This is a genomic window from Streptomyces sp. NPDC058701 (genome assembly GCF_042715295.1).
Lineage (GTDB): Bacteria > Actinomycetota > Actinomycetes > Streptomycetales > Streptomycetaceae > Streptomyces.
Genome location: NZ_JBHXSY010000010.1, coordinates 1 through 48,357 on the forward strand (window position 1 = coordinate 1; position 48,357 = coordinate 48,357).

Below are 48,357 nucleotides of genomic sequence, written 5' to 3' on the forward strand. Positions count from 1 at the left end.
CCTGGCCGCCCGGCCCGCCGCCGGCAGAGTCCTGCCCGCCGGATCCGGTCCCGCGACGGCCGGAGCGGGCCCCGCCGCGCCCGCCGCGCCGGGAGCCGCCGCACCGGGAGCCACCGGACACCGACCACCCGGACCCGCCGGACGACCCGGACCCGCCGGACCGTCCGCACCCCCCGCACCCGGAGCGGCGACGCCCGACGCCGGCGCGCCCCGCCCCGCCGTCACCGCGCCCGGACCGCACGCCGCGCCCGGACCGCACGCCGCCCCCCGCGCCGACGCGCCCGCCGGCGGCGGTCCCGGAGCCGCCCAAGCCCCCGCCGCCGGTTCCCGGTTCGCCGTCCTCGGCCCCGTCCGGGCCTGGCGCGGCGCCGAGGCGCTGCCCTCCGGCACCCCCCAGCAGCGCGCCCTGCTCGCCGCGCTCCTGCTCCGCGACGGCCGTACCGCCACCGCGCCCGAACTGATCGACGCCATCTGGGGCGAGGACCCGCCCCAGCAGGCCCTCGCCACCATCCGCACGTACGCCTCCCGCCTCCGCAAGGTCCTCGACCCGGGGCTGCTCGTCACCGAGTCCGGCGGCTACGCCATCCGCCTGCGCTCCACCGCCACCCTCGACCTCGGCGTGGCCCGCGCCCTGGCCGCCGAAGCCGAGACGGCCCGCACGGCCGGCGACCGCGGCCTCGCCCGCACGCTGCTGGCCCGCGCCCTGGACCTGTGGGACGGCGAGCCCCTCGCCGCGGTCCCCGGGCCGCACGCGGAGACCGAGCGGACCCGGCTCGCGGAATGGCGGCTCCAGCTCGTGGAGACCCGGCTCGACCTCGACCTGGAGGTCGGCCAGCACGCCGAGGCGGTGTCCGAGCTCACCGCGCTGACCGCCGCGCACCCGTTGCGCGAGCGGCTGCGCGAGCTGCTGATGCTCGCCCTCTACCGCAGCGGCCGCCAGGCCGAAGCCCTCGCCGTGTACGCCGACACCCGCCGCCTCCTCGCCGACGAGCTCGGCGTCGACCCCTGCTCCGAACTCTCCGCGCTCCAGCAGCGCATCCTCAACGCCGACGCCGACCTCGCCCGCGCCGAGGACCCGGCGCCCGCAGCGGCGTCCGTCCAGGTAAGGCCCGCCCAATTGCCCGCCACCGTCGCCGACTTCACCGGCCGCAGCAGCTTCGTCGACGAGCTCGGCAGCATCCTGTCCGGCACCGCCGGGGCGGGCCAGGTCATGGCCGTCTCCGCGCTCGCCGGGATCGGCGGCGTCGGCAAGACCACCCTCGCCGTGCACGTGGCCCACGCCGCCCGCCCGCACTTCCCCGACGGCCAGCTCTACGTCGACCTCCAGGGCACCGAGCCGCGCCCCGCCGAACCCGTCGCCGTCCTCGGCTCCTTCCTGCGCGCGCTCGGCACCCCCGACACCGCCATCCCCGACTCCCCCGCGGAGCGGGCCGCGCTCTACCGCTCCACCCTCGACGGCCGCCGCGTCCTGGTCCTCCTCGACAACGCCCGCGACGCCGCCCAGGTCCGCCCGCTGCTGCCCGGCACCGCGGGCTGCGCCGCGCTCGTCACCAGCCGCGTGCGCATGGCGGGCCTCGCCGGAGCCCACCTCGTCGACCTCGACGTGATGAGCCCCGAGGAGGCCCTCCAGCTGTTCACCCGGATCGTCGGCGCCGAACGCGTCGGCGCCGAACGCCAGGCCGCCCTCGACGTGGTCGGCGCCTGCGGCTTCCTGCCGCTCGCCATCCGCATCGCGGCCTCCCGGCTCGCCGCCCGCCGCACCTGGACCGTGTCCGTCCTCGCCGCGAAGCTCGCCGACGAGCGCCGCCGCCTCGACGAGCTGCAGGCCGGCGACCTCGCCGTCAAGGCCACCTTCGAGCTGGGCTACGGCCAGCTGGAGCCCGCCCAGCAGCGCGCCTTCCGCCTCCTGGGCCTCGCCGACGGCCCCGACATCTCCCTCGCCGCCTCCGCCGCCGTCCTCGACCTGCCCGAGCAGGACACCGAGGACCTCCTGGAGGCTTTGGTCGACTGCTCCCTGCTCGAATCCGCCGCTCCCGGCCGCTACCGCTTCCACGACCTCGTACGCCTCTACGCGCGTGCGTGCGCCGAGCGCGACGAGCAGCCCGCGAGCGGGCGCGAGGCCGCCCTCGACCGGCTGCTGGACTTCTACCTGGCCACCGCCTCCGGGGTGTACGCCCTGGAGCGCCCCGGCGACCGGCTGCCCGCGCACCTGTCCGCCACCCGCCACCCCGGGCTGGTCTTCACCGATCCGCGGGCCGCGCTGGACTGGCTGTACGCCGAGGCCGACCCGCTGCTGGCCTGCGTCCGGCAGGGCGCCGTACGCCAGGACCGCGACGGGACGCGGGTCCTGCGCCGGGCCGTGGACCTGCTGTGGGCGGCCAAGGACCTCGCCGAGTCCGGTGCCAACTCCAAGCAGTACGAGTCGGCCGCGACGGCCCTGCGCGACGCCGCGCGGAGCGCCGGCGACCCCCGCGCCGAGGGCCGGGCCCGTACCACCCTCACCAACACCCACCTGGTCGCGGGCCGGTTCACCGAGGCCGACGAGGAGGCCCGGCGGGCCACCGCCCTCGCCCGCGAGGCCGGCGACCCGCTGCCCAGCTGCTGGGCGCCCAACGACCGCGGGATCATCGCCCTCTACCAGGGCCGCCACGCGGACGGCGAGCGCTACCTGCTGGAGGCCATAGAGAACTTCCGTGCCGACGGCAACCACATCGGAGAGGCGAGCGCCCTGTGCAACCTCTCCCGCATCCACGTGGAGCTGGGCCGCCTGACGAGCGCCATCGACCTCGCCCGGCAGGGCATCGCCGTCTACGACCGGATGGGCCTGACCCTGCGCCTGGCCAACGGCCGCTACGCGCTCGGCATCGCGCTCACCCAGGCGGGCCGGCTCGGCGAGGCCCTGGCGCAGCTCACCGAGGCGCTGTCGCTGTTCCACGACAACCGCCAGCCGCTGTGGGAGGGCGTGACGCACTTCCGGCTCGCCGAGGCCCACCTGGCCGCGCGCCGCCCGACGCTGGCCGCCTCGCACGCCGAGCAGGCCATCGCGCTGCGCGGGATCGGCGGGGAGTGGCGCCGAGCCACCGTGCTGATGGTGCTGGGCAAGGCGCTGCTGCGGCTGGGCCAGTCCGACCGGGCGCGGGCCTGCTGGCGGGACGCCGAGGCGGTCTTCGCGCAGCTGGACTCCGCGGAGCTGTCCGAGGTACGGGCGCTGCTGGACCCCGAGATCGCCGCGTGAGGCGGTCCGGCGCCGGCCCCGTGCGCCCGGAGACCGCCTGACCTGCGCCGCCGGGCGATGAACGGGACGTTCATCGTTCGTTTATCGCCGCCCGGCACGATAAGTGCATCGACCCACCGCACCGGGGGGACTGGAGGGTCGGTCGGAGGACCACCCGTTCGGCGGTCCGCGGGGGAATCGCCGAACGGGCCCTACCCACCCATCAGGAGATCCGATGACGACGAACGAGAACATCGTGCCGCTCGACAACCACGCCTCGGGCGTCGAGATCAAGCCGCTGGAGAAGCCCGCGGAACAGCCCGCGGCGGTGCCGCTCGACGGTAGCCAGCCCGCGGAGGAGCAGATCCAGACGCTGGACAACCACGCGTCCGGCCCCCGCCCGTAACCCGGGCGGACACGGACGCAGCACGAAGACTTACGGGGGAAAACGGGGGGACGGCGGTCGCGGTGGCCCGGAGGGGGAGCCATCGCGACCGCCGCACACCCCTGTCCGGACCCGTACGCGGGCGGCTGACGGCAGGCCCGCATCCGTACGGCGCCGGCGGCGCGGCGGCCGGAGCGCGGGCCTGCCGCGGACCCGCCCGGCGGGCCCTAGGCTGGAGCCGTGTTCACCTCCCAGGGGCCGAGCGTCCGCGAACTCGCCGTGCAGGCGCTGTCCTCCGTCGAGCGCGGTTACGACCTCCTCGCGCCGAAGTTCGACCACACCCCCTTCCGCACGCCCGACCGGATGCTCGACGCCGTCGAGGAGGCCCTCGCCGCGCGGGAGGGCTCGTTCGGCGCCGGGCTGGACCTCTGCTGCGGGACCGGCGCCGCGATCGGCATGCTGCGGCGGCTGTGCCGGGACCGGGTGACCGGGGTGGACCTCAGCGCGGGCATGCTGGCGCAGGCCCGGCGGGCGCACCCGGACGGCCGGGTGGACTTCGTACGGGCCGACGCGCTGGCGCTGCCGGCCGGGCTCGGGGACGCGTACGACCTGGCGGTGAGCTTCGGGGCCTTCGGGCACTTCCTGCCGGCCGAGCGGCCGGCCCTCTTCGCCGGGGTGCGCGCCGCGCTCCGCCCGGGCGGCCTGTTCGCCTTCCCGATCGGCGCGCCGATCCCGCCCCGGCACCCCGCGTGGTGGGCGCTGGCGGGCTTCGACGCGGCGATGCGGGTGCGCAACGCGGTCTGGCGGCCGCCGTTCGTCATGTACTACCGCACCTTCCCCCTGGGCCCGGTCCGCGCCGACCTGGAGGCGGCGGGCTTCACCGTGGAGACGGCCCCGCTGGAGCCCTTCGGCCGCCTCCCCGGGGGCGCCCCCCGCTGGCGCCTCGTCCTGGCCCGGAACCCGGACTAGGCCGTGTCTTTCGGATCAGGGCGGATCAGCCCGGGGGCCCGGCGGATGCGGAGGTCCCGTTTGAGGACCTTGCCGCTCGCGTTGCGGGGCAGTTCGGCGACGAACTCCACGGCGCGCGGGACCTTGTAGTTGGCCATCTCCCGCCGGGACCAGGCGATCAGGTCGTCGGAGGTGAGGGTGGAGCCGGGGCGGCGGACGGCGTACGCCTTGCCGACCTCGCCGAGGCGCGGGTCGGGCACGCCGACCACCGCGACGTCCGCGATGTCCGGGTGCAGGCCGAGGAGCTGCTCGATCTCGGCGGGGTAGGCGTTGAAGCCGCCGACGATGAACATGTCCTTGATCCGGTCGGTGATGCGCAGGTTCCCGCCCCGGTCCAGGACGCCGACGTCGCCGGTGCGGAGCCAGCCGTCGGGGGTGACGGCCGCCGCGGTCTCGGCGGCGTCCTCGAAGTAGCCCCGCATGACGTGGTGTCCGCGTACCCACACCTCGCCCGCCGTCCCGGCCGGCTGGGGTTCCCCGTCGGGGCCGGCGATGCGCAGCTCGGTGCCGGGGATGGGCCGGCCGGAGGTCTCGGCGATGACGCGGGGAGGGTCGGTGCGGCGGCACATGGTGACGATGCCGCTGGCCTCGGAGAGCCCGTAGGCGGTGAGGACGGTGGCGATGTGCAGCTCGCCACGGAGCCGTTCGACGAGCTGGAGCGGGACCACGGCCGCTCCGGTGACGACGAGGCGCAGCGCGGACAGGTCGTGGTGGTCGCGCTGGGGGTGGTCGAGGAGCGACTGGTGGAGGGTGGGCGGCCCGGGGAGCACGGAGATCCGCTCGGCGGCGACGTTGGCGAGGACGGTGTCCACGTTGAAGACGGGCTGCGGGACCATCGTGGCCCCGCGCATCAGGCAGGCGATGATCCCGGCCTTGTACCCGAAGGTGTGGAAGAACGGGTTCACGATCAGGTAGCGGTCGCCCTCGCGCAGTCCGGCGAGCTCGCTCCAGACGGCGTAGCAGCGCAGCGACTGGGCGTGGGTGATGACGGCGCCCTTGGGACTGCCGGTGGTGCCGGAGGTGAAGATGATGTCGGAGGGGGCGTCGGAGGGGATCGCTTCGGCGCGCTCGCGGACGGCTTCGGCGCTCACGGAGTCCCCGCCCGCGAGGAACTCCCTCCAGGTGCGGAAGGAGTCGGGGGCGTCGTCGGCGAGGACGACGACCTGTTCCAGGTGCGGCAGCCCGGGCAGGGGCCCGGCGCCGGGGCCGTCGGCGGCGGCGCGGCGCAGGGAGGCGACGTACGAGGTGCCGAGGAAGGTGCCGGTGACGAAGAGCAGCCGGGCGCGGCTGCGCCGCAGGACGTACGCGGCCTCGGCGCCCTTGAAGCGGGTGTTCAGGGGGACGAGCACGGCGCCCGCCGAGACGGCTCCGAGGGCGGAGACGATCCATTCGAGGGTGTTGGGCGCCCAGACGGCGACCCGGTCGCCGGGCTCGACCCCGGCGGCGGCGCAGGCGGCCGCGGCGCGTTCGACGCGTTCGCCGAGCTGGGCGTAGCTGATCCGCGCGCGGCCGTCGACGACGGCCTCGCGGTCGGCGTACCGGTCGGCGGACTCCCTGACCAGCCGCGCGATGCTGCCCCAGCGCAGGTCGCCCCGCGGGTCCCCGCCGGACCCGGCGGCGCACCCGGCCGGGCCGACTCCGTACCCGTCCGGACCCGTGGCACCCCCGGCCGGGCCGACTCCGTACCCGGCCGGGCCCGTGGCGCCCCCGCCCGGGCCGACTCCGTACCCGGCCGGGCCCGTGGCGCCCCCGTCCGGATGCCCCGCGTACCCGCCCCGGCCGTCGGTGCACCCGCCCGGGCCGCCGGCGCCGTCGTCCGGGCCCGCGGTGAGCCCGGGCGCCCCGGTCAGGGGAGCGCCGGGGCCCGGATCGGCGGATGCGCGCGGGGCCACGTCCGGACCTTCGGAACGGCCCTCGTGCCGGCCCTCGTACCGGTCTTCGCGCAGGCCATCGCGCGCGCCCCCGTGCAGCTCTTCGTTCGCGCCCTCGTCCATCGTCCGCCCTCCCCGACAACCAGTAGCTGACTATCCGTCAGATTAGCTGTACCCTTCGCGGCTGTCAGTACTGGCGCACCCGGAGGTGGCGATGGCGGCAACGCTCAAGGACGCTACGGCGATAGTCGGCATCGGCCAGACCGCCTTTGCCAGACGACTGCCGCAGTCCGAGAAGGAACTGGCCTGCCGGGCCATTCTGGCGGCACTGGCCGACGCGGGCATAGATCCCGCCGAGGTCGACGCCTTCTCCTCGTACACCATGGAGGAGACCGACGAGGTCGAGGTGGCCAAGTCCATCGGCGCCGGCGACGTCACCTTCTTCTCCAAGATCGGCTACGGCGGCGGCGGTTCCTGCGCCACCGTCGGACACCTCGCGGCCGCCGTCTCCACCGGCCAGGCCTCCGTGGGCGTCGCCTGGCGCTCGCGCAAGCGCGGCTCCGGACCGCGCCCCTGGAAGAACACCGCCGTCCAGCTGCCCACCCCCGGGCAGTGGACCCGGCCCTTCGGCCTGCTGCGCCCCGCCGACGAGATCGGCATGCTGGCCCGCCGCTACATGCACGAGTACGGCGCCACCCGCGACCACCTCTTCAACGTGGCGATGGCCTGCCGCAACCGGGCCAACGAGAACCCGGCCGCGATGATGTACGAGCGCCCGCTGACCCGCGAGATGTACATGACCTCCCGCATGATCAGCGACCCGCTCTGCCTCTTCGACAACTGCCTGGAGACCGACGGCGCGCTGGCTTGCGTGATCGTCTCCGCCGAACGCGCCCGGGACTGCCGCCAGAAGCCCGTCTACGTCCACTCCGCCGCCCAGGGCCTGCCCGCCCAGCACCACGGGATGGTCAACTACTGGAACGACGACCCGCTGACCGGGCCCGCCTGGACGGCCGCCCGGCACCTGTGGAAGCAGGCCGACTTCGGCCCGCAGGACGTGGACGTCGCCCAGATCTACGACGCCTTCACCCCGCTCATCCCGCTCTCCCTGGAGGGCTACGGCTTCTGCGGGCGCGGCGAGGGCGCCGCCTTCACCGAGGGCGGCGCGCTGGAGAGGGGCGGCCGGCTCCCGATCAACACCGGGGGCGGCGGTCTGAGCGAGGCGTACGTCCACGGCTTCAACCTGATCAACGAGGGCGTCAAGCAACTGCGCGGCACCTCCACCGCCCAGGTGCCGGACGCCGCGACCTGCCTGGTGACGGCGGGCGAGGGTGTCCCGACGTCCGCGATCCTGCTGAGAGCCTGAGGAGCCGACCCATGACCGCGCCGCAGACCGCACCCCAGACCACCCCCGCGACCGCGCCCGTGAGCACCCCGGCGGACTCGGCCGGCCCGGCCGCTCCGGCCGCCGACGCGCTGCTGCTCCCCGTGCCCGACGAGGACGGCGCGCCCTTCTGGGAGCACGCCGCCCGGGGCGAGCTCCGCGTCCAGGCCTGCGCCGACTGCGGCAGGCTCCGCTTCCCGCCCCGCCCCTGCTGCCCGCGCTGCCGGTCCTTCGCGAGCGAGTGGCGTCCGATGAGCGGCCGCGGCCGCATCTGGTCCTACGTGCGCCCGTACCCGCCGCTGCTGCCCGCGTACGCCGCGCAGGCACCGTACAACGTGATCCTCGTGGAGCTCGCCGACGCCCCGCACATCCGGCTGGCCGGCAACCTCGTCACCTCCGCCGACGCCCCGCTGGACTCGGTGGACCCGGCGCGGCTGCGCATCGGGGCCCGCGTGCAGGTGGTGTTCACCGAGACGGGCGGGATGGCCGTGCCGCGCTGGGTCCTGGAGAAGCCGTGACGCTGCGGGTGGAGCGCGAGGCGTCCACCGGGGTCGCGGTCGTCACCCTGGACCGGGAGCGCCGGCACAACGCCATCGACCTCGAGACGGCCGCAGAACTGACTGCGGTATGGCAGGAGTTCCGCTTCGACGACGCGGTCCGGGCGGTCGTGCTGACGGGCGCGGGGACGGCCGCGTTCTGCACCGGGATCGACCGGGACGCGGTCGTGCCGCAGCCGGGGTCCCCGTACTCGGTGGACGATCCGCTGGTGGCGATCGGCCCCAAGGCGGGCGACCTGTGGAAACCCGTGGTCGCCGCCGTCAACGGCATGGCGTGCGGCGGAGCCTTCTACCTGCTGGGCGAATCGGAGTTCATCATCGCCTCCGAGAGCGCGACGTTCTTCGACCCGCACACCGCCTACGGCATGGTCAGCGCGTACGAGGCCGTCTACATGGCGCAGCGGATGCCCTTCGGGGAGGCCGCCCGGATGTCCCTGATGGGCACGGCCGAACGGCTCTCCGCCGGGCGGGCGTACGGGATCGGCCTCGTCTCGGAGCTGACGGCGCCCGAGGAACTGCTCCCGGCGGCGCTCCGGGCGGCGCAGACCCTGGCCGGTTTTCCGACGGAGGCCGTGCAGGGCACCGTACGGGCGCTGTGGTCCGCGAAGCGGGCCGCGCTCCGGCAGGCCCTGGACCAGGCCCCGGCGCTGATCGCGCTCGGCAACCTGGCGCCGGAACGGCAGGCGGAACTGTTCGCCTCCCGGCGGCCGGGAGGGGAGTACCGGCTGCGCTGACCCCCGGAGCGGGCCGGGCCGGGTGGGATCGGTCTGCCCGCCCGTCCGGGCTCAGGAGCGCCGCTTGGTGGCCTTCGGCTTGGGCTTCGACGTGGACCCACTCGTGGACCCGCTCGTGGAGCCGCCCGAGGACGAGGTCGGCGCGGGGCTGGTCGTCGCGGACGCCGAGGAGGACACGACGGAGACCGGGCCGGTCCGGCAGGTCTTGACCTCGGCGGCCCGCGCCGGCTCCTTGAGTGCGACGTCGACCGTGCCGGTCGCGCGCGCCTCCAGGGTCACCCGGGCGGTGCTCGCCTCCAGTACGGAGCCGGAGGCGGTCTCCCGGTACAGCTCCACCTCGAAGGTGGCCCTGCGGTCGAGCCGGGAGGTCACCCTGACGGTGGAGACCGGCGGGGTCGCGCCGGCGCAGGACACGACCACGGCCGTGGCCGGGTCGCCGGTCGGGCTCGCGGACGGCGTGGTGCTCGCAGAGCTGCCGCCGCTTCCGCTCCCGCTGTGCGTCTTCTTCTTGCTGCTCTTGGAACTGGAGCAGCCACCACCGCTGCTCTTGCTCTTCCCGCTCTTCCCGCTGCTTCCGCTCCCGCCGGTCGACGAGAAACCGGTCAGCGCGAAGACGACGGCGATGAGCACGGCCGTGAACCGCAAACGACGTACGGCCACCATGGCCCCACCCCTCCCCCTGGACAACAGCGGGTCACGCTAGCAGCCGGCCGCCCGGCGCAGACCGGTCCCACCGGTGTCTCCGCATCCTCCGGCGCCCGGCTCCGCCCGCGTGCGGCGGCGGGTACCCGGGCGTAGCGTCGGGACGGGGCCGCTCTCCGGAAGGGCCTGGCATGATCCGCAACACACTGGGTTCGCTGCTGGGGCTGATCGGCGCGGCCGCCGCCGTCTGGAGCCCGTTCCGTGCCTGGTACGGCAGCCGCCAGGGGCGCGACTACCGCGTCGAGCAGCTGTTCTCCCGCGCCGGCATCACCGAGGACGGGGCCTCGCTGTTCGGGTCGATCCTGCTGCCCTTCCTGTTCGCCGCCCTCCTCGCGCTGGTCGCGGTCGTGCTCCGGTCGCGGCTGCTCATGGGGCTGGCGGGGGTCGTCGTCCTCGGGTTCGCCGTGCTGTGGATGGTCCGCCAGGGCCAGGCCGCGGACGGCCTCTCGGTCGGCGGTGACGGACCGGGCCTGGGGGACGGCCTCGCCAACGCCTTCGGCGGAGGCGCGCTGCTGCTGCTGGGCGCCGCCGTGATGAGCGGCCGCCCCGCCCGGCGCCGTCGCCGCACGGACGCCCCCGCCGACCGGGACGAGGCAGCGTACGGATCCCCGTACCCGCCCGCCCACCAGGACCCGGACCCGTACCCGCCGCCCCACCAGGACCCGCGGGCGTACCCGCCGTCCCACCAGGACCCGCGGTCGTACCCCCCGTCCCACCAGGACCAGGCCGGGACCTACCCGCCGGAACCCACGGGCCCCGCAGACCCCGATAACCCCTCGGGCCCCACCGGCTGGGGCCCGAGACCCCCCAGGGACCAGCAGTCGTAGCCCCACAAACGGCGGCGGCCCCGCACCCCCGGAGGGGGCGGGGCCGGCCGGCACGTGGGTGCGGGGGTCAGGCGGCGTCGACGACGCCCGAGGCCGCGATCTCGACCTTGCCCTTGGGGGCACCGGACTGGGAGCCCAGGGCCTCGATCTGGTCGACCAGCGCCTGGCCCTCGACGACCTCGCCGAAGACGACGTGCTTGTTGTCGAGCCAGGAGGTGACGACGGTGGTGATGAAGAACTGCGAGCCGTTGGTGTTGCGGCCGGCGTTCGCCATCGACAGCAGGTACGGGCGGTCGTGCTTCAGCGTGAAGTTCTCGTCCTCGAACTTCTCGCCGTAGATGCTCTTGCCGCCGGTGCCGTTGTGGTTGGTGAAGTCACCGCCCTGCAGCATGAACTGGGGGATGACGCGGTGGAAGCCGGAGCCCGCGTAGCCGTAGCCGTTCTGGCCGGTGGCCAGCTCGCGGAAGTTGCGCGCGGTCTTCGGGACGACCTCGTCGAAGAGGTTGAAGACGATGCGGCCCGCGGGGGCGCCGTTGATGGTGATGTCGAAGAAAACGTTGCTCATGGGGTCCATCCTGTCACTCCCGGTGCGTTCCGCTACCGGGAGGGGCCGAGTCGCCTCAGCCCGCCGTACGGGTTCCGGTGCCCTTCGCCGCGTCCAGGGCGTACACACAGCGGTCCTTGCTGCACGCGTAGACCACGCCCGCCTCCGCCACCGGGGCGCCCGTGATCTCGCCGCCCGTGGCCAGTTTCCAGCGGAGCTGGCCGCCCGCCGCGTCCAGTGTGTAGAGGCAGTGGTCGGCCGATCCGAAGTGCACCCGGCCGTCCGCGACCGCCGGGAGGCCGGTGATCTCGCCACCCGCCGCGAAGCGCCACTTCGGGGTGCCGGTGACCGCGTCGAGGGTGTACAGCGCGCTGCCCGCCCCGAGGTGCACGTTGCCGTTCGCCACCAGCACCGGGTCCGCGGAGGACCGCGCCTCCGTCGCGATCCGCCAGCGGTCCTTGCCGGTGGCCGCGTCGAGGGCGTAGACGGTGCCGAGGTAGTCGGCGAGGTAGACGCCGCCGCCGGTCACCGCGGGCCCCGGCGCGAACGCGGGGGCGGCCAGGAACACTGCCGGGGCCTCGAAGTGCCAGCGGACCCGCCCCGAGGACCGGTCCACGGACAGCACCCGGGTGCCGGCGCTGACGTAGACGTTGCCGTCGGGGGCGGGGGTGACCCGTACGGGCACGTTCCCGCAGGCGGCCGCGTCGCCGACGGGGTACGACCAGGACTCGCGGCCGCTGCGGGCGTCCACGGCGCGCAGCCGGGCGTCCTGCCAGACGTACACGGTGCCGTCGTGGAGGACGGGGGCCGCCTCCGGGGTCTCGAAGTCGGTCTGGGCGCCGGACAGCTCCCACAGCCGCTGCCCGGTGGACGCCTCCCAGCCCTGTACGCCGCCGCCGCGCGTGGCGGTGACGACGGTGCCGCGCTCCGCGCTGAGGGCGTACACCCAGGCCTCGGTGGACAGCCGCCACCGCTCGGAGCCGTCGGTGGCGTCGAGCGCGTACAGGGAGGGGCCGTCGGAGGCGTGGATGCGGCCGTCGGAGACGGCCATGGACCAGGCCACGTCGCGGGTCTTGAACTGGCGGCGGCCGCTGGCCACGTCCAGGGCGTGGACCTCGAAGGAGGTCACGTACAGCAGGTCGCCCGCCACGGTGGGGGTGCCCCACACCTCGTTGGACATGCGGAAGCGCCACGGGCGCCAGCGGCCGCTGTCCGGGGCCGGACCGGGGTTCGGCACGGCGCCCACCACGGAGGGGGCGGCGGGGGAGCCGCCGGGCGGGCGGATCCAGCCGGTGGCCGAGTCCGCGGCGCCGGCGTGCGGGGCGGGGGCCACCGCGGTCGCGCGCGGCCCGGGCCCGATCGGCACCGGGGACCCGCCGAGCCGTACGGGCTCGCCGGACGGCACCGGGGCCATCGGCGGGTGGTGGGGGCGCTGCGGGACGGCGTGCCCGGTGCGCGGGTCCACCCACGGCTCGGCGCCGCGCGGCCGGCGGTGCGTGGCGGCCCCGGAGTCCGGGCCGCGGGAGCCGCCGGGGCGGGGCGCGGGGGCCCGGACCACGGCGGCGGGGGGCGTGCGGTTACCCGACCGGCGGGCCTCGATCATCGCGACGACCCGCTCGGGCAGCCACGCCGAGGCGGTGCCGCTGTCGTCACCGCCGTCGAAGAGGTGCGGGGCGAGCTGCGCCTGGAGGTCGGCGGGGGTCGGCCGCTGCGTGGCGTCCATCTGCATGCAGGAGTCGATGAGCGGGCGCAGCTCGTCGGGGAGGCCCTCCAGGTTGGGGCCCTCGCGCAGCAGCATGAAGACCGTCTCCACCGGGTTCGCCCCGTGGTACGGCGGGTGCCCGGTCGCGGCGAAGACGAGGGTGGAACCGAGCGAGAACACGTCGCTGGCGCCCCGGACGCTGCGCGAGTCCTTCGCCTGCTCCGGCGACATGTACGCCGGGGTGCCGACGGCGACGTTCGTCATCGTCAGCCGGGTGTTGGAGACGCCGCTCGCGATGCCGAAGTCGATCACGCGCGGCCCGTCCTCGACGACGAGCACGTTCGACGGCTTGAGGTCGCGGTGGACGAGGCCCGCGCCGTGGATGGACTGGAGCGCCTCGGCGATCCCGGCGGCGAGCCAGCGCACGCCCTGGGCGGGCATCGGCCCGCACTCGTTGACGATCTCCTCCAGGGAGGGCGCCGGGACGTAGGCGGTGGCCAGCCACGGCACGGCGGCGCGCGGGTCGGCGTCGACGACGGCGGCGGTGTAGAAGCCGGAGACGGCGCGGGCGGCCTCGACCTCGCGCGTGAAGCGCACCCGGAACAGCTGGTCCTCGGCGAGCTCGGTGCGCACCGTCTTGATCGCGACCCGCCGTCCGGACGCGGACCGCGCGAGATAGACCAGCCCCATGCCGCCGGCGCCGAGCCGTCCCAGCACCTCGAAGGGGCCGATCCGTCTCGGGTCGTGCTGCGTCAGCTGCTCCACCACTGGCCTCCACACTTCCCCGTACGGGCCCTCGCCGGGTCCGCTTCCACCAGCGCGCGCGAGCCCGGCCCGGGGCCGGGCCCCGTGCAGCGTCTCACCCCCGGGCGCCGCCCGGGGTCGCGCACCACCGATTCTGTCAGGCCCGCGCCCGGTCCGGCCCCGGGACGGGTCCCGGGACGCCGCGTGGCTAGCCCGCGTGCCGGGTCCGCGGCTCGGAGAGCAGCCCGAAGACCGCCCCCTGATCGTCGGCGACGACCGCGATCCTCCCGTACGGCGTGTCGAACGGATCGGCGGTGACCCGGCCGCCCAGCCGCTGCACCGCGGCCACGGACGCGTCGCAGTCCGGTACGGCGAAGTAGGCGAGGAAGTGCGCCGGCATGACCTCCGGGAAGGCGTCGGTGATCAGGCTGCGCCCCATCACGGCGGTCTGCGTGCCGGGGGCGCTGCCGGGCGGGGACCAGATGCGGTACTCGACGCCGGCGTCGTCCTGGTCCTCGGGGACGTAGCCGAAGACCTTGGCGTAGAAGACGTCCACGGCGTCGCGGGCCCGCGTGTAGACCTCGGTCCAGCAGTACGTGTACGGCTCCTGCTGCGCGTCGAAGCCGTGGTGGGTGCCCGGCTGCCACAGCCCGAAGACGGCGCCGCCGGGGTCGGCGGCCAGGGCGGCGGTCCCGTACGGGCCGACGGGCATCGGGTCCATCACCATCTGGCCGCCGGCGGCGCGGATGCGCTGGGCACAGGCGTGGGCGTCGGTCGTGTACAGGTAGATCCCCCAGACGGTGGGCATGCGGCCGTCGGGCTTGGGGGCGAGGGCGGCGACGTTGCGGCCGCGGCTGTAGGCCTGCGTGTAGTGGCCGTACCGGGCTCCGCCGTCGTCGGCGAACGTCCACCCGAAGAGCTCACCGTAGAAGCGCTTGCCCGCCTCGACGTCCGGAAGCGAGGCGTCGACCCAGCAGGGTGCGCCTTCCGCGAATGCGGCCATGAGCCCGGTTCCTTCCGTTGTGCGGCGGTTCGTGCCCTTTTCGCCCCTCCCCGCCATGGTCAGCCCGAAAACTTGTCCACAGCCTGTTGATAAGACTATTCGGGGGACACCCCCGGGTGACCGGCGGGCGCCGGTCCTGCGCGCAGGACCGGGCGCACGGAGGGCGGGCCGGGCTGCATGCGGGGGCGGGCGGGGACGGACGGGGGCGGCCGGGCTGTGTGCAGGGCCCGTACGAACCGGCACGGGCGACGCGGGGCCACCGCGGCCGCCCGGGGCCGCCGCCACAGGCCGAAACCCGGCCCCACGGCCTCTCAGGACCCGCTCCCGCCCTGGCCGGAGGCCTCGTCACCCCATTTGCAGGCGGCCGAATAGCGCCCCGATCACCCCTCGGTAAGCTGACGGCATGACAGGACAAGTACGCACCGTCGACGGGCGTGTCGCCGGCCGGCGCGGCCAGGCGACGCGGCAGAAGCTGCTCGACTGCCTCAGCGAGATGCTCAGCTCCTCGCCGTACCGCGACGTCAAGGTGATCGACGTCGCCCGCAAGGCCGGCACCTCCCCCGCGACCTTCTACCAGTACTTCCCGGACGTCGAGGGCGCCGTCCTGGAGATCGCCGAGCACATGGCCACCGAGGGCGCCCAGTTGACGTCGCTCGTCGAGGGCCGCACCTGGGTCGGCAAGGCCGGGTGGTCGGCGGCGGAGGAACTGGTCGAGGGCTTCCTGGACTTCTGGCGGCGCAACGACGCGATCCTGCGGGTCGTCGACCTCGGCGCGGCCGAGGGCGACAAGCGCTTCTACAAGATCCGCATGAAGATCCTGAACTCCGTCACCAACTCCCTGACGGAATCGGTGAAGGACCTCCAGGCCAAGGGCAAGGTCGACAAGGACGTCAGCCCCGCGGCGATGGCCGGCTCCCTCGTCGCGATGCTGGCCGCGGTCGCCTCGCACCAGAAGGGGTTCCAGACCTGGGGCGTCAAGCAGACCGAGCTCAAGCCGAACCTGGCGCTGCTCGTCCACCTCGGCATCACGGGCAAGAAGCCCACCAAGTAACGGCGGACCCCTCCAGGGTCCGCCGTCCCGGGGCGGTCTCGTGCCGCCGTGCGCCTGTGATCAGCGACGCTCCAGGCGGAACAGCCGGATCTCGCGCTCGATGCGCGCCTGGTACGCCGCGTACGGCGGCCAGAACACCAGGGCGGCCCGCCACGCCTCCGCCCGCTCCTCCCCCGTCAGCAGCCGGGCCCGTACCGCGATGTCCTGGCCCTTCCAACTCACGTCCGCGTCCGGGTGCTTGAGCAGGTTCCCGGTCCACGCCGGGTGCCCGGGCCGGCCAAAGTTGGACCCGATCAGCAGCCAGGTCGCCCCGCCGTCCTCCGGCATGCAGGCCAGCGGGGTGATCCGCGGCGCGCCCGTCTTGGCCCCCTTGGCCGTGAGAATCACGCCCGGCAGCATCTGCGCGCTGAGGATGACCCTGCCGCGGGTCAGCTTGTGCACCGCCTTGTCCACGGCGGGGATGAAGTGCGGTGCGACCTTGGCGAACAGCCTGGTCGAGGAGACCTTCTGCATCAGCTTGACGCCGACTCCGGGTTCCACAGCCATCAGACGGCCACCTTCTCCTTCTCGGGTGCCGCCCCCGCGGGCGGGGTGAAGAGACCGGCGCGGTGCGCCGCGTGCGCCCGCAGCCGGTGCACCGGGCCGAACAGCAGCTCGTCGGCCGCCGCCCGCTTGAAGTACAGGTGCGCGTCGTGCTCCCAGGTGAAGCCGATGCCGCCGTGCAGCTGAATGGACTCGCCCGCGGTCACCCGCAGGGCCTCCAGGGCCTGGGCGAGTGCGAGTCCGCCCTGCGCCGGGTCCCAGGCGGCGTAGTAGGCGGCCGAGCGCGCCGCCTGCACCTGGACGTAGAGGTCGGCGAGCCGGTGCTTGACCGCCTGGAAGGAACCGATCGCCCGGCCGAACTGCTCGCGCCCGCACACGTACTCCACGGTCCGGGCGAGGGCCTGGCCGGCCGCGCCGACCGCCTCGGCGGCGAGCACGGCGGCGGCCGTGCGCCCGGTGGCGGCGAGGGCAGCCGCGACGTCGGCCCCCTCGTCGCCGAGCAGCTGCGCCGGGACGTCCCTCAGCTGGACGGCGGCCTGCGGCCGGGTCTCGTCGAGTACGGCCTGCCGTTGCCGCACGAGGCCGGGCGCGTCCTCCCGTACGAGGAACAGCAGCGTCCGGGCGCGCGCGAAACCGCCGGTGTGGGCGGCGACCAGCAGCACCGACGCGCTGTGGCCGTCGAGCACCTGGGCCGCCTCCCCGTACAGCCGCCAGCCGCCGTCGGCGTCGGCGCGGGCCTGGACCCCGCCCGCCCGGCCGCCGCCGGCCCACTCGCCGGCGGTGTTGTCGCCGGTCAGCCCGAGGGCCGTGGCGAGCACCGGGCCGGGGACGGCGAGGGCGGCCGTCAGCCCGCCCGCGGCGAGCGGCGGCAGCAGCTCGCCGCGCTGGGCCCCGGTGCCGAGCACGGTGATCAGCGGTACGGAGAGCGCGGCGGTGGCGAACAGCGGCGAGGGCAGCAGCACCCGCCCGGCCTCCTCGCAGGCCAGGGCCAGGTCGGCGGGCGTACAGCCGACGCCGCCGTACTCCTCGGAGACGGCGAGGCCGGGCAGCCCGAGCCGCTGGGCGAGCTGCTGCCACAGCTCGCGGTCGTGTCCGGCGGCGGTGCGGACGGCGGCCTTGACCTCGTCCGGGCCACAGCGTTTGCCCAGGATTTCGCGCAGGGTACGGCGCATCGCTTCCTGCTCCGCGGTGAAGGCGGCATCCATCGTCGGGCTCCTCCCCGTATCTGACGGGCCGTCATGTTAGGGCGACGGACGCCAGATGCACAGGGGGCGGACACCGGGGCGTTCCCGCACGGGGCGTTCCCGCACGGGCGGCGCCGGCCGGACGGGGTCAGCGGCCGTCCCGCGCCCGGACGAGCCCGGCGGCCACGAGGGCCGCGCGACCGAGGCCGGTCGGTCCGGGCCCGGGCGGACGGGGGCTGGCGTCTGACGCAGCGTCAGATATACCGTCTTCCCCATGCCTGGACCGACGGGACAGCCCCGCCCCCTGCCCTCCCCCGCACCGCGCCGCCGGGTCGCGGTCGTCGGCGTCGCCCTCTCGGACTGCGGGCGGGTGGACGGCCCCACCCCGTACGCCCTGCACGCCCAGGCCGCGCGCCGCGCCCTGGCCGACTCCGGGCTGAACCGCTCCGTCATCGACGGCTTCGCCTCGGCCGGCCTCGGCACCCTCGCCCCGGTGGAGGTGGCCGAGTACCTGGGCCTGCGTCCCACCTGGGTCGACTCCACCTCGGTCGGCGGCTCCACCTGGGAGGTCATGGCGGCCCACGCCGCGGACGCGATCGCCGCCGGACACGCCAACGCCGTCCTGCTGGTGTACGGATCCACCGCCCGCGCGGACATCAAGGCCCGCCGCCGGACCGCGAACCTCTCCTTCGGGGCGCGGGGACCGCTGCAGTTCGAGGTCCCGTACGGCCACACGCTGATCTCCAAGTACGCGATGGCCGCCCGCCGCCACATGCACGAGTACGGCACCACGCTGGAACAGCTCGCCTCGGTGGCCGTGCAGGCCCGGGCGAACGCCGCCGCGAACCCGCACGCGATGTTCCGCGACCCGATCACCGTGGACGAGGTGCTGTCCGGCGAGATGATCGCCGACCCGTTCACCAAACTGCACTGCTGCATCCGCTCGGACGGCGGCTGCGCCGTCCTGCTGGCGGCGGAGGACTACGTACCGGACACCGCGAAGGCCCCCGTCTGGGTCCTGGGCGCGGGCACCTCGGTCTCCCACACGACCATGTCCGAATGGCAGGACTTCACCGTCTCCCCGGCGGCGGTCTCCGGCCGCCTGGCCTTCGAGCGGGCGGGCCTGACCCCGGCGGACGTGGACCTCGCCGAGATCTACGACGCGTTCACGTACATGACCCTGGTGACCCTGGAGGACCTCGGCTTCTGCGCCAAGGGCGAGGGCGGCGCCTTCGTCGAGAAGGGCCGCCTGCTGCGCGACGGCGAACTCCCGGTCAACACCGACGGCGGCGGCCTCTCCGCCTGCCATCCGGGCATGCGCGGGCTGTTCCTGCTGGTCGGGGCGGTCCGCCAACTGCGCGGCGAGGCGGGCGCCGGCCAGGTCGTGAAGGCCGGCGGCCGACTGCCCGAGGTCGCCCTGGCCTCGGGCACGGGCGGCTGGTTCTGCTCCTCGGGAACGATCCTGCTGGGCCGCTAGGCCGGCCTCCGACTACCGACTACCGGCGGCCGATGCCGTCAGTACTGCCAGCGCGGCTGGCTGCCGTCCAAGCGGCAGTGGATCAGCCGCCCGTTCCCCGCGTGCGTGGACCGGCCCAGGTCGGCCTTGCGGCAGAACTGGCCCGCGTTGTAACAGTTGCCGGCGTTGGAGACGATCTCGCACTCGGCGGTGGCCGGCCGGGTCGGCGCCTGCGTCGTCGGCCGGGGCGCCGGCTTCGTCGTGGGCCGGGGCGCCTGGGTGGTGGCGGGCGGCTTCGGGTCGGCGGCGCGCGGGGCGGCCGCCCGGGTGGGCGAGGGACTCGGCACGGCCGCCGGGGCGGCGGACGCCGTCGGGGAGGGCGTCGGGGACGCCGCCTCGGGCGTCGGTGTGGGCGTGGGTGTCGGCGTCGGGCTCGCGGTCGGGGCCGCCGGCGAGGAAACCGGCGGGGGCGTCACGGCGGGAGCCCCGCCGTCGGCCGGTCCGCAGGCGACCGCCACACCCGCCACGAGCAGGGCGACCAGCGCCCGCCGGACGGGGCCGTTCGTACGCCGTCTTCCATCTCTGACCATCGGTACCCCCACCAGAAGCCGTTCGAAGGAGGCACATCATATGAACGGAGGCTCGGAGCGGATGCTTTTCGGCCAAACCGTGACCAAGGGCCGTGCCTACGGCGACGATTCGGGGCGCCCCGACTGTCCCCCGCCGCCCGCCGCCCATCGTTGCCGACGGCGGGCAGCGGGCCCGGCCCCCGGGGTGCCGACATCGGCACATGCGCCCGCACCGGAGCACCGCATAGCGTTTCCAGCGGTACGGAAGCGAGTCCGGCGCCCCCGCACGACGCGGCGCGCCCCCTTCCACCCCAACCGGTACGGAAGGCGGCAGCCATGGACGGCTCAGCGCACACACGAACGACCGGCACGACCGGCACCGCCGGAGGTGGCTTCAGGTCACGCGCGTCCGTCGTCACGCTGCTCGCTCTGCTCTTGGGCGCGTACGCGGGAATGGTGGCGCTTCCCAACGCCAGGCACCTGCGCTCGCTCCACGACGGCGTACAGGCCCGCGCAACGCTCCGCACGGGCGGCTCGTGCATCCTGGGCCGGTGCGAGGTCGAATTCGAGGCCGGCGGGCGCACCGTGGTGGCCGCCCTCCCGGCGGGCAGTGGCGGCGGAAAGTCCCCGGTCGGCACACGACTCACCGTCCGCTACCGGGCGGACGATCCCCAGGTGGTCGCCCGCCAGAGCGACGTCGACGGCGGCGCGGCGGTTGTGGGGACTGTGGCAGCGGCCTTCTCATCCCTGGCCCTTCTTACCGTGGTGGCCCTGGCGACGCTCTCCCGGGCACGGCAACGCGCCCGCCCGGCCCGGCAGGACCCGGCGGGGACGACGCCCTAGCCTGGGGGAATGACTGGTGAGACGGGCAGCGAAGAGACCGGCGGCGCAGAGTTCCGCACCACCCTGCACTCCCTGCGCGTGTGGGACGGCCCGCTCCCCGCGTTCGACCCCGCAACGGCGCCGGCCGAGCCGCTGCCGTTGTTCCGCGCGTGGTTCACGGACGCCGCCAGGGCCGGGCAGCCGGAGCCGCACACGATGAGCCTGGCGACGGTCGACGCGCAGGGCCGGCCCGACGTGCGGACGCTGATGCTGCACGACGCCGACGCCCGCGGCTGGCACTTCGCCACGCACGCCACCAGCACGAAGGGCCAGCAGCTGGCCGGCTGCCCGGAGGCCGCGCTGGGGTTCTACTGGCCCGCCGTGGCCCGCCAGATCCGCCTCCGGGGCCGGGTCACCGCCTGCGGCCCGCAGGAGAGCCGGGCCGATCTGGCGGTCCGCTCGCGCGGTGCGCTGGCCGCCGCGCTGACCGGCCGGCAGAGCGAGGTCCTCGGCTCGACGGAGGAGCTGGTGCGGGCGTCGGAGGCCGCCTGGGAGCGGGCCGGGGCCGAACCGGACGCTCCGGCGCCCACGTGGACCCGGTACGTCCTGGCCCCCGTCGAGGTCGAGTTCTTCCAGGGCGACGCCGCCCGCCGCCACACCCGCCTCCGGTACCGCCAGACCCCGGACGGCACCTGGACCCGCGACCTGCTCTGGCCGTAACGGCCACGGGGGGGGCGGGAGCGGCACGGGCTCGGCGCAGGCACGGCACGGGCACGGGTGGCCGTACGACCCCGGCCGCCGCCCCGCCCCCGCCCCCCGCCGGCCCCGTCCCCGCCCCGTCTACTCCGCCGCCGCCCGGCGGAACACCGCCACCGCCACTCCGTCCGCCGCCTCGCGGAAGGTCACCGTCAGCGGCATGCCGATCGCCAGGTCCGCCGGCTCGCAGCCGACGACCTCCGTCATCATGCGCGGCCCCTCCGCCAGGTCGACCACGGCCGCCGTGTACGGGACGCGCTCCCCGAACGGCGGGAGGTCGTTGCGGTGGATCACCGACCAGGTGTAGAGGGTCGCGCGGCCGCTCGCCGCCTCCCACGCCACCCGGTCCTCCCCGGCCCAGCAGAACGGGCAGAACTCGCGCGGGTAGTGGTGCGCCCGTCCGCAGTCCGCGCAGCGCCGCAGCAGCAGCCGCCCCCGGGCCGACGCGTCCCAGTAGGGGCGGGTGAAGTCGTCCGCCTCCGGAAGGTCGTACCGGGCGGTCACAGGAAGAGTCCGAGCGCGGCGTCCAGGGACCAGGCCTGCCAGCCCATGGCGAACAGCGCGACGAGGGAGATGAGCGCCATCATGGCGTTCTGGCCCTGCTCGGCCCAGTCGTGGATCATCAGCACCAGGTACAGCAGGTTCAGCAGCAGGCCTCCGACCAGGGCGACCGGCGTGAGGAACCCGAACACCAGGCCCAGCCCCAGGGCGAGTTCGGCGTAGACGACGAGGTACGCCATCGCCTTCGGGCGCGGCCGCACCACCTTCTCGAACCCGCCCTTGACGAACCCCCAGCGGTGCTTGCCCGCGACGTCGGCGGCCCACGCGATACCGGTCCCGCGCTCGAACCAGCCCTTCTTGTCCTTGTGTCGCCAGCTCTCCAGCCACCACAGGCCGAGGCCTATCCGGAGCACGGCGAGCCATTCGGCCCCGCTGAGCCAGATGGTCTGCATCGGCAGCCTCCACCCCTCCACCACGACGAGCACGACAAACCCGACGAGCCCGACGAGCCCGACGAGCACGCCGGCCCCGCCGGCCCCGCCGACGTAAGATCTGACGGTACGTCAGTTCAGCTGATCCGGAGCGTTCCCGCAAGGCCCCGGCCGCACCCCGGCCACACCCCGCCCGCCCCCGGACCCCCTTCCGTGATCGATCCGCAATCGATTCCCTCCTCGTCCGAGACCCATCAACCCAGCGTGGCGATACGATCACTCCTCATGCCCGGACCCCCCACACCCCCCGACATGACCACCCAGCCGCGCCCCGTGTACGTCATCGGCGCAGGCCCCGGCGGCCTCGCCGCCGCCGCCGCGCTGCGCGCCCGCGGGGTCCGCACCGTCGTCGTCGAGAGGTCCGACGCGGTCGGCTCCTCCTGGCGGGGCCATTACGACCGGCTCCGCCTGCACACCACGCGCCGCCTCTCCGCCCTGCCGGGCCTGGCCATGCCGCGCCGCTTCGGACGGTGGGTCGCGCGCGACGACGTCGTGCGGTACCTGGAGAAGTACGCCGAGTTCCACGAACTGGAACTGGTCACCGGCGTCGAGGTGACCCGCGTGGAACCGGCCGCCGGCGAGGACGGGGGCCACGACGGCTGGACCCTGCACGCCAGCGGAGGCCGGGTGCTCACGGCCGCGGCCGTGGTCGTCGCCACCGGCTTCAACCACACCCCCGCCCTGCCCGAGTGGCCCGGCCGGGACGGCTACACCGGGCGGCTGCTGCATGCCGCCGAGTACCGCAACCCCGCCCCGTACGCCGGGCAGGACGTGCTCGTCGTCGGCGTGGGCAACACCGGCGCCGAGATAGCCGTCGACCTCGCCGAGGGCGGCGCCGCCCGCGTGCGGCTCGCCGTGCGCACCGCCCCGCACATCGTGCGCCGCTCCACCGCCGGCTGGCCGGCCCAGCGCACGGGGATCCTCGTACGCCGGCTGCCCGTCCGGCTCGTCGACCGGCTGGGCGCGCTCGTCGCGCGGGTCTCCGTCCCGGACCTGTCGGCGCACGGCCTCCCCCGCCCCTCCACCGGCCTGTACAGCAGGGTCCGGCAGGGGGCCATCCCCGTGCAGGACGTCGGCCTGATCGACGCGGTCCGCCGGGGCGCGGTCGAGCCGGTCGCCGCCGTGGACTCCTTCGACGGCGGCGAGGTCGTGCTCGCCGACGGCTCGCGGATCGCCCCGGACGCGGTGGTCGCGGCCACCGGCTACCGGCGCGCCCTGGAGGGCACCGTCGGCCACCTGGGGGTGCTCGACGAGCACGGCCGGCCCCGTACCAGCGGCGGACGCACGGCGGACGGGGCGCCCGGCCTGTACTTCACCGGGTTCACCAACCCCATCAGCGGGGCCTTCCGGGAGATGGCCCTGGACGCCGACCGGATCGCCAAGGCCGTGGCCCGGCACCTGCGCACCTGACCGGCACCCGACCGCGACCGCACCCCGGCCGCGACCGCGACCGCACCCCGACCGACCGCACCCCGAACCGGACGGCGACCCGGCCGGAACCGCACCCCGACCCGCCCCCGGCCGGAACCGTGCGCCCCGGCCGGAACCGCACTCTGGACCCGGCGCGAGGGCGTCTGACACCGTTCCACACACCACCTCCACCACTTTCCTGCGCAGGCCTGTTCCTGACGACACGTCAGTTCAGTAATCTGACTACGCGTCAGTTATTGAGGTTCATCGAGCAGGAGCGGGCGGAACGATGCTTGGATCTACTCACGGCACCCTCACCACCGACTTCCGCGCACGTGTCGAGGCCTGCGGGGAGACCCCCAGGGCGGCCGTCCACTCCTCGGCGGCGCCGTCCGCCGAGGACGCGGTCGCGCTGGACGTCAGCGGGCGGCCCCTGCACTCCGACGTCCCCGACCTGGACCGGTTCTTCCGGCCCGAGTCGGTGGCCGTCGTCGGCGCCTCGGACGCCGAGGGCAGACCGAACACCGGGATCACCCGCCAGCTCATCGCCTGGGCGGAGCGCGTCGGCGCCCGGCTCCATCCCGTCCACCCGACCAGGACGACCGTGTTCGGCCTCCCCTGCCACGCCTCCGTGGCCGACCTGCCCGAGCAGGTGGACCTCGCCGTCCTCCTCGTCGCCGACCCGGTCCCCGTCATCGAGGAACTGGCCGAGACGAAAGTGAGGTTCGCCGTCGCCTTCGCCTCCGGCTTCGCGGAGACCGGCGACGCGGGCGCCGCCGCCCAGGACCGGCTGGCGGCCGCCGTACGGCGCTCGGGCCTGCGCCTGCTCGGCCCCAACACGAACCTCAACGCCTTCGAGGAGTTCCGCCAGGACCTCGACGGGCCCGCCATCGCCCTCATCACCCAGTCCGGCCACCAGGGGCGCCCCGTCTACACCCTCCAGGAGCTGGGCATCCGCCTCTCCCACTGGGCGCCGACCGGCAACGAGGCGGACCTGGAGACCTCCGACTTCATCTCCTACTTCGCCGAGCAGCCCGAGGTCGGAGCCATCGCCTGCTACGTCGAGGGCCTCAAGGACGGCCGGTCCTTCCTCCTCGCCGCGGACCGGGCCGCGCGGGCCGGCGTACCCGTCGTCGCCGTCAAGGTCGGCCGCACCGAGACCGGCGCCCGGATGGCCGCCTCCCACACCGGGAAGCTGACCGGCGCCGACACGGTCGTGGACGCCGCCATGCGGCAGTTCGGCGTCATCCGCGTCGACGGCCTGGACGAGCTCCAGGACACCGCCGCCCTGCTGGCCCGAGCCCGCCGACCGCAGGCCGACGGGGTCGTCGTGTACTCCATCTCCGGCGGCACCGGCGCCCACTTCTCCGACCTCGCCACCGAGGCGGGCCTCACGCTGCCCACCCTCGCCCCGGCCAAGCAGGACGAGCTCCACCAGTGGATACCGGAGTACCTGAACGTCGCCAACCCCGTCGACAACGGCGGCCACCCGGTCGGCGACTGGCGCGGCCGCAAGATCATCGACGCGATCCTCGCCGACCCGGCCGTCGGCGTGCTGATCTGTCCGATCACCGGCCCCTTCCCGCCGATGAGCGACCGGCTCGCCCAGGACCTGGTGGACGCCGCCGAGGCCACCGACAAGCTCGTCTGCGTGATCTGGGGCTCCCCCGTCGGCACCGAGGACGCCTACCGCACCACCCTCCTCGGCTCCTCCCGCGTGGCCACCTTCCGCACCTTCGGCAACTGCATCACCGCCGTACGGGCCTACCTCGGCCACCACCGCTTCACCGCCGCCTACCGCTCCCCCTTCGACGAGGCCCCCCGCACCCCCTCCCCCTCCTTCCGCAAGGCCCAGGCCCTGATGCGCCCCGGCCAGCAGCTCAGCGAGCACGCGGCGAAGCAGTTGCTGCGGGCGTACGGGATCCGGGTGCCGCGGGAGCAGCTCGTGACGAGCGCGGCGGCGGCCGTCCGGGCCGCCGGGCTGGTCGGGTACCCCGTCGTCATGAAGGCGTCGGGCCCGCAGCTCGCCCACAAGACCGAGCTCGGCCTCGTCAAGGTCGCCCTGACGTCCGCGAGCCAGATCCGCGACGCGTACCGGGAGCTGACGGACATCGCCCGCTACGAGGACGTCCCCCTGGACGGCATCCTCGTCTGCCAGATGATCGAGCGCGGCGTGGAGATGGTCGTCGGCGTCACCCAGGACGACCTGTTCGGCCCCACCGTCACCGTCGGCCTCGGCGGGGTCCTGGTGGAGGTCCTGCACGACGCGGCGGTCCGCGTCCCGCCCTTCGGCGAGGACCAGGCCCGCGCCATGCTCACGGAACTGCGCGGGCACGCCCTGCTGGAGGGGGTCCGGGGCGCCCCGCCGGCCGACGTGGACGCCCTGGTGGAGGTGATCCTGCGGATCCAGCGGATGGCCCTGGAGCTGGGAGACGACCTGTCCGAGCTGGACATCAACCCGCTGATGGTGCTCCCGCGCGGGCAGGGGGCGGTGGCACTGGACGCCCTGGCCATCTGCCGCTGACCCCCGGCCCACCCGCCCCGCCGGCCCCGAACGGAAGTCACCCATGTCCCAAGAGATCCTGCACCGCACGGAGAACGGCGTCTCCTGGATCACCCTCAACCGTCCCGAGGCCATGAACGCCGTCACCCGGGACCAGCGCGAGCGCGTCATCACGCTGCTCGGCGCGGCCTCCGCCGACCCCGGCGTGCGCGCCGTCGTCCTCACCGCCACCGGCAAGGGGTTCTGCGCCGGAGCCGACCTCCGCGGCGCCCCGGCCGCCGGCGAGCACGTCGCCGGTGACGTGGCCCGCATGATCCGGCTCGGGGCGCAGCGCCTGATCACGGCGGTCCTCGACTGCGAGAAGCCCGTCATCGCCGCCGTCAACGGCACCGCCGCCGGCATCGGCGCCCACCTCGCGCTCGCATGCGACCTGGTGATCGCCGCCGAACCGGCCCGATTCATCGAGGTGTTCGTCCGCCGCGGCCTGGTCCCCGACGGCGGCGGCGCGTACCTGCTGCCCCGTCTGATCGGGCCGCAGAAGGCCAAGGAGCTGATGTTCTTCGGCGACGCCGTCCCGGCGGCCGAGGCCGAGCGGCTGGGCCTGGTCAACAAGGTCGTCCCGGCCGGCGAGCTGGAGAAGACGGCCCGCGCCTGGGCGGAGCGCCTCGCCCAGGGCCCGACGCGCGCCCTGGCCCTGACCAAACAGCTGGTCAACGCCTCCCTCGACGGTGACCGGGCGGCCGCACTGGCCGCCGAGGCCACCGCTCAGGAGATCACCATGACGACGGCCGACGCGAACGAGGGCGTCGCCTCCTTCGTGGAGCGCCGCACGCCGACGTACCGGGGCCGTTAGACCGGGGGCCCGGCCCCCGGTCCCCGGCCCGCCCCGGGCCGCTACCGCTGGGAGGGGTCCGGCTTCAGCAGCGCGAACACGGCCCCCGCCGGGTCGGCGGCCCACGCGATCCGCCCGACCTCGGGCACGTCCGCGCCCGGCATCAGCACGGACCCGCCGTTGCGCTCCACCAGCGCGGTGGTGGCGTCGACGTCCGGGACGTTGAAGTACGGCACCCAGCGCGCCTGCTCGGCGCCGCCGTCCGCCAGCGGCGCGGCCCCGCCGAAGGAGCCGTCCTCCTGGTCCCCGTCGGCGATGCTCAGCACCCGGTACGTCATGCCCGGCGCGTCCATCTCGGCGTGGCGCCAGCCGAAGAGCCCGGCGTAGAAGCCGATGTCCGCGACCGGGTCCGGTACGTGGAGCTCCGCCCAGACCAGCGTGTTGTCGGCCGAGGCGAGGTCGAAGCCCGCGGTCCGGCCGGGCTGCCAGCAGGCGAACTGGGCTCCCTGCGGATCGGTGAACTGCCCCAGCCACCCCTCCCCCATGACGTCCATCGGCTCCATCCGGACCGTCCCGCCGCCCTCCCGCACCGCCGCGGCGGTGGCCCGGACGTCGGGGGTCATGAAGTGGAGCATCCAGGCGGACGAGGCACCCTCCTCGGTGAGCGGCCCGATCGCGGCGACGGTCCTGCCGTCGAGCTGGAAGAAGCCGTAGCCGCCGGTGTCGGGGCCGGCGGGGGCGAAGCGCCAGCCGAACACGGCTCCGTAGAAGGCGGCGGCCGCCGGGACGTCGGGGCTGCCGAGGTCGAGCCAGTTGGGCGATCCGGTACGGAAGTCGGTGCCGAGCATGGGGTCCTCCGGGAGTGCGGCGGTACGCGGTCGCTGCCACGATGCCCAGCCCCGCGCCGGCGCGGGCGTACGGGCCGCCACCCGGCCGGGGTGTTCACCCGTACGGCGGCCGGCCCGCGGGCGCGGAGCGGGCTCCTGCCGCGGGCCGCCCCGCCGCGGCGCTCCCGGCGGACCGGCCCCCGGGCGCGGGGCGCGGGGCAGGCGGGTCCGCCGGCCCCCGGACGCGCCCACCCACGGCGACGGCGCCCGTACCCCGGTGGCGGTGCGAGGCCCGCACCCCTTCCCATCTGACGGTCCGTCAGCTTCAATCGGCCGTGTGATGGGACATGCAGGGATGGCGGCCACCGTCGTCCGATACCTCAGATCAGTCGGCTCCCCCGCCTCGGCCCCGGCCGGGCCGGGCGCGGGGCCCGAGCCCGTCGACGCCCACCCGCGCCCCGAACTGCGCGCGGTCGGGGCGGACGAGCGCGCGCCCGTGAGCCCCGCCGAGTTCCGTGCCGTCCTCGGCAACTTCGCCAGCGGGGTCACCGTCATCACGGCTCCGGCCGTCGACGGCGACGGAGACGCGAGCGGGAGCGAAGGCGGAAGCGGCAGCGGGGACGGTCCGGCCGGCTTCGCCTGCCAGTCCTTCGCCTCGCTCTCCCTCGACCCTCCGCTGGTGACCTTCATGGTGGCCCGCACGTCGACGACCTGGCCCCGGATCGCCCGCGCCGGGGTGTTCTGCGTGAACATCCTCGGCGCCGAACAGGGCGCGCTGTGCCGCTCCTTCGCCGTCAGCGGCGCCGACAAGTTCGCCGGAGTCACCCACGCGCCCGCCCCCGTCACCGGGTCGCCCCTGCTGGACGCCGTGCCCGCCTGGATCGACTGCCGGATCCACGCCGTCCACACCGGCGGGGACCACCTGATCGTCGTGGGCCGCGTCGAGGCCATGGGCGCCGCCGGGGAGGGCGATCCCCTGCTCTTCCACAGGGGCCGGTTCGGCCGCTTCAGCGACTGACCGGCCCGACCGGCCGCGCCCCGGGAGGACTTCGTCCCCGGGGCCCGATGTTCCTCCGGGCATCCGCTACGTAAGCTCCCGGGAGGGCAGGGACACCTCAACGTCCCGCCCCTTCGGAAATTCTTCGGATACACGGGGATTTGACTTGATACTGAACCTCATGCGCCGCACCCGCGGCGCGGTCGCCGTCACGGTGGTCACCGGGGCCCTCCTGGTCGCCGCCTCGCCGGCTTCGTCGGCGGCTCCGGTCGCCGCACCTCCCACCACGGCCGCCGGCGCGATCCTGATCGACGGCTCCACCGGGGCGACGCTCACCAGCAAGGCCGCCGACACCCGGCGTCAGGGCGCGAGCACCACGAAGATCATGACCGCCCAGATCGTGCTCAGGACCTCCGGTGTGGACCTCAACAAGAAGGTCACCATCAAGCAGGAGTACGCGGACTACGTCGTCCGCGAGGGCGCGAGCACGGCCCGTCTGAAGGTGGGCGCCACCCCGACGGTCCGCCAGCTGCTGTACGGGCTGATGCTGCCGTCGGGCTGCGACGCCGCCTACGCGCTCGCGGACACCTTCGGCAAGGGCGAGACCACCTCGGCCCGCACGGCGGACTTCATCGCGCAGATGAACGCCAAGGCCAAGTCGCTCGGCATGACCAAGACCACGTACGACTCCTTCGACGGCATCTCGCCGACCGGCAACAACCTGACGACCCCGCGCGACCTGGCGAAGCTCACCAGGTACGCCATGAAGGGCAAGGTCTTCCCGCAGCTCGTGAAGGCCACGACCTACAGCAGCGGCGGCACCTCCACCGACGCCACCTGGGGCAACAGCAACCTGCTGATCCGTGAGCGTCCCACCGGCTACGCCTACCCGGGCGCCATCGGCGTCAAGACCGGCACCGGCACGGCCGCGGGCAAGTGCATCGTCTTCTCCGGCACCCGCAACGGCAAGACCGTCATCGGCGTCCTGCTGAACGACGAGGAGCGCTACGCGGACGCGATGAAGCTCATGGACTGGTCGCTCGGTTCGGCCGCCGGCTCCGGCGCCGCACTGCAGCGCAGCAACACCGACCCGATCCCGGACGTCCTCGACTGACGGTGACGCGGTGCACGGCTCCCCCGCCGGCGGGTTCAGACCCGTCGGCGGGGGAGCCGAGCCGTTTCCGGGAGGCTCAGAAGGTGAGCACCCCGCGCGCCACCCGCCCGTGGTGCGCGTCGCCGGCGGCCTTCGCGAAGTCCTCCACCGGGTAGACCTCGGTGACGAGTTCGTCCAGCAGCAGCCTGCCCTGCCGGTAGAGCTCGGCGTACAGGGCGATGTCGCGCTGCGGGCGCGAGGAGCCGTACCGGCAGCCCATGACCGTCTTGTCCAGGTACATCGACGAGACGAGGAAGGACGCCTCCTCCTTGAAGCCGGGCACCCCCAGCAGGACCGCCTGCCCGTGCCGGTCGAGCAGATCGATCGCCTGGCGGATCAGCTTCACGTTCCCCACGCACTCGAAGACGTGGTCCGCGCCGGTCGGCAGGACCTCCCGGACCGCCGCCGAAGAGTCGGGCACGGCCGAGGCGTCGATGAAGTGGGTGGCCCCGAACCGCCGGGCCACCGACTCCTTCGCCGGGTTCGCGTCGACCGCGACGACGGTCGCGGCCCCCGCGATCCGGGCCCCCTGGAGGACGTTCAGCCCGATGCCGCCCGTGCCGATGACGACCACGGACTCGCCGCGGTCGACCTTCGCCCGGTTCAGCACGGCGCCGACACCCGTCAGCACCCCGCAGCCGATCAGCGCCGCCGACGTCAGCGGGATGTCGTCGGGGATCTTGACGGCCTGCACGGCCCGGACCAGGGTGCGCTCCGCGAACGCGGAGTTCGAGGCGAACTGGAACAGCGGCCGCCCGCCCCGCGAGAAGGGCTGTCCCGGCATCCCGATGGCCTTGCGGCACATCGTGGGCCGCCCCCGGTCGCAATCCGCGCACGCCCCGCAGTTGGCCAGGGTGGACAGGGCCACGTGGTCGCCCGGCACCACGTGCGCGACGCCCGCGCCGACCGCCTCGACGACACCCGCGCCCTCGTGCCCCAGGACCACCGGCGGCGGGAACGGAATGGTCCCGTCGATCACCGACAGGTCGCTGTGGCAGAGCCCGGCCGCCGCGATCGCGACGAGCACCTCCCCCGGCCCGGGATCGCGTATCTCCAGGTCGTCGACCACCCGGGCCTGCTTGCCGTCGAACACGACGCCTCTCACCTGGACTCCTTAGGCAGGCCGAGCACGCGCTCGGCGATGATGTTCCGCTGGATCTCGTCCGAGCCGCCGTAGATGGTGTCGGCCCGCGTGAACAGGAACAGGCGCTGCCCCTCGTCGAGCCCGAGCTCGTACGGCACCCCGGGCGCCCAGGCCCCCGGGCCCGCCGCGGCCGCCGCGCCGCGCACCGCCACCGCCAGCTCCCCGAGCCGCCGGTGCCAGCCGCCCCACAGCAGCTTCGCCACGCTCGGCGCCCCCGGCCCGCCCTCGGCGCCCAGGGTGCGCAGCGCGTTCCACCGCATGGCGCGCAGCTCGGCCCACTGCCGTACGAGGCGCTCGCGCAGGACCGGGTCCCCGGCCTGCGCGGAGGCGGCGTACGCGGCCACGACCCGCTCCAGCTCGGCGGCGAACCCGATCTGCTGGACCAGCGTCGACACGCCCCGTTCCAGGGCGAGCAGCCCCATGGCCACCGTCCAGCCGTCGCCTTCGCCGCCGACCAGCTCCGCCGCCACGGCCCCGTCGAAGAACACCTCGTTGAACTCCGAGGTCCCCGACAGCTGCCGGATCGGCCGGACCTCGACGCGGCCGGGCTGGTCCATCCGTACGAGCAGGAACGACAGCCCCCGGTGGCGGCGCGAGCCGGCCTCCGTGCGGGCCAGGACGAAGCACCAGTCGGCGTCCTGCGCCAGGGAGGTCCAGATCTTCTGCCCGCTGACGCGGTACAGCCCGTCGCCGGTGTCGCGCACCGCCGCGGTGCGGACGCCCGCGAGGTCGGAGCCGGCGCCCGGCTCGCTGTAGCCCTGGCACCACAGCTCCTCGCCCCGCGCGATGGCCGGCAGGAAGCGGTCCCGCTGCTCCCGGGAGCCGTAGGCGAGGAGGGTGGGCGCCAGGAGGTTCTCCCCGATGTGGCCGACCCGGCCGGGGGCGCGCAGCGCCGCGTACTCCTCGGCCCACACCACCTGCCCGGTCAGGGAGAGTCGCTGCTGCCCGTAGGCCCCGGCCGGGGCGTCCCAGCCCTGCCCGATCCAGCCGCCGCGGCCCAGCTCGCGCTCCCACGCGCGCCGTTCCGCGACCCCCTCGTGCTCGCTGCCCGGCCCGCCGAGTCCCACCGCGCCCGCGTACGGGCCCGTCAGATGCTCGGCGAGCCAGGCCCGGGCCCGGGCGCGCAGCTCCTCGTCCTCGGTGTCGAAGCTGAAGTCCATCGCGCTCCCTACGCGTTGGGGCGGTCCTTGGCGGCCGCCGCCCTGGCCATGGCCTCCAGCTGGGCCAGCATGGGCATCGGGTCGGTGCCGACCGTCCCGGGCAGGAAGTCGGCGATCTTCCCCGGCGTCCAGGAGCCCTCGGCGTACCCGGCGCGCAGCTCGCGCGGCTGCGCCCAGACGGCGATCTTCGGGCCGGCGATCGTGTAGACCTGCCCGGTGATCCGCTCGCCGCCGGTGGCCACGGCCCGGTCGCTGAGCAGGTACGTCACGAGCGCGGCGACGTCCTCGGGCTCGCCGATCTCCTTGAGCTCCATGGGGACGTTCGCCGACATGCGGGTACGGGCGACGGGCGCGACCGCGTTGGCCGTGACCCCGTACTTGGCGAGCCCGAGGGCGGCGGAGCGGACGAGCGAGATGATCCCGCCCTTGGCGGCGCTGTAGTTCGCCTGGGCGACGGAGCCCTGGTGGTTGCCGCTGGTGAAGCCGATCAGGGTGCCCGAGCCCTGCCGTCGCATGACGGCGGAGGCGGCGCGGAAGACGGTGAAGGTGCCCTTGAGGTGGGTGGCGACCACCGGGTCCCACTCCTCCTCGGACATGTTGAAGAGCATCCGCTCGCGCAGGATCCCGGCGACGCACACGACGCCGTCGAGGCGCCCGTACCGGGCGAGCGCGGTGTCGACGACGCGCTGGCCGCCCGCCATGGTGGAGACGTCGTCGGCGACGGCCACGGCCTCCCCGCCCGCGGCGGCGATCTCCTTCACGACGCCCTCGGCGATCTCGCTGGCGGGCTCGCCGCCCCCGATCCCCACCCCGTAGTCGTTGACGACGACCTTGGCGCCCTCGGCGGCCGCGGCGAGTGCCACGGCCCGCCCGATGCCCCGGCCGGCGCCGGTGACGGCGACGGTCCTGCCTGCCAAGAAGTTCCCCACGTCCGGCCCCTTCCCGCGATTTCTGACGGACCGTTAGATTCTATGGGCAGCCGGATGCCCCCGCACAAGCCCCAGTCGGGGTCCGCGTTCACCGCCTTCGCAAGGAGCTGATGAGGTCCATGTCCCTGCCCCCCGAGTTCCACGACATCGCCAAGCGCGTCAACAACTGGGGCCGCTGGGGCGCCGACGACGAGATCGGCACCCTGAACCTCGTCACCGACGAGGTGGTCCGGGCCGCCGCGGGCGAGATACGCACCGGCCGCCGCGTCCCGCTGGCACTGCCGCTGAAGGAGGACGGCGTACAGGTCGGCATGATCCCCGGCCGGATCAACCCCCATCACACGATGGTGCAGATCAACCAGGAGATCTTCGGCCCCGGCACGGTGGCCTGCAGCGACGACGCGGTGACGATGGGCCTCCAGGCGGGCACCCACTGGGACGCCCTCACCCACGTGTCCCACTCGGGCCGGATCTACAACGGCCGTCCGGCCTCCTCGATCACCGCGCACGGCCGCGCGGAGTTCAGCGGCATCGACAAGGCCGGGCCCGTCGTCTCGCGCGGGGTGCTGCTGGACGTGGCCCGCGCGAAGGGCCTCGACCGGCTCCCGGGCGGGCACGCGGTGACGCCCGAAGACCTCTCCGAGGCGGCGGAGTTCGGCGGGGTCACCGTCCGCGCGGGCGACATCGTCCTGGTCCGCACCGGCCAGGTCCAGGTCTACCTGGCGGGCGACAGGCACGGGTACGGTTTCCCCTCCCCGGGCCTGTCGATCCGCACCCCGGAGTGGTTCCACGCCCGGGACGTGGCGGCCGTCGCGAACGACACCCTGACCTTCGAGATCTTCCCCCCGGAGAACGAGGACCTCTGGCTCCCCGTCCACGCGCTCGACCTGGTCGAGATGGGCATGCACCAGGGCCAGAACTGGAATCTCGAAAAGTTGTCCACAGCCTGTGCAGAAGAGGGCCGGTACGCGTTCCTGCTCTCCGCGATGCCCGAGCCCTTCGTCGGCGCGGTCGGCACCCCGGTGGCCCCGGTGGCCGTCCTCTGACCCGCCCCGCCGACCCTCCGCCCGTACGCCGGCCCGCCCCGGCGGGCCCCGGCACGGGCCGGTACCCTGCGGTGCCCCCGACCGCCGGGGGCCTCGCGGTACCGCTCAGGAGTCCCCCATGGCCGTCAAGAAGGCCACCATGCAGCAGCAGGTGGCGGAAGCCATCGCCCAGATCAACCCGGCCGACCGCCCCGTGGTCACCGTCCAGGTCATCGCCGGTCCCAGCGTGTGGCTGATGTCCATGCTCGGCCTCATCGGCCAGGCCTTCCTCACGTACTACTTCGTCACCGTCACCGAGCAGGCCGTCGTGGTCCACAAGGCCAGCCGGTGGAGCAACCGCCCGCAGGAGATAGCCTTCGCCATCCCCGCGGGCGAGGCGGCCGGCCTGGTATCGGACATCAACCGGAACACCCTCTGGAGCTACTTCCGCCTCCAGCTCCCGAACACCCCGAAGCCGACGCGCATGAACGTCCACCGCATCTGGCGCGCGGAGATGGACCAGGTCCTCACCATCCTCACGGCCCAGCCGGTCGCCTGACCCCCCGTCCCCGGCGCGGGCCCTCCCCACCCCGCGCCGGCGGACGTGCACGCCGCGCCACGCGTGAGGCGCGGGGGACCGGATGTCCTCGGTGACCACGCCCGACGGTGCGAGCACCCCGGACGCTCGCGGGCCGCACCCGGTGGGAACCATGAGGTGGACATGACGCGTCCCCGTACGGGCGTCACCCGTCCCACCCCGTCCCACCCCGTCCCACCCCGTCCCACCCCGTCCCCGCAGGAGAAGCCCGATGACCAACCCGTACCAGACACCGCCGCAGCCCGCCCCACGGCGCCGCTCGGGCGGCACCGTCGCCACCGTCATCGTCCTCGCCGTGATCATCGTCGGCGGCTACTTCGCCCTGCAGACGATCCGCGAGGACGACGGCAAGCCGTCCGGATCCGCCTCCGCCCCGGCGTCCCCGTCCGCCAAGCCCACCGCCAAGGACCCCGGGTCGCCCGAGTCCTCCTCCGACACCTCCAGCGCGTGGAAGGTCGGCGACTGCGGCGGGCCCGACCCGGCCAAGGCCCCCGACGGGTACAAGCGCCAGGACTGCTCCGCCTCCGGCGCCTCCTTCAAGGCCATCGACATCAAGGAGGCCAGCATCCTCCCCGGCTCGATCCAGTGCCCGCCCGGCACCGACCTGATGATCCAGGTGAGCATCTCCTACGGCGGCGGCAAGTCCAGCGGCATCCCCACCAACACCGTCTGCGGCCGCAACCTGTCCAACGACCACCCCGGCGACGCGGGGGCCGGCGGCGGCCAGCTGGTCAAGGGAGACTGCGTGACCTCCCAGGCCAAGGAGGTCGCCTGCGGCGGCTCCGGCGCCCAGAAGGTCCTCGGCCTCGTCAAGGAACAGTCCGAGTGCCCCTCCGGCACCACGGACCCCATCAAGCTGACCATGGGGATCGGCCGCCCGTACGACGTCATCTGCACCGACGGCTGAGCCGTTCGGAGGACTGCGGGTGGCGGCGGCGCGCGTGCACGCCCCGAGCGCGGCACGGCAGCCGCCACCCCGCGATCCGCACTCGTCAAGGCGTGCCCTTGGCGTCCCCTCGCGTCGAATCGCTCCCCACCAGGGTGATCACCATGTGACGGATCGTCAACACCTCGTTAGAGGTACACGCGCGGTTCCCGCCCGGAGGGGTGATGTTTCGGCGGTCCGTCCGAGGCGCAGTCCCCCGCCGCCTTCTCCGCGCGGTCGATCTCGCACCAGATCCGTTTGCCCGCGCCCTCGCGCTGCCAGCCCCAGCGGTCCGCCAGGCCGTCCACCAGTTCCAGGCCCCGCCCGCCCGTGTCGTCCCCGGCGGCCTGCCGGGGTGCCGGGGCCCGGTCGCTCGCGTCCGCGACCTCGACCCGCACTCCCGGTTCCCCGAAGAGCATCCGCAGCACGGCCGGACAGCCCGTGTGCACGACCGCGTTCGTCACCAGCTCGGAGATCAGCAGGATCAGCGTCTCGGCGAGCGGTTCGTCGTCCCCTATGCCCGAGCCCGCGAGTCGGGAGCGGGCCCACCGGCGGGCCCGGCCGACCTCGGCGGGATCGGGTCCTACCTCCAGCTGAACCTGAAGCACCTGCACCGCTCACACCATCCGAACCGGCGGACACTTCGCCTCGCGACAGGACGGGATCACCCAGTGTGATCCCCTTGCGGAGCAGCATGGTTGACGTACAGTCACCACAACAAGCGCTTCGGGCATATTCCCGCGCGAAGGAGTAAGCGTGGTGCATACTGTGCGACGCCCTCGGCGCTTTACCGCTCGCATTCGTGGGAGCGTACCGGAGCAGGCCCCCGACTCCGGGCCGTAACGAGTCGGGCGAAGGACACAAACCGATATCAACTCTCTGTAATCGGACATGCGTCCCACCCCGTCTCTCCCGTTCCTTCCTTCATCGTCCCGCGCCTGCCCCGCGCACTCACCGTGTACTCCCGGCGCTTTCCGTGCGCCGTTCCGTCACGGCACGCTACGGCCCCGACGCCAGCAGCTCCTCCGCCAGCAGTTCCTCCGCCTGGGCCGCGGTGCGCCACTGCTCGGCCCGCACCCACGCCCGTTTCAGGTGCAGGTGCACGTCCGCCTCCCAGGTGAAACCCATCCCGCCGTACACCTGCAGGCAGTCCCGGGCGCCCTCGACCGCCGCCCGGTCAGCGAGGAGCTTGGCCGCCGCGATCTCCCCGGGGTCCGCCGTCACCGCCGCCGCGTAGAGCGCCGTACGGGCCACCTCCGCCCGGACCAGCATCCCCGCACACAGGTGCTTGACCGCCTGGAACCCGCCGATCGGCTGGCCGAACTGCTCCCGCTGCGCCGCGTACCGCACCGCCAGCTCCAGCGTCCGCAGCGCGCTCCCGACCTGGAGCGCGGCCGTCAGCAGCGCCCCCGTCGCGCGGTACTCCGAGACGCCGCCGCCCCCGTACGCGCCGCCGCCCCCGTACCCCGCCACCCGGTGCAGCGGGGTCAGCGGGTCCGCCGAGCGCACCGGTTCCCCGGCGGGCACCGGCTCGCCGGCGGCCCCCAGGACGGCGTCCGCCTCCCCGAGGTACGCCACCAGGTCCCCGCCCAGGTCGAAGGCGGTGACCACGGCCTTCCCCGCCGCGGCCCCCGGGACCACCCCGGCGGCGAGGTGCGTGGCGACCAGCGGCCCCGGCAGCAGGACCCGCCCGGCCTCCTCGAAGGCGAGCACCGCCTCCGGCAGCCCGAGCCCGACCCCGCCCTCGGCCTCCGGGAGCCGCAGCGCGAAGAACCCGGCCCCGCCCAGCTCCCGCCACAGCCCCCGGTCCACCACCGGCCCGCCGGCCGGACCCGCCCCGCCCGGCCCCGCGCCCGGCGGACCGCCCCCGGCCGCGCCGTCCACCGACGCCCGCAGCGCCTCGCGCCCGTACCGCCCCGCCAGGAGGTCGCGCACGCCCGCGCGCAGGGCCTCCTGGTCCTCGGTCGGCTGGAAGTGCACGCCCCTCACCGGCCCTTCGGAAGGCCGAGGATGCGCTCGGCGACGATGTTCCGCTGGATCTGCGAGGTGCCCGCCGCGATCGTGTACGAGAGCGACGAGAGGCGGTCCAGCGTCCACTCCTCGTCCAGGACGAGGGACCCGGCCCCGAGCACCTGCGCGGCCGTGTCGTACAGCTCCTGCCGGGCGTGCGAGTACGCCAGCTTGAAGACGGAGCCGCCGGTGCCGGGGACCCCGCCGGAGCACTGCGCCTCGCTGACGTTCCACTGCGTGAGCCGCCACAGCGCGCCGAACTCCCCGTACAGCCGGCCCATCCTGCGCCGCAGCACCGGGTCGTCCCAGCTGCCGTTCGCCCTGGCCCTGCGGGCCAGCTCGCCCAGGGTCCGGCGGCAGGCGACGACCTCGCCCACGAAGGCGGTGCCCCGCTCGAAGGAGAGCGTGACCATGGTGACCCGCCAGCCGTCGTTCTCGGCGCCGACCCGGTTGGCGACGGGGACCCGCACCTCGTCGAGGAACACCTCCGCGAACTCGGTGGACCCGGCCAGCGTCCGCAGCGGCCGTACCGTCACCCCGGGCGCGTCCATCGGCATGGCGAGCCAGGAGATCCCCCGGTGCCTGGGGGCGTCCGGGTCCGTGCGCACCAGCAGCTCGCACCAGTCGGCCACCTCCGCGTGCGAGGTCCACACCTTCGAGCCGGTGACCACGTACGCGTCGCCGTCCCGGACCGCGCGCGTCCGCAGGGACGCCAGGTCGGAGCCCGCGTCCGGTTCGCTGAACCCCTGGCACCACACCTCGTCGCCCCGCAGCACCGGCGGCAGCCAGCGCGCCCGCTGCTCCGCCGTGCCCTCGGCGGCGATGGTCGGGCCGGCGTGGAGCAGGCCGACGAAGTTCGCGCCGACGTACGGGGCGCCCGCCCGCTCGGTCTCCTCCAGGAAGATCAGGTGCTGGGTCGGGGTGGCCCCGCGGCCCCCGGCGTCGAGCGGCCAGTGCAGGCCCGCGTACCCGGCGTCGTGCAACCGGCGCTGCCAGCCGCCGTCGTAGGCGCGGCGGCCCGGCCAGTCGTCGGGGGACGGCTTGGCGGGCAGCCGGGGCAGCACGACGGCGAGCCAGGCGCGCAGCCGGGCCCGGAACTCCTGCTCCTCCTCGGTGTAGGTCAGGTCCATCAGCGGTCCAGGTCGAGGCCGAGCATGCGGATGGCGTTGCCGCGCATCAGCTTGTAGACGGTCTCCTCGTCGAGGCCCTTCACGTGGTCGAGGGCGACCTCCTTGGTGTGCGGGAAGGTCGAGTCGACGTGCGGGTAGTCGGTCTCGAAGGTGGCGTTGTCGCGGCCGACCACGTCCAGCGAGGCGATCCCGTGCTTGTCGCGGAAGAAGCAGCAGAACATCTGCCGGTAGTAGTACGTGGACGGGGGCTCGGGGATCAGGTCGCGGACCCCGCCCCAGGCCCGGTGCTCCTGCCAGACGTCGTCGGCGCGCTCCAGGGCGTACGGGATCCAGCCCATCTGGCCCTCGCTGTAGGCGAGCTTGAGCGCCGGGAACTTCACCAGCACGCCGCTGAACAGGAAGTCCATCATCGAGGCCATCGCGTTGTTGAAGCTGAGCGAGGCCTGGACGGCGGGCGGCGCGTCCGGGGAGGCGGCGGGCATCTGCGAGCTGGACCCGATGTGCATGTTGACCACCGTGCCGGTCTCCTGGCAGACGGCGAAGAAGGGATCCCAGTAGCCGGAGTGGATCGACGGCAGCCCCAGGTGGGTCGGTATCTCGGAGAAGGTCACGGCCCGCACGCCGCGGGCCGCGTTGCGCCGGATCTCGGCCACCGCGAGGTCGGTGTCCCACAGCGGGATGATGCACAGCGGGATCAGCCGGCCGCCGCTGTCGCCGCACCACTCCTCGACCATCCAGTCGTTGTAGGCGCGCACGCAGGCGAGCGCCACCTCCTTGTCGCGGGCCTCGGCGAAGGTCTGCCCGCAGAAGCGCGGGAAGGTCGGGAAGCACAGCGAGGCCTCGACGTGGTTGAGGTCCATGTCGAGCAGCCGCGCCGCGGGGTCCCAGCAGCCGCGGCGCATCTCCTCGCGGGTGATCCCCTCCAGGGTCATGTCGTCGCGGTCGAAGCCGACGGCGGCGATGTTGCGCTTGTACGGGAACTTCAGGTCCTCGTAGATCCACCAGTCGGTCGGCGGGCCGTCGGGGTCCATGGAGATGACGTACTTGCCGCCCGTGTACTGGAGCTCGCCGATGCCGGCGGTGAGCGGCTTGGGGCCGCGGTCGCGGTACTTGGCGGGCAGCCAGACGTCGAACAGGTGCGCGGGCTCGATCACGTGGTCGTCGACGCTGATGATCCGAGGCAGTTCCACAGGTCTCCCCAATCTGATGGATCGTCAGAAACAAGCTAGCCCCGCCACCCCTGGACCGACAAGCGCCGGCGCTCTACGCTCACCGCTGGATCTGACTATCCGTCAGCTAAGGGAGGTCTGGGATGCCGGACACCGCGACAGAACTGAGCCGGTCCCGCACCCTGTGGGAGCTGGTCGACCGCCGGGCCGCGCTCACCCCGCACACCACCGTCCTCGTCGAGGCCGCCGAGGACCCCGCCGACGACCGCCGGCTGACCTTCGGCGAGCTCCGCGACCGCTCCGAACGCGTCGCCGCCGGCCTGTACGGCATGGGCGTGCGCCCGGGCACGGTCGTCGCCTGGCAGCTCCCCACCCGCATCGGGACCGTGCTGCTGTCGGTCGCCCTCGCCCGGATCGGAGCCGTCCAGTCCCCGGTCATCCCCTTCTACCGGGACCGCGAGGTCGGCTTCGCGCTCCGCGAGTCCAAGGCCGAGTTCTTCGCCGTCCCGAGCCGCTGGCGCGGCCACGACTACCGGGCGATGGCCGAACGGCTCGGCGCCCGCGGGGTCTTCGAGGCGTACGACGACCTCCCGGACGGCGACCCCGCCGTCCTGCCCCCGCCGCCCGCCTCCGGCACCGACGTCCGCTGGATCTACTGGACGTCGGGCACCACCTCCGACCCCAAGGGCGTCCTGCACACCGACCGGTCCCTGATCGCCGGCGGCTCCTGCCTCGCCCACGCCCTGCACCTGAGCCCGGCCGACGTCGGCTCGATGGCCTTCCCGTTCGCGCACATAGCCGGGCCCGACTACACCGTCATGCTGCTGCTGTACGGCTTCCCGGCCGTCCTCTTCGAGAAGTTCGCCATGCCGGACGCCCTCGCCGGTTACCGCCGCCACGGCGTCACGGTCGCCGGCGGCTCCACGGCCTTCTACTCCATGTTCCTCACGGAGCAGCGCAAGGACCCCGCGACGAAGCTCATCCCCACCCTCCGCCTGCTGGCCGGCGGCGGCGCCCCGAAACCGCCGGAGATCTACCACGCGGTCGTACGGGAGATGGGCTGCCAGCTGACCCACGGCTACGGCATGACCGAGGTCCCGATGATCACCATGGGGGCGCCGGACGACACGGCGGACCACCTGGCCACCACCGAGGGCCGCCCCCCGGCGGGCATGTCCATCCGCATCACCGCCGCCGACGGCACCCCGCTGCCCCCCGGCACGGACGGCGAGGTCCGGCTCAAGGGCGAGGCCGTCTGCCGCGGGTACCTCGACCGGGAGCAGTCCGCGGAGGTCTTCGACGCCGACGGCTACCTGATCACCGGCGACCTCGGGCACCTGACCCGGGACGGCTACCTGGTCCTCACCGGCCGCAGCAAGGACGTCATCATCCGCAAGGGCGAGAACATCTCGGCGAAGGAGATCGAGGACCTCCTGCACCGGCTCCCCGGCGTCGCCGACGTCGCGGTCATCGGCCTCCCGGACCCGGCGCGCGGCGAACGCGTCTGCGCCGTGGTGGAGCAGCCCCCGGGTGCGGCCCCGCTGACCCTGCCGCAGCTGACCTCGTACCTGCGCGCAGAGGGCCTGGCGACCCACAAGCTCCCCGAGCAGCTGGAACTCCTGGAGTCCCTGCCCCGCAACGAAGCCCTGCGCAAGGTCCTCAAGTACCGCCTCCGCGAACGCTACGCCTGACCACCGCCGGGGAGCGGGGACGGGGTGGGGTGCCCACCCCGGCATCCTTCCCGGTACCCGCCCGCGCCCGCCGGGAGGCTACAGCCGGCTCAGGGAGGCCGCCGCGAACAGGACGTCGCGGATCGCCTCCCGGTCGCCGTGCTGCCCCGCGGCCGCCTCCTCCGGCGAGATGTGACCCGCGGCCAGCTGGCAGAACTCGACGCCGTCCAGCGCGATCTCCGCCACCGTCCGCTCCGCCGACGGCTTCGCGGCCGGCGAGTCCAGCGCGATGTCCCAGCCCCCGCCGCCCGCGCCCTCGATCTCCAGGTGCAGCGTCCGCCCCGGCGCGCCCGCCTCGACCAGGCCGCGCGCCGGTCCGGCCAGCCCCGACCGGCGGCGCTGCGCCAGCGCCCCCGGCAGCAGCCGGGCCGCCAGGTCGATCATGCGGTGCAGGTGCGGCCCGGAGGGGGCCTCGTACGGGTAGTCCACCGCCTCGGCGATGTCCCACGCGTGGACCCAGCACTCGAAGGCCCGCTCCAGGAAGGCGTCCCCGAGCGGCAGCGCGAAGGCGCCGTAGTCCACGGCCAGTTCGGCCACGCCCCCACCGGCGAAGGACACCGTACGGACCAGCGTGTGCCCCTGCTCCCGCCACGGGTCGCGGACCTGCCGGGTGGGCGGGTGCCCCGACGCCTCCCAGAAGTGCTCCGTCCGCGCGGCCGGGCCGGCGCCCGGCGGCGCGGCCGGACCCAGCGGGTCGTCCAGCCCCAGGGCCGTCGCGACCATGCCGTCCACCGTCATCAGGTGCCCGATCACCCCCGCCACCGTGGTCCGCTGCGAGCGTTGGCCCTCCTCCTCGTACCACTTCAGCCGTACCGGGGTGTGCCACTCCGAGTCGCCGAAGTCCTGGAGCAGCGCGTCGAGCCGCGCCGTCTCGGTGTCGTACGGGCTCGCCCACGACGGCACCGGGATGCGGGCCGGCCGCTTGCCCAGGCAGTCCTCCAGCACCCGCGACCGCAGCAAGGGCTTGAGGTCGAGGGTCTCCTCCGGGTGCAGCAGGCCCACCGCGTCGCGCAGCCGCAGCGCCTCCTCCGCGCAGGGCGCGCACTCGGTGAGGTGCTCCTCCACGGCCTGCGTCTCGTCCGCGGAGCAGGCGGCCAGCGCCCACGCCCCGAGCAGGGACTTCAGCACGGCGTGCGTGGGCGGGAAGGGGTCCGGGACGGCCGCCGGCACGGGGGGCGGGACAGCCGCCGGTGCGGGGTCCGGTGCGGGGTCCGGGGCGGGGTCCGGGGCGGGGTCCGGGGCCGGTTCACCGCGCGGCTCCCGGAGCGCGGGCGGCTCCGGCAGCGGCGCGTACAGCGGGTCCAGGTCGTCGGCGGGGCCGCGCGGACCCGGTATCCGGGCGGGGCCCGCGGGCTGCCCGTACCCGTCGTCGGGTCGCTCGGCGGGGCCGGTCATCGGGGCGTTCCACGGGTGTGGTGGCCGTGTCCGGGAAGGGTCGTTTCGTCCAGCGGGAGGGTGTGGGCGGTCGACAGCAGCTGCAGCCCGAGCCGCAGCCGGCGCCGCGCCTCGTCCTCGCTGATCTGGAGGTCGGCGGCGGCCTGCCGGTAGTCGCGCCGCTTGAAGTACGCGAGTTCCAGCGCCGCGCGCAGGGGCGCGGGCATGGAGGTGACGATGAAGTCGGCGCGGGCTGCGGCGCTGGCACTGCGCACCTTCTGCTCCAGTTCCTCGTGCGAGCCGCGGCCCCGCTCCGCCTGCCGCAGCCGCGCCACGGCCTGGCACTGGGCGATCCGGGCGACCCACGACCGCATGGAGCCCTGCTTGGGGTCGTAGGCGTCGGGGTTCTCCCAGATGTACGCGAAGACCTCGCGGGTGGTCCGGTCGGCGGCCTTCTCGTCGCCCAGCACCCGGTGCGCCAGGCTGTGCACGAGGGAGGCGAAGCGGTCGTACAGCTCCCCGAGCGCGGCCGCCTCACCGCGGGCGAGGCGCTGCTGCATGCGGCGGTCCCAGCGCGGTGGTGCGTCCTTCGGCATCGTGCCCCCAGCCGTGTGTCGACGCATCGAATGTAGTGGGCACATGGCGTTGTGCGCCCGTTTTGGGGGAAGCCCGCCACAAAAATGCGCCGCGCGTGATAAGGGCATGGCGCCGCGCGAACGGTGGTACGAGCATGGGGACATGGGTACAGGTGTACGCGCCCCGCCACGCTCCCCGTGCGCGGGTTCGATGTCGCCACCTCCTTGACCGCTTCGCTTAACGCGCAGGCCACGTAGGCCGTACGCTCCTGCATTGTCTTGATCTGAACCCCATCGCACACGTGAAGGCGGAACGCCGAACATGGACAGCGCACGATACGAGCGCAAGATCGCCGCCCGATTCGCCACCTTCGACCAGGACGGGTCCGGCTATATCGACCGGGAGGACTTCAGCACGGCCGCGAAGGCCGTGCTGACCGAATTCGGTACCACCGCACGCTCCGACAAGGGCCAGGCGGTCTTCGCCGGCGCCGAGGCCTTCTGGCAGGGCATGGCGGGCATCGCGGACGTCGACGGTGACCAGCGGGTGTCCCGCGAGGAGTTCATCACCGGCGCGGCGAAGCGGCTGCGCGACAGCCCGCAGCGGTTCGCGGAGATCGCGCGGCCGTTCCTGCGGGCCGTGATCGCGGTCGCGGACCCGGACGGCGCCGGTGCGACCCCGTCGGCCACGGCGCGGGTGCTGACCGTGCTCGGCACCCCGGCGGAGCAGGCCGAGCAGGTGGCGACCGCCCTGGACACCGACGGCGACGGCCGCATCTCGGAGGACGAGATCCTGGCGGCCTTCGCGTCGTACTGCGGCGTGGAGGCCCCGGACGCCTGACGCCCGCGGCGCGGCCAGGAGGTCGACGGCGGGGCCCCGCGGCCCCGCCCCTCCCCCTGCCCGGACGCCCGCGGCGGCGTCCGGAAGCGGCCCGGCGCCCGCGACGCGGTCCGACGGCCTAGGCGAAGACCACCGTCCGCGCGCCGTTCAGCAGCACCCGGTGCTCGCTGTGCCACTTCACCGCGCGCGCCAGCGCCTGGCACTCCACGTCGCGCCCGATCGCCACCAGCTGGTCCGGAGTCACCTCGTGGCCCACCCGCTCGACCTCCTGCTCGATGATCGGGCCCTCGTCCAGGTCGGCGGTGACGTAGTGGGCGGTCGCGCCGATCAGCTTCACACCGCGCGCGTGCGCCTGGTGGTACGGCTTCGCGCCCTTGAAGCTCGGCAGGAACGAGTGGTGGATGTTGATGATCCGCCCGCTCAGCTCCTTGCACAGGGTGTCCGACAGCACCTGCATGTACCGGGCCAGCACCACCAGCTCGACGTTCTCCGTCCGCACCAGCTCCAGCAGCTCCGCCTCGGCGGCCGCCTTCGTGTCCTTCGTCACCGGGATGTGCACGAACGGGAGGTCGTACGAGCCGACCAGTTCCGCGAAGTCCGTGTGGTTGGAGACCACGGCCGCGATCTCCACCGGCAGGGCGCCGATGCTGGAGCGGAACAGCAGGTCGTTCAGGCAGTGGCCGAACTTGGACACCATCAGCACGATCCGCATGCGCTCGTCGGAGCGGTGGATCTGCCAGTCCATGCGGAAGGAGTCCCCGATCGCGGCGAAGCTGGCGCGCAGCTTGTCGACGGTCACCGCGGGCTCGGCTTCGAAGTGCACCCGCATGAAGAAGAGCCCGGTCCCCCGGTCTCCGAACTGCTGGCTGTCCACGATGTTGCAGCCGGTCATGAAGAGGTAACTCGACACGGCGTGCACGATGCCCTGCTTGTCGGGGCAGGACACGGTCAGGACGTACTGCTGGAGGGGCTGGGCCGGGGCCTCGGGCTGCGGGTCGCTCATGACCCGACAGCCTTTCACACCGCGCGGGTCGCCATCCTCAGCAGTTCGAGCGAGCGCGGGCGCCCGTCGGGGTCGTCCCCGTCCGCCGCGGCCAGCCGTACGTGCGCCTCGCGCGCGGCGCGGACCGCCTCGGGCCACGCGTGGTGCTCCAGGTAGGCGGAGACGGGGGCGTCGGGGCCGACCTGGTGCAGGATCCGCAGCACCCGCAGCACGGCGAGGTCGACCAGGGCCGCCTCCTGCGAGTCCCGGAAGATCGTGCCGATGTACTTCTCGGCCGACCAGCTGTCGAGCCAGGTGTCCTCCACGAGCCGGTACACGGCGTCGGTGACGTCCCCGTACCCTTCGGCGCCGGCGAGCCAGATCTCCTCGTGGAAGACCGGGTCGGAGAGCATGTGCAGCGCCGAGCGCACGTTGCTGCGCCAGCGCCACCACGGCATGTCGTTGAGGGGCATGCCGCCCATGGTGGAGGAGCGGCCGCCGCGGCGGGAAGAGTTCTTCGAACCTTGGGCGAATGTCACGCTTTCGATCGTACGTTCCTGTTCAGCGCGATCTTGAGGCGCCTGCGGCGCCGCGGGACCCGGCGGCTTCCCCGGCAATTCACCTGGACGTCACCGAATGTTGTGTACACCTCACACTTCAGTTCCCCGTGGGGCGGAATGGTGCGTGGACATGACCGACTGGCGCCGCGCAGCAAGGCTTTCCCGCATCCTCCTCGCCACCGCGATGGGTGCGTGTCTCGTCGCCGGGTGCGGGGTGATACCCGGGGGCTCCGGGGGATCCGGGGACACCCTCACCGTCATGACCTTCGCACCCGAGGGCACCCGCGCGACCAACATGCCCGGAATGCCCGCCATGGCCCGGGCGTACGAGCGCTGGGTGAACTCCAAGGGCGGCGTCAACGGCCGCACCCTGCGGGTCCTGACCTGCAACGAGAAGAACACGCCCACCGGCGCCGCCGACTGCGCCCGCAAGGCCATCTCCGAGAAGGCCGTCGCCGTGGTCGGCTCCTACAGCCAGCACGGGCGGGCCTTCATGGCCCCGCTGGAGGCCGAGGGCATCCCGTTCATCGGCGGGTACGGGGTCTCCTCCGAGGAGTTCCAGTCCACGCTCTCCTACCCCGTCAACGGCGGCCAGCCCGTCCTCCTCGCCGGCGCCGGCCACCAGCTCGGCCGCGCTTGCAGCCAGGTCGCGCTGGTCCGCCCCGACACCCTCGCGGGCGACTCCCTGCCCGTCCTGCTCAACGCCGGGCTGCGCGCCAACAAGATGGGCGACGCCTCCGACATCCGGGCCGCCGAGGACGCGACGGACTTCGCCCCGCAGGCCCGCGAGGCCCTGTCCAACACCACCGGCGGCAAGGAGCGGGGCTGCGTGACCGCGGTCCTCGGCGAGCGCACGGAGACCTTCTTCGACGCCTTCCGCCGGGCCGACGCCCAGAAGAAGAACCCGCAGATCTCCTCGGTGCTCGGCAGCCTCAGCCAGTCGCTGGTGGACCGTACCGGCGGTCGCGAGAGCCCCTTCGAGGGCGCGTACCTGACCAGCTGGTACCCGGTGTCCACCGATCCCCTGTGGGAGCCGATGCGCAAGGTGATCTCCGAGCACTCCCTCGGCGCGGACGGGCTCGACGCCGCCGACAGCGGCGCGCAGACCACCTGGATCGCGTACACCGTCCTGAGCGAGATCGTGAACCGCTTCAAGCCGGACGAGAAGGTCACCGCCCGCAAGGTCGCGCGCGTCCTGAACCAGTCGCAGTCCGTCACGACCGGCGGCCTGACCCCGGAACTGAGCTGGCGCTACCAGGACATGCGGGCGGTCGGCGGTTTTCCCCGCATCGTCAACGGCCGGGTCAGCTTCCAGATCGTCCAGGCCGGCCGGCTGGTCGCCCAGCAGGGCGAGCAGTCCATGGACATGACCCCGACGCTGGAACAGGCCCCCCGGGCCGCCTGACCGGGGGCGAGGCGGGCGGGAGCGGGCCGGGGCAGGCGGGAGCGGGCGGGAGCGGGCCGGGGCGGATTCCCCGCCCCGGCCGGGGTCTCAGAGCTGCGACTTGTCGCGCTTCGTGAGGGAGTACTTGGCCGCGATCGTGTTCCACAGGGTCGCGGCCTGCTCCTTGGACCGCGTCGCGTCGCCGCTCGCCTTGTTCCCCGCGGAGGCGTTGTCCGTGTTCTTGGCCTTGCCGTCCTTGCAGCCCTTGTCGCCGCCCACGTCCTGCGCCCAGGCCGCGTAGCTGTTGTCGGCGGCCGCGGAGGACTGCCAGGCCTTGGTGAGGGCCGCGCTCAGCTTCACGTGGTTCGGGAGCTGGTCCAGCTTGAGCTCCTTGAGGCGCGTGATGAGCTCCTCGCGCTGGCGGGCCGCGTCGCGCAGGTCGGCGGCGGCCTGCTCCAGGTTGCTGCAGACCTTGATGTCCTCGACGGCCTTGATCACCGCGGCGCGGCTGTCGTTGCTGTCGGCGAGGAGCTTGTCCAGCTGGACGGCCTGCGGGCTGCCCGGGTCCACCCGGGGCTCGGCGGCCGGGGCGGAACCCCCGGCGGCGCTCGGCGCGGCCGGGACCGCGCCCGGGTCGTTATTCTTCGGCTTGTCGTCGCCGAGCAGCGAGCCGACGCCGAGACCGGCGACGGCCAGGCCGACGACGACCGCGACGACGACGGCGGGCGAGACCCTGCGCGGGGCCTCCGGCGGCGGGGGCGGCGGCGGCCCGGCGAACTGCTGCTGCGGGTGCGGGGGTTGGCCCGGGTGGGGGCGGTACGGCTGCCGTGCCTGCTGCGGGTGCGGCACGGGTCCCTGCCCGCGCGGCGGGTACGGGCGCGGCGGCTGCCGCCGCACCGGCTCCTGCACGGACGGCAGTTGCTGCGTGTGCCCGGCGGAGTCGTCGCCCCCGCGGAACAGGCCGTCGAACTCGGCGGCGGGAACGGGCGCGATGTACTGCGTCGCCGCCTCGGCGTGCGCGGGCCCGCCCGGCACCGGCGGAATGTACTGG

44 protein-coding genes and 1 pseudogene are annotated in these 48,357 nt (G+C 74.2%); 23 read left to right on the plus strand and 22 right to left on the minus strand.

The window, feature by feature from the left end:
- The first annotated feature begins 1 nt into the window (after position 1).
- From ACFWW8_RS13250 to ACFWW8_RS13260, 3 genes are all read left to right on the plus strand, one after another.
- Positions 2-3,235, plus strand: coding sequence for a BTAD domain-containing putative transcriptional regulator (locus tag ACFWW8_RS13250; RefSeq protein ID WP_386527599.1), 3,234 nt, complete (start codon positions 2-4; stop codon positions 3,233-3,235).
- Between the two features lie 214 nt (positions 3,236-3,449).
- Positions 3,450-3,620 (plus strand): hypothetical protein, encoded by a 171-nt coding sequence (locus tag ACFWW8_RS13255; RefSeq protein WP_386527602.1) that lies wholly within the window; start codon positions 3,450-3,452, stop codon positions 3,618-3,620.
- Between the two features lie 219 nt (positions 3,621-3,839).
- Positions 3,840-4,568 carry a class I SAM-dependent methyltransferase gene (locus ACFWW8_RS13260; RefSeq protein ID WP_386527605.1) on the plus strand — a complete coding sequence of 243 codons (729 nt, stop codon included), beginning with the start codon at positions 3,840-3,842 and terminating at the stop codon, positions 4,566-4,568.
- Here ACFWW8_RS13260 and ACFWW8_RS13265 read toward each other — a convergent pair.
- Complete coding sequence (locus ACFWW8_RS13265; protein ID WP_386527608.1) at positions 4,565-6,601, minus strand: FadD3 family acyl-CoA ligase; 2,037 nt, start codon at positions 6,599-6,601, stop codon at positions 4,565-4,567. The genes ACFWW8_RS13260 and ACFWW8_RS13265 overlap by 4 nt on opposite strands.
- Before the next feature lie 91 nt (positions 6,602-6,692).
- Here ACFWW8_RS13265 and ACFWW8_RS13270 point away from each other — a divergent pair, with 91 nt between their 5' ends.
- The 5 genes from ACFWW8_RS13270 (at position 6,693) to ACFWW8_RS13290 (ending at position 10,682) form a co-directional block, all read left to right on the plus strand.
- Positions 6,693-7,844, plus strand: coding sequence for a lipid-transfer protein (locus ACFWW8_RS13270; RefSeq protein WP_386527611.1), 1,152 nt, complete (start codon positions 6,693-6,695; stop codon positions 7,842-7,844).
- Between the two features lie 110 nt (positions 7,845-7,954).
- A complete protein-coding gene (locus ACFWW8_RS13275) occupies positions 7,955-8,380 on the plus strand; it encodes a Zn-ribbon domain-containing OB-fold protein (RefSeq protein WP_386528097.1) in 426 nt (141 codons plus the stop codon).
- Complete coding sequence (locus ACFWW8_RS13280; protein ID WP_386527614.1) at positions 8,377-9,153, plus strand: enoyl-CoA hydratase/isomerase family protein; 777 nt, start codon at positions 8,377-8,379, stop codon at positions 9,151-9,153. The genes ACFWW8_RS13275 and ACFWW8_RS13280 overlap by 4 nt, the downstream gene beginning before the upstream one ends.
- Positions 9,154-9,220: 67 nt before the next feature.
- Positions 9,221-9,856, plus strand: coding sequence for a hypothetical protein (locus ACFWW8_RS13285; RefSeq protein ID WP_386527617.1), 636 nt, complete (start codon positions 9,221-9,223; stop codon positions 9,854-9,856).
- 130 nt (positions 9,857-9,986) lie between these two features.
- Positions 9,987-10,682 carry a hypothetical protein gene (locus tag ACFWW8_RS13290; RefSeq protein ID WP_386527620.1) on the plus strand — a complete coding sequence of 232 codons (696 nt, stop codon included), beginning with the start codon at positions 9,987-9,989 and terminating at the stop codon, positions 10,680-10,682.
- 67 nt (positions 10,683-10,749) lie between these two features.
- Here ACFWW8_RS13290 and ACFWW8_RS13295 read toward each other — a convergent pair whose 3' ends face one another.
- The 3 genes from ACFWW8_RS13295 to ACFWW8_RS13305 form a co-directional block, all read right to left on the minus strand.
- The gene (locus ACFWW8_RS13295) at positions 10,750-11,247 is read right to left on the minus strand and encodes a peptidylprolyl isomerase (protein ID WP_386527622.1); all 498 of its coding nucleotides are present in this window, start codon (positions 11,245-11,247) and stop codon (positions 10,750-10,752) included.
- A 55-nt stretch (positions 11,248-11,302) separates the two neighbouring features.
- A complete protein-coding gene (locus tag ACFWW8_RS13300) occupies positions 11,303-13,693 on the minus strand; it encodes a PQQ-binding-like beta-propeller repeat protein (RefSeq protein ID WP_386527624.1) in 2,391 nt (796 codons plus the stop codon).
- A 187-nt stretch (positions 13,694-13,880) separates the two neighbouring features.
- A complete protein-coding gene (locus ACFWW8_RS13305; protein ID WP_386527627.1) occupies positions 13,881-14,675 on the minus strand; it encodes a VOC family protein in 795 nt (264 codons plus the stop codon).
- 403 nt (positions 14,676-15,078) lie between these two features.
- Here ACFWW8_RS13305 and ACFWW8_RS13310 point away from each other — a divergent pair, with 403 nt between their 5' ends.
- A complete protein-coding gene (locus ACFWW8_RS13310) occupies positions 15,079-15,726 on the plus strand; it encodes a TetR family transcriptional regulator (RefSeq protein WP_383921593.1) in 648 nt (215 codons plus the stop codon).
- Positions 15,727-15,786: 60 nt separating this feature from the next.
- Here ACFWW8_RS13310 and ACFWW8_RS13315 read toward each other — a convergent pair whose 3' ends face one another.
- Both ACFWW8_RS13315 and ACFWW8_RS13320 read right to left on the minus strand, forming a co-directional pair.
- Positions 15,787-16,272: a nitroreductase family deazaflavin-dependent oxidoreductase gene (locus ACFWW8_RS13315; protein WP_386527630.1), complete on the minus strand. Its 486-nt coding sequence runs from the start codon at positions 16,270-16,272 to the stop codon at positions 15,787-15,789.
- Positions 16,272-17,474, minus strand: a complete 1,203-nt coding sequence (locus tag ACFWW8_RS13320; protein ID WP_386527633.1) for an acyl-CoA dehydrogenase family protein — start codon at positions 17,472-17,474, stop codon at positions 16,272-16,274. The genes ACFWW8_RS13315 and ACFWW8_RS13320 overlap by 1 nt, the downstream gene beginning before the upstream one ends.
- Before the next feature lie 253 nt (positions 17,475-17,727).
- On the opposite strand from ACFWW8_RS13320, the gene ACFWW8_RS13325 reads away from it, so the two are divergent.
- Complete coding sequence (locus ACFWW8_RS13325) at positions 17,728-18,930, plus strand: acetyl-CoA acetyltransferase (protein ID WP_386527636.1); 1,203 nt, start codon at positions 17,728-17,730, stop codon at positions 18,928-18,930.
- A gap of 38 nt (positions 18,931-18,968) precedes the next feature.
- On the opposite strand, the gene ACFWW8_RS13330 is transcribed toward ACFWW8_RS13325, so the two are convergent.
- Positions 18,969-19,499: a hypothetical protein gene (locus ACFWW8_RS13330; RefSeq protein ID WP_386527638.1), complete on the minus strand. Its 531-nt coding sequence runs from the start codon at positions 19,497-19,499 to the stop codon at positions 18,969-18,971.
- A 315-nt stretch (positions 19,500-19,814) separates the two neighbouring features.
- Between ACFWW8_RS13330 and ACFWW8_RS13335 the strand changes: the two genes are divergently transcribed.
- Positions 19,815-20,321: a hypothetical protein gene (locus ACFWW8_RS13335; RefSeq protein WP_386527641.1), complete on the plus strand. Its 507-nt coding sequence runs from the start codon at positions 19,815-19,817 to the stop codon at positions 20,319-20,321.
- 9 nt (positions 20,322-20,330) lie between these two features.
- Positions 20,331-21,020, plus strand: coding sequence for a pyridoxal 5'-phosphate synthase (locus ACFWW8_RS13340; protein ID WP_386527644.1), 690 nt, complete (start codon positions 20,331-20,333; stop codon positions 21,018-21,020).
- Between the two features lie 120 nt (positions 21,021-21,140).
- Here ACFWW8_RS13340 and ACFWW8_RS13345 read toward each other — a convergent pair whose 3' ends face one another.
- Together ACFWW8_RS13345 and ACFWW8_RS13350 are read right to left on the minus strand one after the other, a co-directional pair.
- Positions 21,141-21,560: a Zn-ribbon domain-containing OB-fold protein gene (locus tag ACFWW8_RS13345; protein ID WP_386527647.1), complete on the minus strand. Its 420-nt coding sequence runs from the start codon at positions 21,558-21,560 to the stop codon at positions 21,141-21,143.
- Entirely contained in the window at positions 21,557-22,009 is a 453-nt protein-coding gene (locus tag ACFWW8_RS13350) for a DoxX family membrane protein (protein WP_386528100.1), read from the minus strand. The genes ACFWW8_RS13345 and ACFWW8_RS13350 overlap by 4 nt, the downstream gene beginning before the upstream one ends.
- A 264-nt stretch (positions 22,010-22,273) precedes the next feature.
- Between ACFWW8_RS13350 and ACFWW8_RS13355 the strand changes: the two genes are divergently transcribed.
- From ACFWW8_RS13355 to ACFWW8_RS13365, 3 genes are all read left to right on the plus strand, one after another.
- Positions 22,274-23,458, plus strand: coding sequence for a flavin-containing monooxygenase (locus ACFWW8_RS13355; RefSeq protein WP_386527650.1), 1,185 nt, complete (start codon positions 22,274-22,276; stop codon positions 23,456-23,458).
- Positions 23,459-23,747: 289 nt separating this feature from the next.
- Positions 23,748-25,982 carry an acetate--CoA ligase family protein gene (locus ACFWW8_RS13360; RefSeq protein WP_386527653.1) on the plus strand — a complete coding sequence of 745 codons (2,235 nt, stop codon included), beginning with the start codon at positions 23,748-23,750 and terminating at the stop codon, positions 25,980-25,982.
- A 43-nt stretch (positions 25,983-26,025) separates the two neighbouring features.
- A complete protein-coding gene (locus ACFWW8_RS13365) occupies positions 26,026-26,814 on the plus strand; it encodes an enoyl-CoA hydratase/isomerase family protein (protein ID WP_386527655.1) in 789 nt (262 codons plus the stop codon).
- A gap of 41 nt (positions 26,815-26,855) precedes the next feature.
- On the opposite strand, the gene ACFWW8_RS13370 is transcribed toward ACFWW8_RS13365, so the two are convergent.
- Positions 26,856-27,641 carry a VOC family protein gene (locus tag ACFWW8_RS13370; protein WP_386527658.1) on the minus strand — a complete coding sequence of 262 codons (786 nt, stop codon included), beginning with the start codon at positions 27,639-27,641 and terminating at the stop codon, positions 26,856-26,858.
- 334 nt (positions 27,642-27,975) lie between these two features.
- On the opposite strand from ACFWW8_RS13370, the gene ACFWW8_RS13375 reads away from it, so the two are divergent.
- A complete protein-coding gene (locus ACFWW8_RS13375) occupies positions 27,976-28,638 on the plus strand; it encodes a flavin reductase family protein (RefSeq protein ID WP_386528103.1) in 663 nt (220 codons plus the stop codon).
- A gap of 160 nt (positions 28,639-28,798) precedes the next feature.
- A complete protein-coding gene (locus ACFWW8_RS13380; RefSeq protein WP_386527661.1) occupies positions 28,799-29,731 on the plus strand; it encodes a D-alanyl-D-alanine carboxypeptidase family protein in 933 nt (310 codons plus the stop codon).
- A 76-nt stretch (positions 29,732-29,807) separates the two neighbouring features.
- On the opposite strand, the gene ACFWW8_RS13385 is transcribed toward ACFWW8_RS13380, so the two are convergent.
- Genes ACFWW8_RS13385 through ACFWW8_RS13395 form a run of 3 tightly spaced genes read right to left on the minus strand, consistent with a single transcriptional unit; the run spans position 29,808 to position 33,003 of the window.
- Positions 29,808-30,875 carry a Zn-dependent alcohol dehydrogenase gene (locus tag ACFWW8_RS13385; RefSeq protein ID WP_386527663.1) on the minus strand — a complete coding sequence of 356 codons (1,068 nt, stop codon included), beginning with the start codon at positions 30,873-30,875 and terminating at the stop codon, positions 29,808-29,810.
- Positions 30,872-32,074, minus strand: coding sequence for an acyl-CoA dehydrogenase family protein (locus ACFWW8_RS13390; protein ID WP_386527666.1), 1,203 nt, complete (start codon positions 32,072-32,074; stop codon positions 30,872-30,874). Before ACFWW8_RS13390 ends, ACFWW8_RS13385 begins: the two co-directional genes overlap by 4 nt.
- Before the next feature lie 8 nt (positions 32,075-32,082).
- Positions 32,083-33,003, minus strand: coding sequence for an SDR family oxidoreductase (locus ACFWW8_RS13395; protein WP_386527669.1), 921 nt, complete (start codon positions 33,001-33,003; stop codon positions 32,083-32,085).
- A gap of 119 nt (positions 33,004-33,122) precedes the next feature.
- On the opposite strand from ACFWW8_RS13395, the gene ACFWW8_RS13400 reads away from it, so the two are divergent.
- The 3 genes from ACFWW8_RS13400 to ACFWW8_RS13410 all read left to right on the plus strand — a co-directional run bounded on the left by ACFWW8_RS13400 (position 33,123) and on the right by ACFWW8_RS13410 (position 35,533).
- A complete protein-coding gene (locus ACFWW8_RS13400) occupies positions 33,123-34,049 on the plus strand; it encodes a cyclase family protein (protein WP_386527672.1) in 927 nt (308 codons plus the stop codon).
- Between the two features lie 118 nt (positions 34,050-34,167).
- A complete protein-coding gene (locus ACFWW8_RS13405) occupies positions 34,168-34,587 on the plus strand; it encodes a hypothetical protein (RefSeq protein WP_386527675.1) in 420 nt (139 codons plus the stop codon).
- A gap of 250 nt (positions 34,588-34,837) precedes the next feature.
- On the plus strand, positions 34,838-35,533 hold the full coding sequence (locus ACFWW8_RS13410) for a hypothetical protein (protein ID WP_383921539.1): 696 nt from the start codon (positions 34,838-34,840) through the stop codon (positions 35,531-35,533).
- Positions 35,534-35,700: 167 nt separating this feature from the next.
- Here the strand turns inward: ACFWW8_RS13410 and ACFWW8_RS13415 are convergent, their stop codons facing one another.
- The 4 genes from ACFWW8_RS13415 to ACFWW8_RS13430 all read right to left on the minus strand — a co-directional run bounded on the left by ACFWW8_RS13415 (position 35,701) and on the right by ACFWW8_RS13430 (position 39,881).
- Positions 35,701-36,165, minus strand: a complete 465-nt coding sequence (locus tag ACFWW8_RS13415) for an ATP-binding protein (protein ID WP_386527678.1) — start codon at positions 36,163-36,165, stop codon at positions 35,701-35,703.
- 385 nt (positions 36,166-36,550) lie between these two features.
- Positions 36,551-37,531: an acyl-CoA dehydrogenase family protein gene (locus ACFWW8_RS13420; RefSeq protein WP_386527681.1), complete on the minus strand. Its 981-nt coding sequence runs from the start codon at positions 37,529-37,531 to the stop codon at positions 36,551-36,553.
- A gap of 5 nt (positions 37,532-37,536) precedes the next feature.
- A complete protein-coding gene (locus ACFWW8_RS13425; RefSeq protein ID WP_386527684.1) occupies positions 37,537-38,691 on the minus strand; it encodes an acyl-CoA dehydrogenase in 1,155 nt (384 codons plus the stop codon).
- Positions 38,691-39,881 carry an amidohydrolase family protein gene (locus ACFWW8_RS13430; RefSeq protein ID WP_386527687.1) on the minus strand — a complete coding sequence of 397 codons (1,191 nt, stop codon included), beginning with the start codon at positions 39,879-39,881 and terminating at the stop codon, positions 38,691-38,693. The genes ACFWW8_RS13425 and ACFWW8_RS13430 overlap by 1 nt, the downstream gene beginning before the upstream one ends.
- A gap of 122 nt (positions 39,882-40,003) precedes the next feature.
- Between ACFWW8_RS13430 and ACFWW8_RS13435 the strand changes: the two genes are divergently transcribed.
- Entirely contained in the window at positions 40,004-41,551 is a 1,548-nt protein-coding gene (locus ACFWW8_RS13435) for a class I adenylate-forming enzyme family protein (RefSeq protein ID WP_386527690.1), read from the plus strand.
- A gap of 78 nt (positions 41,552-41,629) precedes the next feature.
- Here the strand turns inward: ACFWW8_RS13435 and ACFWW8_RS13440 are convergent, their stop codons facing one another.
- Entirely contained in the window at positions 41,630-42,985 is a 1,356-nt protein-coding gene (locus ACFWW8_RS13440; protein WP_386527693.1) for a zf-HC2 domain-containing protein, read from the minus strand.
- Entirely contained in the window at positions 42,982-43,560 is a 579-nt protein-coding gene (locus ACFWW8_RS13445) for a sigma factor (protein WP_386527696.1), read from the minus strand. The genes ACFWW8_RS13440 and ACFWW8_RS13445 overlap by 4 nt, the downstream gene beginning before the upstream one ends.
- A 301-nt stretch (positions 43,561-43,861) precedes the next feature.
- On the opposite strand from ACFWW8_RS13445, the gene ACFWW8_RS13450 reads away from it, so the two are divergent.
- The gene (locus tag ACFWW8_RS13450) at positions 43,862-44,380 is read left to right on the plus strand and encodes an EF-hand domain-containing protein (RefSeq protein WP_386527699.1); all 519 of its coding nucleotides are present in this window, start codon (positions 43,862-43,864) and stop codon (positions 44,378-44,380) included.
- A 118-nt stretch (positions 44,381-44,498) separates the two neighbouring features.
- On the opposite strand, the gene purU is transcribed toward ACFWW8_RS13450, so the two are convergent.
- Together purU and ACFWW8_RS13460 are read right to left on the minus strand one after the other, a co-directional pair.
- Positions 44,499-45,383: a formyltetrahydrofolate deformylase gene (gene purU / locus ACFWW8_RS13455; RefSeq protein WP_267727272.1), complete on the minus strand. Its 885-nt coding sequence runs from the start codon at positions 45,381-45,383 to the stop codon at positions 44,499-44,501.
- 14 nt (positions 45,384-45,397) lie between these two features.
- A complete protein-coding gene (locus ACFWW8_RS13460) occupies positions 45,398-45,844 on the minus strand; it encodes a hypothetical protein (RefSeq protein WP_386528106.1) in 447 nt (148 codons plus the stop codon).
- A gap of 208 nt (positions 45,845-46,052) precedes the next feature.
- On the opposite strand from ACFWW8_RS13460, the gene ACFWW8_RS13465 reads away from it, so the two are divergent.
- A complete protein-coding gene (locus tag ACFWW8_RS13465) occupies positions 46,053-47,327 on the plus strand; it encodes an ABC transporter substrate-binding protein (RefSeq protein WP_386527703.1) in 1,275 nt (424 codons plus the stop codon).
- 87 nt (positions 47,328-47,414) lie between these two features.
- Here the strand turns inward: ACFWW8_RS13465 and ACFWW8_RS13470 are convergent.
- A pseudogene (locus ACFWW8_RS13470) lies at positions 47,415-48,357 on the minus strand (hypothetical protein); the annotation flags it as partial.

Excerpts from the sequence above, each read along its gene's own strand:
- ACFWW8_RS13255 (WP_386527602.1), top strand. The coding sequence starts at position 3,450 with ATGACGACGAACGAGAACATCGTGCCGCTCGACAACCACGCCTCGGGC.
- ACFWW8_RS13265 (WP_386527608.1), bottom strand. The coding sequence starts at position 6,601 with ATGGACGAGGGCGCGAACGAAGAGCTGCACGGGGGCGCGCGCGATGGC.
- ACFWW8_RS13270 (WP_386527611.1), top strand. The coding sequence starts at position 6,693 with ATGGCGGCAACGCTCAAGGACGCTACGGCGATAGTCGGCATCGGCCAG.
- ACFWW8_RS13290 (WP_386527620.1), top strand. The coding sequence starts at position 9,987 with ATGATCCGCAACACACTGGGTTCGCTGCTGGGGCTGATCGGCGCGGCC.
- ACFWW8_RS13295 (WP_386527622.1), bottom strand. The coding sequence starts at position 11,247 with ATGAGCAACGTTTTCTTCGACATCACCATCAACGGCGCCCCCGCGGGC.
- ACFWW8_RS13305 (WP_386527627.1), bottom strand. The coding sequence starts at position 14,675 with ATGGCCGCATTCGCGGAAGGCGCACCCTGCTGGGTCGACGCCTCGCTT.
- ACFWW8_RS13310 (WP_383921593.1), top strand. The coding sequence starts at position 15,079 with ATGACAGGACAAGTACGCACCGTCGACGGGCGTGTCGCCGGCCGGCGC.
- ACFWW8_RS13315 (WP_386527630.1), bottom strand. The coding sequence starts at position 16,272 with ATGGCTGTGGAACCCGGAGTCGGCGTCAAGCTGATGCAGAAGGTCTCC.
- ACFWW8_RS13320 (WP_386527633.1), bottom strand. The coding sequence starts at position 17,474 with ATGGATGCCGCCTTCACCGCGGAGCAGGAAGCGATGCGCCGTACCCTG.
- ACFWW8_RS13325 (WP_386527636.1), top strand. The coding sequence starts at position 17,728 with ATGCCTGGACCGACGGGACAGCCCCGCCCCCTGCCCTCCCCCGCACCG.
- ACFWW8_RS13330 (WP_386527638.1), bottom strand. The coding sequence starts at position 19,499 with ATGGTCAGAGATGGAAGACGGCGTACGAACGGCCCCGTCCGGCGGGCG.
- ACFWW8_RS13335 (WP_386527641.1), top strand. The coding sequence starts at position 19,815 with ATGGACGGCTCAGCGCACACACGAACGACCGGCACGACCGGCACCGCC.
- ACFWW8_RS13340 (WP_386527644.1), top strand. The coding sequence starts at position 20,331 with ATGACTGGTGAGACGGGCAGCGAAGAGACCGGCGGCGCAGAGTTCCGC.
- ACFWW8_RS13350 (WP_386528100.1), bottom strand. The coding sequence starts at position 22,009 with ATGCAGACCATCTGGCTCAGCGGGGCCGAATGGCTCGCCGTGCTCCGG.
- ACFWW8_RS13355 (WP_386527650.1), top strand. The coding sequence starts at position 22,274 with ATGCCCGGACCCCCCACACCCCCCGACATGACCACCCAGCCGCGCCCC.
- ACFWW8_RS13360 (WP_386527653.1), top strand. The coding sequence starts at position 23,748 with ATGCTTGGATCTACTCACGGCACCCTCACCACCGACTTCCGCGCACGT.
- ACFWW8_RS13365 (WP_386527655.1), top strand. The coding sequence starts at position 26,026 with ATGTCCCAAGAGATCCTGCACCGCACGGAGAACGGCGTCTCCTGGATC.
- ACFWW8_RS13370 (WP_386527658.1), bottom strand. The coding sequence starts at position 27,641 with ATGCTCGGCACCGACTTCCGTACCGGATCGCCCAACTGGCTCGACCTC.
- ACFWW8_RS13375 (WP_386528103.1), top strand. The coding sequence starts at position 27,976 with ATGGCGGCCACCGTCGTCCGATACCTCAGATCAGTCGGCTCCCCCGCC.
- ACFWW8_RS13380 (WP_386527661.1), top strand. The coding sequence starts at position 28,799 with ATGCGCCGCACCCGCGGCGCGGTCGCCGTCACGGTGGTCACCGGGGCC.
- ACFWW8_RS13390 (WP_386527666.1), bottom strand. The coding sequence starts at position 32,074 with ATGGACTTCAGCTTCGACACCGAGGACGAGGAGCTGCGCGCCCGGGCC.
- ACFWW8_RS13400 (WP_386527672.1), top strand. The coding sequence starts at position 33,123 with ATGTCCCTGCCCCCCGAGTTCCACGACATCGCCAAGCGCGTCAACAAC.
- ACFWW8_RS13405 (WP_386527675.1), top strand. The coding sequence starts at position 34,168 with ATGGCCGTCAAGAAGGCCACCATGCAGCAGCAGGTGGCGGAAGCCATC.
- ACFWW8_RS13410 (WP_383921539.1), top strand. The coding sequence starts at position 34,838 with ATGACCAACCCGTACCAGACACCGCCGCAGCCCGCCCCACGGCGCCGC.
- ACFWW8_RS13425 (WP_386527684.1), bottom strand. The coding sequence starts at position 38,691 with ATGGACCTGACCTACACCGAGGAGGAGCAGGAGTTCCGGGCCCGGCTG.
- ACFWW8_RS13435 (WP_386527690.1), top strand. The coding sequence starts at position 40,004 with ATGCCGGACACCGCGACAGAACTGAGCCGGTCCCGCACCCTGTGGGAG.
- ACFWW8_RS13440 (WP_386527693.1), bottom strand. The coding sequence starts at position 42,985 with ATGACCGGCCCCGCCGAGCGACCCGACGACGGGTACGGGCAGCCCGCG.
- ACFWW8_RS13445 (WP_386527696.1), bottom strand. The coding sequence starts at position 43,560 with ATGCCGAAGGACGCACCACCGCGCTGGGACCGCCGCATGCAGCAGCGC.
- ACFWW8_RS13450 (WP_386527699.1), top strand. The coding sequence starts at position 43,862 with ATGGACAGCGCACGATACGAGCGCAAGATCGCCGCCCGATTCGCCACC.
- purU (WP_267727272.1), bottom strand. The coding sequence starts at position 45,383 with ATGAGCGACCCGCAGCCCGAGGCCCCGGCCCAGCCCCTCCAGCAGTAC.
- ACFWW8_RS13460 (WP_386528106.1), bottom strand. The coding sequence starts at position 45,844 with ATGGGCGGCATGCCCCTCAACGACATGCCGTGGTGGCGCTGGCGCAGC.
- ACFWW8_RS13465 (WP_386527703.1), top strand. The coding sequence starts at position 46,053 with ATGACCGACTGGCGCCGCGCAGCAAGGCTTTCCCGCATCCTCCTCGCC.